Source organism: Eubacterium sp. 3_1_31, from assembly GCF_964249515.1.
GTDB classification, from domain to species: domain Bacteria; phylum Bacillota_I; class Bacilli_A; order Erysipelotrichales; family Erysipelotrichaceae; genus Longicatena; species Longicatena caecimuris.
In genome coordinates this window covers 1-57,671 of record NZ_CAXUBY010000001.1, presented here as the reverse complement: position 1 = coordinate 57,671, position 57,671 = coordinate 1, and the positions used below count along the sequence as shown (strand labels likewise).

At 37.7% G+C, this 57,671-nt stretch carries 57 protein-coding genes, 1 pseudogene, 1 riboswitch and 1 other annotated feature (1 of these 60 running past the window's edge); of the genes and pseudogenes, 45 read left to right on the top strand and 13 right to left on the bottom strand.

All coding sequences use genetic code 11. The features are described from left to right. Positions 1-117: the 3' portion of a GNAT family N-acetyltransferase gene (locus ACESSZ_RS00290; RefSeq protein ID WP_119983336.1), read on the top strand. Its footprint begins 429 nt before the window's first position; 117 of the gene's 546 nt are visible here — the last part of the coding sequence; its start codon lies off the left edge, out of view; its stop codon occupies positions 115-117. A gap of 133 nt (positions 118-250) precedes the next feature. Here ACESSZ_RS00290 and ACESSZ_RS00285 read toward each other — a convergent pair whose 3' ends face one another. Together ACESSZ_RS00285 and ACESSZ_RS00280 are read right to left on the bottom strand one after the other, a co-directional pair. After that, positions 251-844 carry a YdcF family protein gene (locus tag ACESSZ_RS00285; protein WP_119983337.1) on the bottom strand — a complete coding sequence of 198 codons (594 nt, stop codon included), beginning with the start codon at positions 842-844 and terminating at the stop codon, positions 251-253. Further along, on the bottom strand, positions 817-1,914 hold the full coding sequence (locus ACESSZ_RS00280; protein WP_119983338.1) for a tRNA(Met) cytidine acetate ligase: 1,098 nt from the start codon (positions 1,912-1,914) through the stop codon (positions 817-819). Before ACESSZ_RS00280 ends, ACESSZ_RS00285 begins: the two co-directional genes overlap by 28 nt. Positions 1,915-2,088: 174 nt before the next feature. On the opposite strand from ACESSZ_RS00280, the gene ACESSZ_RS00275 reads away from it, so the two are divergent. The 12 genes and pseudogenes from ACESSZ_RS00275 to ACESSZ_RS00220 form a co-directional block, all read left to right on the top strand. Beyond that, positions 2,089-3,018 (top strand): alpha/beta fold hydrolase, encoded by a 930-nt coding sequence (locus ACESSZ_RS00275; RefSeq protein ID WP_119983339.1) that lies wholly within the window; start codon positions 2,089-2,091, stop codon positions 3,016-3,018. Positions 3,019-3,311: 293 nt separating this feature from the next. Continuing rightward, on the top strand, positions 3,312-3,830 hold the full coding sequence (locus ACESSZ_RS00270; protein ID WP_226896747.1) for a YceD family protein: 519 nt from the start codon (positions 3,312-3,314) through the stop codon (positions 3,828-3,830). 15 nt (positions 3,831-3,845) lie between these two features. Further along, the gene (gene rpmF, locus ACESSZ_RS00265) at positions 3,846-4,016 is read left to right on the top strand and encodes a 50S ribosomal protein L32 (RefSeq protein WP_008688294.1); all 171 of its coding nucleotides are present in this window, start codon (positions 3,846-3,848) and stop codon (positions 4,014-4,016) included. A gap of 224 nt (positions 4,017-4,240) precedes the next feature. Continuing rightward, positions 4,241-4,708 carry a ribosome maturation factor RimP gene (rimP, locus tag ACESSZ_RS00260; protein WP_119983340.1) on the top strand — a complete coding sequence of 156 codons (468 nt, stop codon included), beginning with the start codon at positions 4,241-4,243 and terminating at the stop codon, positions 4,706-4,708. Positions 4,709-4,728: 20 nt separating this feature from the next. Further along, a complete protein-coding gene (nusA, locus tag ACESSZ_RS00255; protein ID WP_119983341.1) occupies positions 4,729-6,408 on the top strand; it encodes a transcription termination factor NusA in 1,680 nt (559 codons plus the stop codon). A 20-nt stretch (positions 6,409-6,428) separates the two neighbouring features. Beyond that, positions 6,429-6,686: an RNase P modulator RnpM gene (gene rnpM / locus ACESSZ_RS00250; RefSeq protein ID WP_119983342.1), complete on the top strand. Its 258-nt coding sequence runs from the start codon at positions 6,429-6,431 to the stop codon at positions 6,684-6,686. Continuing rightward, on the top strand, positions 6,683-6,976 hold the full coding sequence (locus tag ACESSZ_RS00245) for a L7Ae/L30e/S12e/Gadd45 family ribosomal protein (protein ID WP_008688301.1): 294 nt from the start codon (positions 6,683-6,685) through the stop codon (positions 6,974-6,976). The genes rnpM and ACESSZ_RS00245 overlap by 4 nt, the downstream gene beginning before the upstream one ends. Positions 6,977-6,984: 8 nt before the next feature. Next, positions 6,985-8,835, top strand: coding sequence for a translation initiation factor IF-2 (gene infB / locus ACESSZ_RS00240; RefSeq protein WP_008688303.1), 1,851 nt, complete (start codon positions 6,985-6,987; stop codon positions 8,833-8,835). 14 nt (positions 8,836-8,849) lie between these two features. Next, entirely contained in the window at positions 8,850-9,194 is a 345-nt protein-coding gene (rbfA, locus tag ACESSZ_RS00235; RefSeq protein WP_008688305.1) for a 30S ribosome-binding factor RbfA, read from the top strand. Positions 9,195-9,211: 17 nt separating this feature from the next. Next, complete coding sequence (locus ACESSZ_RS00230) at positions 9,212-9,406, top strand: hypothetical protein (protein ID WP_270355188.1); 195 nt, start codon at positions 9,212-9,214, stop codon at positions 9,404-9,406. Between the two features lie 219 nt (positions 9,407-9,625). Next, positions 9,626-10,210, top strand: coding sequence for a pyridoxamine 5'-phosphate oxidase family protein (locus tag ACESSZ_RS00225; RefSeq protein ID WP_415161935.1), 585 nt, complete (start codon positions 9,626-9,628; stop codon positions 10,208-10,210). An 18-nt stretch (positions 10,211-10,228) separates the two neighbouring features. Further along, positions 10,229-10,369: pseudogene (locus ACESSZ_RS00220) on the top strand (DUF3781 domain-containing protein); the annotation flags it as partial. Between the two features lie 204 nt (positions 10,370-10,573). On the opposite strand, the gene ACESSZ_RS00215 reads toward ACESSZ_RS00220, so the two are convergent. Beyond that, complete coding sequence (locus tag ACESSZ_RS00215) at positions 10,574-10,996, bottom strand: DUF4430 domain-containing protein (protein WP_119983344.1); 423 nt, start codon at positions 10,994-10,996, stop codon at positions 10,574-10,576. A 485-nt stretch (positions 10,997-11,481) separates the two neighbouring features. Beyond that, positions 11,482-11,976 carry a cobalamin adenosyltransferase family protein gene (locus tag ACESSZ_RS00210; protein WP_119983346.1) on the bottom strand — a complete coding sequence of 165 codons (495 nt, stop codon included), beginning with the start codon at positions 11,974-11,976 and terminating at the stop codon, positions 11,482-11,484. A gap of 77 nt (positions 11,977-12,053) precedes the next feature. Continuing rightward, positions 12,054-12,228: riboswitch (cobalamin riboswitch) on the bottom strand. 97 nt (positions 12,229-12,325) lie between these two features. On the opposite strand from ACESSZ_RS00210, the gene ACESSZ_RS00205 reads away from it, so the two are divergent. Further along, positions 12,326-13,441 (top strand): alkaline phosphatase family protein, encoded by a 1,116-nt coding sequence (locus tag ACESSZ_RS00205; RefSeq protein WP_499842648.1) that lies wholly within the window; start codon positions 12,326-12,328, stop codon positions 13,439-13,441. Between the two features lie 53 nt (positions 13,442-13,494). Here the strand turns inward: ACESSZ_RS00205 and ACESSZ_RS00200 are convergent, their stop codons facing one another. Together ACESSZ_RS00200 and ACESSZ_RS00195 are read right to left on the bottom strand one after the other, a co-directional pair. Next, positions 13,495-14,064: a chromate transporter gene (locus ACESSZ_RS00200; RefSeq protein WP_119983348.1), complete on the bottom strand. Its 570-nt coding sequence runs from the start codon at positions 14,062-14,064 to the stop codon at positions 13,495-13,497. Beyond that, on the bottom strand, positions 14,061-14,615 hold the full coding sequence (locus ACESSZ_RS00195; RefSeq protein ID WP_119983349.1) for a chromate transporter: 555 nt from the start codon (positions 14,613-14,615) through the stop codon (positions 14,061-14,063). Before ACESSZ_RS00195 ends, ACESSZ_RS00200 begins: the two co-directional genes overlap by 4 nt. Positions 14,616-14,821: 206 nt before the next feature. On the opposite strand from ACESSZ_RS00195, the gene ACESSZ_RS00190 reads away from it, so the two are divergent. Beyond that, a complete protein-coding gene (locus tag ACESSZ_RS00190; protein ID WP_119983350.1) occupies positions 14,822-16,429 on the top strand; it encodes a gamma-glutamyltransferase family protein in 1,608 nt (535 codons plus the stop codon). Between the two features lie 22 nt (positions 16,430-16,451). Here the strand turns inward: ACESSZ_RS00190 and ACESSZ_RS00185 are convergent, their stop codons facing one another. Continuing rightward, positions 16,452-17,069 (bottom strand): response regulator transcription factor, encoded by a 618-nt coding sequence (locus ACESSZ_RS00185; protein ID WP_008688326.1) that lies wholly within the window; start codon positions 17,067-17,069, stop codon positions 16,452-16,454. Continuing rightward, positions 17,050-18,147 (bottom strand): sensor histidine kinase, encoded by a 1,098-nt coding sequence (locus ACESSZ_RS00180; RefSeq protein WP_008688328.1) that lies wholly within the window; start codon positions 18,145-18,147, stop codon positions 17,050-17,052. Before ACESSZ_RS00180 ends, ACESSZ_RS00185 begins: the two co-directional genes overlap by 20 nt. A gap of 151 nt (positions 18,148-18,298) precedes the next feature. Here ACESSZ_RS00180 and ACESSZ_RS00175 point away from each other — a divergent pair, with 151 nt between their 5' ends. From ACESSZ_RS00175 to ACESSZ_RS00165, 3 genes are read left to right on the top strand one after another with little or no spacing between them, the layout of a single operon-like run. Next, entirely contained in the window at positions 18,299-19,231 is a 933-nt protein-coding gene (locus ACESSZ_RS00175) for an ABC transporter ATP-binding protein (RefSeq protein WP_008688329.1), read from the top strand. An 11-nt stretch (positions 19,232-19,242) separates the two neighbouring features. Beyond that, positions 19,243-20,379 carry an ABC transporter permease gene (locus ACESSZ_RS00170; protein WP_008688332.1) on the top strand — a complete coding sequence of 379 codons (1,137 nt, stop codon included), beginning with the start codon at positions 19,243-19,245 and terminating at the stop codon, positions 20,377-20,379. After that, on the top strand, positions 20,380-21,585 hold the full coding sequence (locus ACESSZ_RS00165) for an ABC transporter permease (protein ID WP_008688335.1): 1,206 nt from the start codon (positions 20,380-20,382) through the stop codon (positions 21,583-21,585). It begins immediately after the preceding gene. Positions 21,586-21,717: 132 nt separating this feature from the next. Here ACESSZ_RS00165 and ACESSZ_RS00160 read toward each other — a convergent pair whose 3' ends face one another. Beyond that, positions 21,718-24,084: an HAD-IC family P-type ATPase gene (locus ACESSZ_RS00160; protein WP_117547561.1), complete on the bottom strand. Its 2,367-nt coding sequence runs from the start codon at positions 24,082-24,084 to the stop codon at positions 21,718-21,720. Positions 24,085-24,307: 223 nt separating this feature from the next. Here ACESSZ_RS00160 and ACESSZ_RS00155 point away from each other — a divergent pair, with 223 nt between their 5' ends. Together ACESSZ_RS00155 and ACESSZ_RS00150 are read left to right on the top strand one after the other, a co-directional pair. Continuing rightward, complete coding sequence (locus ACESSZ_RS00155) at positions 24,308-25,861, top strand: ABC-F family ATP-binding cassette domain-containing protein (RefSeq protein ID WP_008688338.1); 1,554 nt, start codon at positions 24,308-24,310, stop codon at positions 25,859-25,861. Positions 25,862-25,931: 70 nt separating this feature from the next. Then, positions 25,932-26,798: a DUF4299 family protein gene (locus ACESSZ_RS00150; protein WP_117547562.1), complete on the top strand. Its 867-nt coding sequence runs from the start codon at positions 25,932-25,934 to the stop codon at positions 26,796-26,798. A gap of 172 nt (positions 26,799-26,970) precedes the next feature. Here the strand turns inward: ACESSZ_RS00150 and plsY are convergent, their stop codons facing one another. Continuing rightward, complete coding sequence (gene plsY, locus ACESSZ_RS00145; protein ID WP_008688340.1) at positions 26,971-27,582, bottom strand: glycerol-3-phosphate 1-O-acyltransferase PlsY; 612 nt, start codon at positions 27,580-27,582, stop codon at positions 26,971-26,973. Positions 27,583-27,797: 215 nt separating this feature from the next. On the opposite strand from plsY, the gene parE reads away from it, so the two are divergent. From parE to ACESSZ_RS00120, 5 genes are all read left to right on the top strand, one after another. After that, a complete protein-coding gene (gene parE, locus ACESSZ_RS00140; RefSeq protein ID WP_117547563.1) occupies positions 27,798-29,732 on the top strand; it encodes a DNA topoisomerase IV subunit B in 1,935 nt (644 codons plus the stop codon). Next, positions 29,729-32,224, top strand: coding sequence for a DNA topoisomerase IV subunit A (gene parC / locus ACESSZ_RS00135; protein WP_119983356.1), 2,496 nt, complete (start codon positions 29,729-29,731; stop codon positions 32,222-32,224). Before parE ends, parC begins: the two co-directional genes overlap by 4 nt. A 274-nt stretch (positions 32,225-32,498) precedes the next feature. After that, the gene (locus ACESSZ_RS00130) at positions 32,499-34,298 is read left to right on the top strand and encodes a MutS-related protein (RefSeq protein ID WP_117547565.1); all 1,800 of its coding nucleotides are present in this window, start codon (positions 32,499-32,501) and stop codon (positions 34,296-34,298) included. Next, a complete protein-coding gene (locus tag ACESSZ_RS00125; RefSeq protein WP_117547566.1) occupies positions 34,295-36,463 on the top strand; it encodes a DNA topoisomerase III in 2,169 nt (722 codons plus the stop codon). The genes ACESSZ_RS00130 and ACESSZ_RS00125 overlap by 4 nt, the downstream gene beginning before the upstream one ends. 21 nt (positions 36,464-36,484) lie before the next feature. Then, positions 36,485-36,853 (top strand): DUF2500 domain-containing protein, encoded by a 369-nt coding sequence (locus tag ACESSZ_RS00120; protein ID WP_008688346.1) that lies wholly within the window; start codon positions 36,485-36,487, stop codon positions 36,851-36,853. Positions 36,854-36,979: 126 nt separating this feature from the next. Here the strand turns inward: ACESSZ_RS00120 and ACESSZ_RS00115 are convergent, their stop codons facing one another. From ACESSZ_RS00115 to ACESSZ_RS00105, 3 genes are all read right to left on the bottom strand, one after another. Continuing rightward, the gene (locus ACESSZ_RS00115; RefSeq protein ID WP_117547567.1) at positions 36,980-37,504 is read right to left on the bottom strand and encodes an NUDIX hydrolase; all 525 of its coding nucleotides are present in this window, start codon (positions 37,502-37,504) and stop codon (positions 36,980-36,982) included. 146 nt (positions 37,505-37,650) lie between these two features. Further along, positions 37,651-38,487 carry a GGDEF domain-containing protein gene (locus ACESSZ_RS00110; RefSeq protein ID WP_117547568.1) on the bottom strand — a complete coding sequence of 279 codons (837 nt, stop codon included), beginning with the start codon at positions 38,485-38,487 and terminating at the stop codon, positions 37,651-37,653. A gap of 127 nt (positions 38,488-38,614) precedes the next feature. Then, positions 38,615-39,340, bottom strand: coding sequence for an N-acetylmuramoyl-L-alanine amidase family protein (locus ACESSZ_RS00105; protein ID WP_117547569.1), 726 nt, complete (start codon positions 39,338-39,340; stop codon positions 38,615-38,617). A gap of 200 nt (positions 39,341-39,540) precedes the next feature. Between ACESSZ_RS00105 and ACESSZ_RS00100 the strand changes: the two genes are divergently transcribed. The 20 genes from ACESSZ_RS00100 to ACESSZ_RS00005 all read left to right on the top strand — a co-directional run bounded on the left by ACESSZ_RS00100 (position 39,541) and on the right by ACESSZ_RS00005 (position 56,949). Then, a complete protein-coding gene (locus tag ACESSZ_RS00100) occupies positions 39,541-39,981 on the top strand; it encodes a SpoVA/SpoVAEb family sporulation membrane protein (RefSeq protein WP_117547570.1) in 441 nt (146 codons plus the stop codon). Positions 39,982-39,983: 2 nt separating this feature from the next. Continuing rightward, positions 39,984-40,976, top strand: a complete 993-nt coding sequence (locus ACESSZ_RS00095) for a stage V sporulation protein AD (protein WP_117547571.1) — start codon at positions 39,984-39,986, stop codon at positions 40,974-40,976. 1 nt (position 40,977) lies between these two features. Next, positions 40,978-41,328, top strand: a complete 351-nt coding sequence (locus tag ACESSZ_RS00090) for a SpoVA/SpoVAEb family sporulation membrane protein (RefSeq protein WP_008688358.1) — start codon at positions 40,978-40,980, stop codon at positions 41,326-41,328. Continuing rightward, a complete protein-coding gene (locus ACESSZ_RS00085) occupies positions 41,325-42,689 on the top strand; it encodes a spore germination protein (protein ID WP_008978418.1) in 1,365 nt (454 codons plus the stop codon). Before ACESSZ_RS00090 ends, ACESSZ_RS00085 begins: the two co-directional genes overlap by 4 nt. A gap of 30 nt (positions 42,690-42,719) precedes the next feature. After that, positions 42,720-43,148, top strand: a complete 429-nt coding sequence (locus tag ACESSZ_RS00080) for a GNAT family N-acetyltransferase (RefSeq protein ID WP_017144655.1) — start codon at positions 42,720-42,722, stop codon at positions 43,146-43,148. Between the two features lie 335 nt (positions 43,149-43,483). Continuing rightward, on the top strand, positions 43,484-44,221 hold the full coding sequence (locus ACESSZ_RS00075; RefSeq protein ID WP_008688365.1) for a segregation and condensation protein A: 738 nt from the start codon (positions 43,484-43,486) through the stop codon (positions 44,219-44,221). Continuing rightward, on the top strand, positions 44,214-44,759 hold the full coding sequence (gene scpB, locus ACESSZ_RS00070; protein ID WP_008688367.1) for an SMC-Scp complex subunit ScpB: 546 nt from the start codon (positions 44,214-44,216) through the stop codon (positions 44,757-44,759). The genes ACESSZ_RS00075 and scpB overlap by 8 nt, the downstream gene beginning before the upstream one ends. 735 nt (positions 44,760-45,494) lie before the next feature. Then, positions 45,495-46,484: a D-alanyl-D-alanine carboxypeptidase family protein gene (locus ACESSZ_RS00065; RefSeq protein WP_008688369.1), complete on the top strand. Its 990-nt coding sequence runs from the start codon at positions 45,495-45,497 to the stop codon at positions 46,482-46,484. After that, the gene (locus ACESSZ_RS00060) at positions 46,481-47,053 is read left to right on the top strand and encodes a spore maturation protein A (RefSeq protein WP_008978415.1); all 573 of its coding nucleotides are present in this window, start codon (positions 46,481-46,483) and stop codon (positions 47,051-47,053) included. Before ACESSZ_RS00065 ends, ACESSZ_RS00060 begins: the two co-directional genes overlap by 4 nt. Next, positions 47,046-47,558: a spore maturation protein gene (locus tag ACESSZ_RS00055; RefSeq protein ID WP_008688372.1), complete on the top strand. Its 513-nt coding sequence runs from the start codon at positions 47,046-47,048 to the stop codon at positions 47,556-47,558. The genes ACESSZ_RS00060 and ACESSZ_RS00055 overlap by 8 nt, the downstream gene beginning before the upstream one ends. An 85-nt stretch (positions 47,559-47,643) precedes the next feature. Then, on the top strand, positions 47,644-48,771 hold the full coding sequence (locus tag ACESSZ_RS00050) for a DUF2974 domain-containing protein (protein ID WP_008688374.1): 1,128 nt from the start codon (positions 47,644-47,646) through the stop codon (positions 48,769-48,771). 43 nt (positions 48,772-48,814) lie between these two features. Then, entirely contained in the window at positions 48,815-49,552 is a 738-nt protein-coding gene (locus ACESSZ_RS00045) for a pseudouridine synthase (protein ID WP_008688376.1), read from the top strand. A 95-nt stretch (positions 49,553-49,647) separates the two neighbouring features. Continuing rightward, positions 49,648-50,424, top strand: a complete 777-nt coding sequence (locus ACESSZ_RS00040) for a 16S rRNA (uracil(1498)-N(3))-methyltransferase (RefSeq protein ID WP_117547572.1) — start codon at positions 49,648-49,650, stop codon at positions 50,422-50,424. Beyond that, on the top strand, positions 50,396-51,184 hold the full coding sequence (locus tag ACESSZ_RS00035; RefSeq protein ID WP_008978412.1) for a hypothetical protein: 789 nt from the start codon (positions 50,396-50,398) through the stop codon (positions 51,182-51,184). The genes ACESSZ_RS00040 and ACESSZ_RS00035 overlap by 29 nt, the downstream gene beginning before the upstream one ends. Further along, positions 51,181-52,506 (top strand): tRNA (N(6)-L-threonylcarbamoyladenosine(37)-C(2))-methylthiotransferase MtaB, encoded by a 1,326-nt coding sequence (gene mtaB / locus ACESSZ_RS00030; RefSeq protein ID WP_008688382.1) that lies wholly within the window; start codon positions 51,181-51,183, stop codon positions 52,504-52,506. The genes ACESSZ_RS00035 and mtaB overlap by 4 nt, the downstream gene beginning before the upstream one ends. Beyond that, a complete protein-coding gene (locus tag ACESSZ_RS00025) occupies positions 52,484-53,947 on the top strand; it encodes a UDP-N-acetylmuramoyl-L-alanyl-D-glutamate--2,6-diaminopimelate ligase (protein WP_008978411.1) in 1,464 nt (487 codons plus the stop codon). Before mtaB ends, ACESSZ_RS00025 begins: the two co-directional genes overlap by 23 nt. A gap of 165 nt (positions 53,948-54,112) precedes the next feature. After that, positions 54,113-54,292, top strand: a complete 180-nt coding sequence (rpsU, locus tag ACESSZ_RS00020; RefSeq protein ID WP_008688385.1) for a 30S ribosomal protein S21 — start codon at positions 54,113-54,115, stop codon at positions 54,290-54,292. A 258-nt stretch (positions 54,293-54,550) separates the two neighbouring features. Next, positions 54,551-55,444: an ABC transporter ATP-binding protein gene (locus ACESSZ_RS00015; protein ID WP_117547573.1), complete on the top strand. Its 894-nt coding sequence runs from the start codon at positions 54,551-54,553 to the stop codon at positions 55,442-55,444. Next, positions 55,434-56,234 (top strand): ABC transporter permease subunit, encoded by an 801-nt coding sequence (locus ACESSZ_RS00010; RefSeq protein WP_117547574.1) that lies wholly within the window; start codon positions 55,434-55,436, stop codon positions 56,232-56,234. Before ACESSZ_RS00015 ends, ACESSZ_RS00010 begins: the two co-directional genes overlap by 11 nt. Positions 56,235-56,403: 169 nt before the next feature. After that, complete coding sequence (locus ACESSZ_RS00005; protein WP_008688391.1) at positions 56,404-56,949, top strand: NADH peroxidase; 546 nt, start codon at positions 56,404-56,406, stop codon at positions 56,947-56,949. A 417-nt stretch (positions 56,950-57,366) separates the two neighbouring features. Beyond that, positions 57,367-57,577 (top strand) — a binding site (T-box leader). The last annotated feature ends 94 nt before the right edge of the window (positions 57,578-57,671 follow it).

Below are 57,671 nucleotides of genomic sequence, written 5' to 3'. Positions count from 1 at the left end.
GGGTTTCGCCTTGTCACAATTGGACAGTTTGTCCCTGAATTTACAACAGCTTTGTATCATTATGTATATGCATGGGAACAAGAAAAACAGCTAAGCAACTATGATATAGAAGAGTAAATGGTTCGTCTTTTTAAAGGGACTATCTGCTCTTTTTTTATTGGTGTGGGGTATGCGATAAGGCAGAATATAAAGGCTTTAAATAAAAGTCATGTATATCACAAAAACGAAGAAAAAGCTTAAAAAGGATGTGTTAGTTCTTTCTAAGCTTTCTTTCATAATATAATGTATTCCACATGCGAAAGTATTCATCCATTCTAACTCTAATGCTACTATGCTCACGATAGGTGTCCATGACATAGTTACGAAAAAACTTATGTACAAAAAAGGCAGCTCTTCGCATATGGGAAGGACTAGTGATAACAATAATGTTTTCCCATTGATTTTCATCACAAATGCATTTCGCGTATTTTAAGTTTTCATACGTGTTACGTGCCTTGGTTTCTAAGACAAGGACTTGTTTTGGTATCTTTTGTGTCAAAGCATAAGCGGCCATCTTTTCTGCCTCGACATAAGTATTCTGCACGCAGGAACCACTGATTAATAAGTGGTGAACGCAATGTTTGTGATATAAATTTATAGCAGTCTCCATACGCTTTTTTTGGACTGTTGATAAACTGCCATCTGCATTACAAGGATAACCCAATACAATTGCGACATCATAAGAAATGTCTTGTAAGGGATGTTTGGGTTTTGGAAAATGATGATATAGATAAAGATTTGCAAGCAACACAAAGAGGATGATACAGATGAGTAATATCATTTGATATAAACCAAAGACTGCCATTCTTTGGCAATCGCTTCCTTTCTGTTTTTTGGTGTTAACGGATATGTATATGCCTGTGTCGCACGTAACTCAATCTTTCTCCAGTCTTGTGGAATCTGGTTAAATCGAGAAGCTATGATCAGATCATCTTGTTTGCGTAATTGTGACAAATAGGCTCGGCCAACATCATTCATTGCAAGAATGCGTAGGTGCTGTAAAGGACTGAGTTTCTGTATTTCCGTTTTCTTGGTCTGGGTTAATATATGAAGTAAGGTCCGCTGAATACGACTGCGGGTATAACGCTTACTGATGCAAGCATTTACAAAGCTATCCATATCGCTATAGAGAGCGGCATTTTTCTGTAATAGCTGCTCCATTCCTTCCTCTACCATCAACATTGCTTTAATATCTTCTCGATCCATGCTCATAAGTAATGTCTGTAAATAAGGGTAATAATGTGTGAAAGCATATGTTGTATCTAATTTATTTGCCATTACTGTGGCATGATGAACATCCTGATGAAGCATGATACCATGACGGATGGCACTGGCACTGGCGATTGTCTTCGTATAGGTTAATTCATGATATGAATTTGTTCTTTGTATCGTATAAGGCTGTATAGCACTGCCTTGCAATGCTTTTAAATAACTGATGCCTAAAAGATCATTACTAGCGATTTGGGTACACGAATCAGCAAAGCTTTTTACCATGGCTTGCTTTTTCTGTACTGGTAAAGCAGCAGCTCGTTCACTTAAATGTTTTAATTTCTCAATGTCATTACATTCACTGCCAAACACCATATGGTTGACATTAGCCAGCGTAAGCAATCGGATGGCTCCTTGAGCAAAGATATCGGCACTTTGTGTTGCATAAGGATAGGGGAGTTCAATGACAATATCGACACCATGAGCAACAGCACAAGCAGCACGTTCCCACTTATCAATGATGGCGGGTTCTCCACGTTGCACGAAATTACCAGACATGATGGCAATCAGACAATCGCAATTACGAATGCTACGCGCCTGTGTAATGTGATATTGATGCCCGTTATGAAAGGGATTGTATTCTGTGACAATACCGCATACCTGCATAAGCAAACTCCTTTCTTTTCTATATGGTATTTATTCTATCATATTTTTTACGTATTGACATTGTCAATTCTAGGAGATAGTACTCTCTTAGACAATGTGAATACTTTGTCAGCATATTTTTAAGCGATTCTATGGTACAATGAAAACAGATAAGGCAAGAAAACGGAGGCATTTATGAAACTAACAAAATTCAGTTTTATCAGTCAATGTGATGGTCTTTGTATTCATGGTATGTGCATGGTGCCGGATAGAGAAGTTGTTGGTGTGATTCAGCTGGTACATGGTATGGCAGAACATAAGGAACGTTATGAAAATCTCATGCATTATTTGGCACAATCGGGCTATTTATGTGTCATTCATGATCATCGCGGTCATGGGGAAAGTGTAAAGTCACAAGCAGATTTGGGATATTTCTATGGTGTTGATGCCACCTATTTAATAGAAGATATTCATGAAATCAGTATGCGTATAAAAGAGCATTTTCCACATGTGCCATTGTTTTTATTCGGTCACAGTATGGGCTCTTTAGCCGTACGTGCATACTGTAAACGTTATGATAGGGATATTGATGGATTGATTGTTTGTGGTTCGCCAAGTGAAAATAAAGCAGCAGCTTTTGGTAAGATACTTTGTCAGATCATGGAGAAAGTGAAACAAGATCACTATCGTAGTTCTCTCTTACAACGTTTGGCATTTGGGCATCATAATGATGGAATTCAAGATGCTAAAAGTGAGAACAGCTGGATTTGCAGTGATGAAGATGTGGTAAAGGAATATGATGAAGATCCTTTATGTGGCTTTACGTTTACTTTAAACGGTTTTGAAAATCTTTTCTCTTTAATGATGGCTGTATATGATAAAAAAGGCTGGCAATGCCACCATGCATCAATGCCTATCTATTTCATTGCCGGAAAACAAGATCCTTGTATCATTTCTGAAAAGGCATTCCATACAGCTGTAATGTTGATGCGTAAGGTTGGATATGCGAATGTATCTTGGAAATTGTATGAAGGAATGCGTCATGAAATCTTGAACGAAAGAGATAAAGGAGAAGTGTATCGGGATCTTTTGAAATGGTTGAATAAACATACTACAAACACATAAGCTGTTCATTTGATAAGCACTTTTTAATGAAAACAAAGATGAAGTGAGAATAGCATCTATAACATGTTTTTCACTTTAAGGGGATACTGCTGTGAAGGATATAAGAAAATGCAAAACTTTATAAAAAGCAGATAGAATTAGTAAAAATTAGGTACAAAAAATAAAAATTAAAGAAAAAGTCTTTCTTTCATTTCGTTTTTGTGGTTTAATATATTAGCCTAATCATGGGAAAGTGAGAAATATATTGACTTTATTGTCCAGTTTCCTTATAATAGGATAGGTCAGACAACGAGGTGATTCTTTTGAAATGGTCTAGAGCTGAGCTGTTACAGGCGGATAAACAAACAATCGATTTTACGGATACGATTGCTTTCGATCCTGCGGCGTTCGCCAAGATGCACCAAATCAGAGGATTGCAGGATGTTACGGTATCAGGAAATATTCATTACGATACAGCCAGTGAACGCGTATTTGCGGATCTGGATATTGAAGGCGTGATGATCGTGCCGTGTTCTATAACCCTTGAGGATGTAGAATATGATTTCCACACAAAATCTTTGGAAGTGTTCTCTTTTGACAAGACAGAGGATGAAGATGTACACGAAGTAAAAGGTGATGTCGTAGAACTATTGCCGGTGATCTTTCAATTGATACTTATGGAAGTTCCTTTGAAGGTCGTAAAAGAAGGAATCAAAGAGTATCCTAAAGGTGACGGTTGGGAAGTTGTCAAAGAGGAAGACTATACGAAATCTAAAAAGGATGATATAGATCCTCGTTTAGCAAAGTTGAAAGAATTCAAATTGGAAGATTAAGTAGGAGGTGCTAACATGGCTGTTCAGCAGAGACGTAATTCAAAAACTAGAAAAGCAAAACGTAGAACTCACTACAAATTGGCTGCGCCAACTTTGGTGAAATGTCCAGCATGCGGTGAATACAAAATGCCTCACAAAATGTGTTCATGCGGTGAGTACAACGGTAAAACAATCGTAGAAAAATAAGAAAACAGACCGGGCAACCGGTTTTTTCTTTTCTGAAACATACAATGCTTTATTACAGATACAGCAGTAACAATATCCCCCTCTTGATAATATGCTTTTTCAGAATTTCAAAATAAAAAGGGGAAAAGCGTTGAATAATTTCATAGAACGTGGTATATTAACTATAGAACTTCAAACGGAGTGGGTCATGCCCACTCCTTCATTATGTTGTAAAGGAGAATGTTATGGACGGATTGTCAAAAATCAAAGAATTGATCAAACCTCTTCTCGCACAAGAAGATATTAAACTGTATGATGTCTCATGGCAGCAAGAAGGTAAAAATCGCATTTTACAGGTTGCAATCATGCGCAAAGATGGCAGTATGGATATTGATACATGTGCAGCTATGTCAGAAAAAATATCAGAAAAGCTGGATGAAGTAGATATGATTGCCAGTGAATATTTTCTAGAAGTATGTTCTCCGGGGGCTGAACGTGAATTAAAGGATGAAACACAGATTCAAGATGCTCTGGATGAATATGTTTATGTGAAATTGAAAAATCCCAAAGCAGGCATGGATGCCGTAAAAGGATATTTGCGTGCTTATGAAAATGGTAATATCACGATGGAACATATGGATAAAGCAGTAAAGAAAAAGATAACAATTGATGGCGATAATATCGCATTAATTCGCTTAAGTGTGAAAATTTAAGAGAAAGGAAAAAGAAGAACATGAAGTTAAAAGATTTTATGGCTGCGATGCAGGCAATCGAAAGTGATCGTAAATTACCTCAGGAAGTTGTCGTAGAAGCGCTACAAGAAGCGTTGGCTAAGGCATTCCGTAAACACATTGAAATTCCTGATGCATTAGTACGTGTAGATGTTAATGAAAAAACGGGAAACATCAAGGTATATCAGCAGCGTACGATTGTTGAAACGGTAGAAGATGATGAATTGGAAATTTCATTAGAAGATGCAAAGAAAATCAATCAAGAGCTGGAACTGGATGGTGTTGTCGAGGAAGAAGTAGACATTACACAGTTAGGCAGAGCAGCGGTTATCTTAGCTAAAAACGTTATGAAACAGAAAATCCGTGAAGCTGAGAAACTGATCGTTTATGAAGAATATTGTGATAAAGTTGATGAGATGGTTGTTGGAACAATTGAGTCTGTCGAGGAAAAATTCTGTATCGTAAATATTGGAAAGACATTGGCGTTAATGCCTAAAAATCAGCAGATTCCTAACGAACGTTATCATGAAGGTGATCGTATTCGCGTGGTGATCATTGAAGTAAATAAAGAAACCAAAGGTGCACAGGTGTTAGTATCTCGCGGTGATGCAACTTTAGTAAAACGTCTGTTTGAAAAAGAAGTACCAGAAATTTTCCAGGGTGTGATTGAAATTAAGGCAATCGCGCGTGAGGCAGGAGAACGTACAAAGATGGCTGTTTATTCTCACAATGAAAACATTGATCCAATTGGTGCTTGTATCGGGCCGCGTGGACAACGTGTTCAGGTTATCATCAATGAACTTGGCGGTGAGAAAATTGATATCTTTGAATGGAGTGAAGATGTTACAGAATTAATTAAAAATGCTCTTTCACCTGCGGAAGTATTAGCCGTAATCCCAAGCGAAGAACGCAAAGGTGGCTTATTGGTTGTCGTACCAGATAATCAGTTATCTTTAGCTATTGGTAAACGTGGTAAAAATGCACGTCTGGCAGTGAAATTGACCGGCAATAAGATTGATATTAAAGCAGAGAGCGATGTGGATGCAGCTGGTATTGATTGGAAAGGCATCGCTATGAAACAGCGTGAAGAATTCTTAGCTGCGCAGGCTGCTGCCAAAGCATTGGCACAGCAAGAACGCTTTGAAGAGGCAGCGAGTGAAGAAGCAATATCACTTGCCGATGCGGGAGTATCCTTCCAGGAAGAAATTTTAGAAGAGCCAGAAGAAATGGTAGATGATGTAGTAGTAGAAGCGAAAGCAAGTATCATCGCACCTGAAGTGGAAAAAGTGGCTGAAAAAGAAGTGGAAGAAGAAGTGGTTGAAGAAGAAAAAGAAGAGAGCGATCTGGAAAGAGCGGCTCGTATTGCTAAGGAAAAACAGCGTCAAGAAGGCTTAAATATCAAAGAAAAACAAGAATATAAATCAAAATTTGAAACATTGGCAGATGTTAGCGCAAAACAGGAAGAAAAACCGGTTAGCAAACCACGTTGGAAAAAGAGTGAAGAAAAGGAAGAACGCCGTAAACCAACCTTTGATTTGAGTAAAAAGGATTATGAAATGAAGCCTATTTACTCAGAAGAAGAACTAGAAGAAATCGAACGTGCTCAACGTGAAGAAGAAGAAAATGATTGGATTCATGATGAGATTGACTTCGATGAATATGATAAATATTACGAAGAATAAAGAAAAAGGAGGGAGCTTTTATGAGAAAAATACCTATGCGCAAGTGTGTGGCAACTGGTGAAAGTCTTCCAAAAAAAGAATTGATTCGTATCGTTCGTACCCCTGATGGTAATATTGAAATTGATGAAACAGGGAAAAAGAATGGTCGAGGTGCCTATCTAAAGCGCAGTATTGAGGCACTGGAAGTGGCAAAGAAGAAAAAAGCTTTGGCGCGTTCACTAGAATGTGAGATACCTCAAGAACTTTATGAGGAACTACAAAAGTTATTTGGTGAATGAAGAAAGCAATTGGAACACTGGGATTGGCTATGCGTGCCCATAAGATAGCTACCGGTGAAACGATCTTTAAAAAACTGCGCAGCAATCAGGTTTCGCTGCTTATTATGGCAGATGATATGGGAGAAAACGGTAAGAAAAAGCTGACAGATAAATGTGCCTATTATCATGTGCCCTATGTCTTTATGAATGGGGAAGAATTAAACATGGCTATCGGTGATAAGAATCGCAAATCTGTTGCAATATTAGATGAAGGTTTTGCACAAAAACTTCATGCTTGCTTGAAAGGCTAGGTGATTATATGGCAAGACAACAACACAAAAAAGGGAATGGAAACCGTAAGAACAATGGAAATCGCAAAAAAGAGTTTACACCACGGAAAGAACGTGTGGAAGTAAAAGAGATTACGTACAGTTCTGCACTGACGGTTCAGGAATTAGCAGAGAAATTAAATCGCAATGCAAGTGAAATCATCAAGCTTCTCTTTATGATGGGAACAATGGTAACCATCAACTCGACTTTGGATGATGAAACGATTGAACTTGTCTGCATGGAATTTAATGTAGAATGTCACAAGGAAATCATCATCGAAGAAAGTGATTTTGAAGAGATGATGAATGTTGAAGAAGAGGATGAAGAAAACTTAGTATCCCGTCCTCCTGTTGTTACGATCATGGGACATGTTGACCATGGAAAAACAACCTTGTTGGATACGATTCGTAAAACACACGTAACAGAAGGTGAATTTGGTGGCATCACGCAGCACATTGGTGCATATCAAGTATCAGTGAAAGGTAAAAAAGTTACTTTCTTAGATACGCCGGGCCATGAAGCTTTCACGGCCATGCGTGCACGTGGTGCGAAAGTAACCGATTTGGTTATCATCGTCGTTGCTGCGGATGATGGCGTTATGCCACAGACCAAAGAAGCGGTGGATCATGCCAAAGCGGCTGGTGTTCCGGTTATTGTGGCTGTGAATAAGATTGATAAACCAAATGCTAATAAAGATCGTATCATGAATGAAATGAGTGACTTAGGATTACTTCCTGAAGCATGGGGCGGAGATACCATTTTTGCGGAAGTATCAGCAAAATTTGGTGATGGTGTTTCTGATTTGCTGGAGACAATTCTTGTTGTATCAGAAGTAGAAAATTTCCGTGCGAATCCAAATAAGATGGCAACCGGAACTGTTATCGAGGCGAAGCTGGATAAAGGACGCGGACCGGTAACAACCTTGCTTGTACAAAATGGAACATTGCATACCGGTGATGCTGTCGTTGTTGGTACTGCTTTTGGACGCGTACGTAAGATGACAGATGATCGTGGCCGCGAAATTAAAGAAGCATTGCCATCCACACCGGTTGAGATTATTGGTTTAAATGATGTGCCAATTGCAGGGGATATCTTTAAAGCATTTGATTCAGAAAAGAAAGCACGTCAAATTGCGGAAACACGTTTGACAAAACGTATTGATCAAGAACGTAACTCTTCAAGTGCGATGTCATTAGATGATTTAGCACGTCAGATTGAAGAAGGTGAAGTACAGGATATTAATGTCATCGTTAAAGCGGATGTACAGGGTTCTGCCGAAGCAGTAAAGGCAAGTATGGAAAAAATTGAAGTTTCCGGTGTGAAGGTGAATGTCATCCGTAGCACTGCAGGTGCCATTACTGAAAGTGATATCATGTTGGCAAGTGCATCAAATGCAGTGATTTATGGATTTAATGTACGCCCTAATGCGATGGTGCGTAAAAAAGCTGAAGAAGAAGGCGTAGATATCCGTTTGCATAACATTATTTATAAAGCTTTAGAAGAAATGGAAAGTGCAATGAAAGGAATGTTGGCACCGGTTTATGAAGAAGTTGTCATTGGTCAGGCAGAAGTTCGTCAGACTTACAAGGTTAGTAAGGTGGGAACGATTGCCGGATGTATGGTGACGGATGGACATATCACGAAAGATTGCAGTGTGCGTTTGATTCGTGAAGGTGTTGTAATCTATACCGGTAAGTTAGGTTCTCTGCGTCGGTTCCAGAATGATGTGAAAGAAGTTCAAAATGGTTTTGAATGTGGTATGACTATTGAAAACTTTAATGACATCAAAGAAGGAGATTTGATTGAGGCGTATGAAGACCAACAGGTTGAGCCAGAATAACATCAGGTGATAGAATGAAAGTAAAAGCTGAAAAAATTGCCGGAATCATTCAGAAAGAAGTCAGTGAGATCATTCAGTTTGAGCTAAAAGATCCTAAGATTGGCTTTATTACGATTACAGATGTCACGGTAACAAATGATCTCTCGATTGCTAAAATTTATGTATCCTTTCTAGGTCAAAAGGCTAGAGAAGAAGCAGGGATGAAGGCGTTAAATCGCAGTAAAGGATTTATTCGCAGTGCTTTAGCAAAACGTTTAACGATGCGTAAAGTACCAGAGCTTCATTTTCTAATCGATGATGCATTAGAAAGAGGCAATAAGATTGAGAAAATTATTAGTAAGATTAATGAACATTCATAAGCAAGATGCAGTCAACTGTGGCTGCATCTTTTTGTGCGATAGGCAGTCGCTTAATTCAACCATGTACAGGCATGGTTGAATTTTCTTTCTTATTAAGAGATTGTATTTATCAACAGGAAAAGAATAAAACCAGACGAGAAAAATATATCAAGAAATTGAAAGAAGAAGGAATCGAATACTATACACAGGAGAGAATAAAGATTCAGGAGTGAATTTACGATATAGTGGATAACATAAATAGGCATATTGATAAGCCGTATGCCTTAGTAGGGCACGTACGGTTTGATAAGGGGCGGTAGTTTAATGACTATCGCCTACATGCTTTTACAAAAGGTATGCAAGAAGAGACTGTAGGAGAAAACTAGTTCACTATCAGAAGTTACCATGATACAATAGGCTAAAGAAAGGTTTAATTTTATGAGGGAATGGATATGAGACGTAAAGATAGAGAAGTTACTGACGAGAAAAAAATTATGGAGATCATCTCTCAGTGTTATTGTTGTAGATTAGGTTTTATAGATAAGGGAGCAGTCTACATCGTGCCATTAAATTTCGGATTTGAAAAGAAAGCAACAGATTATGTTTTTTATTTTCATAGTGCTATGGAAGGCAGAAAGATTGAGTGTATGAAAACAGGAAATCCTGTTGGATTTGAACTTGATACAAATTATCAGTTACAAGAAGCAAAAAATCCTTGTGCTTATTCAGCAGCTTTTCAAAGTGTTATTGGGACAGGAAAGATTTCTATCTTAACAGATGCAAAAGAGAAAGCATATGCTTTATCGCAAATCATGTATCACAATACTGGAAAAATAGATTGGCAGTTTTCACCTAAAAAGCTTGCTAAGCTGACCGTATTTAAATTGTTGGTAACAGAGTTGAGTTGTAAAGAGCACAAAGCGATTTCTATGCATAACGATAATTTGAATGAAGATAAAAGGATATTGCTCGATCATATCGATGAGATTCATACGACAGAGAAGGGAAGCAAGCGTATCAAAACCAACTTAAAATGAAACGTATCAAATGTTGTCGCGTATTGTAAAGATAAACTCTTGGATAAAAACTGTCAGATTTATCGCATAGGAAAGAACTGGTATGGGGAGATTGATGGGATTAAAATAACAATTAATGCCTATCGTTATACGATTATTACCGCACATGCTATCAAATGATTGAGAAAATTTGAACACTTATTGAAGATATCATACTCGAATAGCGTGTAAAATATGCTATTCTATATTTATGACTTGGTGATGTTCATTATCATGATCATCCTTGCTTATTCATATAATAGCTATCATATGTCAAAAACTTATATAAGTGATTAAAAAAAGGAATGTGTAATATAAGCTGTTCACATTCCAAAAGTTTTTATATTACATGCCTTGAAAATTAAAAGTGAAATCATCACCGTCTTTAATCTTTAAGGCACTGGCAGCATCGCATTGGCCGGAAGCCTGGCAGGATTCATTATTGCTAGATTCATATAGCCACCATGGACCTTTTTGCCAATCCTTCGTTTTAACACCTAGGATGGAAACAATCTTTTTCCCATACGCGCTGTCTTCCATTTCCACCTTTAGCTCATTGGCTTTTTCTAAAAAGTCAGCTAAGGTAGTTACGTGATCTTTGACACTAACGTTTTTATTAAATATTTCTTCGCCTTCTTTATTTACAACGATGTGTAAGGTAATTGTTTCTTGTGAAGCTGATTTCGCTGTTTCACTTATTTCTTTATTCGTACATCCGCTGACAAACAGGATACAGCAGATGGCGAGTAGTTTACATAATTTTCCCATAAGAAGTACTCCTTGTAATTTTTTTTAAAATGGTATGTATAGGCTGATAACAGATCATGCAACAAAAAGCGGATAGACATCCTTGAATACATGATATTTTCAGCCCTGCTAAGATATAAAGTATTGTGATTTTTTTAGATATAAGAAGAAATGGTATCTGGACAAGCTGACCGGTTAGAAAAGATAAACAACCGCATAAGAAACATAGTAACCAATAGTGTTTTTGTAAAAATGGTTTACTTATGCCAATAAACAGACTGTAAAGAGGATAGATCAGACAATACATCATGCTCCAAGGGGTAACGCCTTGCATAGACAAATTCACGATGCTAAATACGATGGCACCTAACACAGCTTGTTTCGTTTCAAAACACATTGCAAAAAGGACAATGGTAAAGGTGATGCATTCCAGATACAGAACAAATGAAAATGATGTAAATACAACCGATTCTATTGCGGCCATAACCGCAATGTAGCATAATTCTTTAGCTTTCATAGGACTTGCTGATAAAGACTTGTTCCGCATTACCTTCTGCTTTGTTTTCATACAGACACATCATAAAAAAGGTATTTGCCAATAAATTCATAAAGTCAAGCAAATGGTGATTTATGGTATGCCCTTCTTTTTGCAATTTCGTTAGGATACGTATAATGGCTTTCGTTTTTGCACGCAAAACATGTAAATATGTTGTACCAAGGCTGCCTACTGGCAAAACAAAATGTTCTATCCTGACAAAATAAAACTCATACATTGCATGAAGACGCATGACCTCCTGCTTTTGTATGGCACATTTACCTCGGATAGAACCATTGGCATGATAGATGAGTGTAACCAGTTCTTGTATATCTTTTCTCTTGATGTGTTTGACATGATGCGCACATACGGCCGTCATACTGGCAAGCTCATCTGTTGCAATTTCATAATCACATAAGCTGCCATCTTCACTTAAAAAGCTATATGCACAATATTCCATACGCATTCTTTTTCACCCTCTCTTTCTTGTGGAGTGTGAAACAGAAAAAAGGAAAAATGATTTGCTTTTTTCTGATCACCCAGCAGATGCATTCATTACAGGCAAGTCTTTCGGCTTAACTTCTTCCTACTTTCCACCTTCTCATGCATAAGCACAATGGTATCTTGGATTTCGTCCATATCACGACTGCTGGGGCAGCGAAAGATTTTCACTTTCTTCCTTATTGAGTATGTATACACCTGTAATATTCATTTTCAATTGTTCTATCTCATTATAGCTTTTTTTTCTATATTATGTCTAGTCAGAAGTGTGATATAATGTATAAATAAATTAAAAAATACTATGGGGTGATGCAATGAAAATGGATTGGAAGAAGGATAATCTTGTACATATAGCAAATTCGCTACGTGCCTATTATCATTTGCCGCTGTTTCATAAAAGTGATGAGCAATTAGATCAATGGTTACTGGAAAGAAAACCCGAACAAATCATTGTATTATTGATCGATGGCTTAGGAAAGTATCAGATAGAGCAACTGGCTAAAGCAAAAGGTTTTCTTAAACAACATTGTAAACGATATGTGGAAACTGTGTTTCCGCCGACAACTGCGGCGGCGACAACTTCTTTTTTAAGTGGGAAATACCCATGTGAACATGGATGGCTTGGCTGGCAACAGTATTTTGAAGAAATCGATGAGCATTTGGTCATGTTTTTGAATCGTTCTTATTATCAGAAAAAGCCTTATTGGCAGCCTCATTATACATATGAGCATGTAGCGGTGAATTCCCTTGTGCAAGACTGCTTAGCAAATGGTATTTTGGCAACAGAAATCTATCCGGCTTTTCGCAAAGGAGGAGTACACAGTTTCAAGGAGATGTGTCAGCGTATCGTCAAAGAGAGTCAATCACAGCGTGCTCCGTGTATCTATGCGTATTGGGATGAATTTGACGATTGCATGCATCACTATGGGGTACATGCAGTCGAAAGCAAAGCGATGCTAGAAAACTACGATGAGCTCATGGCACACTATTTTCCATCATTATCCGCTAAAAGTGCTCTTTTGATTATCGCTGATCATGGACAGATAGATGTTACATGTCATTGTATGGTTCAAGACGAGCAATTGATGAGATGTTTACGACGATTACCGTCATTAGAAGGAAGAGCTCTCAGCTTTTCTATTCAAGATGGCAAGCATCAGATGTTTAAAGAACACTTTCAGGAAAAGTATGGAAATAGCTTTATATTACTTAGCAAAACAGAAGTGCTACAGGAGCATATCTTTGGCGAAGGAAACAACCATCCGCTCTTTACGTCTTTTGTAGGTGATTATCTTGCTATCGCAATCGGTGATGAACAACTGATTTATGATGATAGCTATGCGGTAAAGGGAAGTCATGCTGGTTATACAAAGGAAGAAAGAATGATTCCGATTATTTGTTTTCAAAGGGAAGATGAAGCTAAGAAATAGCATAGAAAAACAGCTGTATTAGGACACGGCGTCTTTAAGCAGCTGTTTGTAATTTAAAGTTGTAAAACGATACCAGCTAAGGCACATCCACATAGCAAGGCAATGGGATGAAGCTTAGGGAATTTACGGGACAAGCACAATACCACAATGAACATGATAAGAGGTACATATTGAATTGTGTCAAGGAAGGTTTGGAAATGAAATTCCTCGTTTTTAAACATGGTTGTCATAAAGATTCCTAAGCCGGCAGATGCAATCATGGCAGTGACTGCCGGTCGTAAACCATAAAATCCATGTTGAATGATAGCACTATCTTTAAATTTCTTTAAAAAGTGTGCAATGATACAAATAATGATAATACTAGGTGCTACTAAAGCAAGCGTAGTTAAAATACCACCAAGCATGCTGTCAGTTACATGATATCCAACATAGGTTGCCATATTGACGCCCATTGCACCAGGTGTTGCTTCAGATACAGCAATCATATTTGCAAGCATTTCGCTGGTAAACCAATGATATTTGCCTATGAGTTCAAATAGAAAAGGAACTGTTGCCAGGCCTCCACCTACAGCGAATAGACCGGTTTTGAAAAATTCAATCAATAACGCAAGATAAACACTCATGAGGATTTTACCTCCTTTTTGGCTTTATATAGCTGAATGCCAATACCAAGACAAGCTGCTGTGATGATGATTACTATAGTTGGTATCAACTGCAAAAACGCTAGTAATAAAGCCAGACAAAAAATCAAAGCACCTGTGAAATCTTTAACTCCGGACTTAAACAATTTGATAACGGCATTCAAAACCAATACGCAAACAGCAACACGAATACCTCCAAGTGCATGCTGTACAATTGCTAAATCGGAAAAGTTCTGCAACAGCGTAGCAATTAATAAGATGATTACAATCGAAGGGAATATCACACCCAAAGTTGCAAAGATACCGCCGATAATGCCTTTTTTGTAATAGCCGATAAAGGTAGCGGTATTTACGGCAATGATACCGGGTGTACATTGTCCTACGGCATAATAATCCATAATCTCTTCTTCTGTTGCCCAATGCTTTTTTTCAACAACTTCACGTTGAATAAGCGGTAGCATTGCATAGCCACCTCCAAACGTAAAGGCCCCAATTTTAGCAAAGGAGTAAAACAACTCCCAATATTCTTTCATATCGTTCACCTCAAATTCATACGAATTTCATTATACGAAATCAAAGTTCATTTGACAACTCATTCTGCATAAGAAAATACGAAATTGAAATAAAATACGAAAGGTTAACGCAAGGAGCAGAAATCATGAATGAAAAACGTAAAAATCACTACGACACGTTGAAAAAAACTGCTATAATGATGAAGAAGAAAAGGGGTTGAAGTTTTATGTTTGATGTACATCATCAGGTGTATGCATCCAATCGCTATCCGGTAATAGCGAGGAATGGGATGGTTTGTACAGGTCACAATTTAGCAAGTGCTGCTGGCTTAGAAATGTTGCGTAAAGGCGGGAATGCAATAGATGCAGCTATTGCGACAGCGGCTGCATTAACAGTCGTAGAACCAACAGCGAATGGATTAGGCTCAGATGCCTTTGCTATCGTATGGTTTAAAAATAAAATGTATGGTTTAAATTCTTCCGGCCGCTCGCCACAAGGAATCACCATTGAAAAAGTAAAAGATCTTCATGGAAATATTTCACGCATGCCTACGGATGGATGGACACCAGTAACCGTACCTGGGGCAGTCAAAGCCTGGACAGAATTGCATGCACGTTTTGGCGTTTTACCATTTAAAGAAGTATTAGAACCAGCTATTCGTTATGCAAGAGATGGGTTTCCCTTAACACCAGAAATTTCTCGCATGTGGAAACAGGCATGTGAACGATTCAAAAGTCATCGAAATGAAGATGCTTTTCAAGAATGGTTTGCCACTTTTCATAAAGAAGGAGTATCACTAGAGCCTGGATCCATCATGGTGTTAAAACATCATGCGAGAAGTCTGCAAATGATTGCCGATTCAAAAGGGAAAGCCTTCTATGAAGGAGAATTAGCAAAAGCGATAGATGCTGACAGCAAAAAGCATCATGGTTTTTTACGATATGAAGATTTAGCAGCACATGAGGTTCTCTGGCAAGAACCGTTGCATGTACATTATCATGATCATGATATATGGGAATTACCGCCAAACGGTCAAGGAATCGTCGCCTTACATGCACTGAATACGTTAAAAGAATTTCATTTCGAAAAACGTGATGAAAAAATGTTTCATCATCAATTTGAAGCTATGAAAATGGCCTTTGCCGATGGCATGGCGACAATCAGTGATCCTAGGGCTGCACATCCCGATGTCTTAAGGATGATTGATGCATCATTTGGTAAGATGAGGGCAAGTCAGATACAGGAGCAGGCGTTAATGCCGCAAGTAGCTATGCCTTATAAAAGTGGTACTGTCTATTTATGTACGGCTGATTGTGAGGGGAATATGGTGTCTTTCATCCAATCCAATTACATGGGCTTTGGCAGTGGAATCGTTGTCAAAGATACTGGTATCGCTTTACAAAATCGTGGTGCTGATTTTTCTTTATGTGAAACTGATGTCAATGTATTGCGGCCACAAAAACGAAGTTATCATACGATTATTCCCGGCTTTATTACACGAAATGGAAAAGCCTTAGGTCCCTTTGGCGTTATGGGGGGCTATATGCAGCCTCAAGGACATGTACAAGTGGCAATGAACCTGATTGATTTTCATTTAAATCCACAAATGGCATTGGATGCGCCTCGTTGGCAATGGATCAAGGATAAAACTTTCCGGGTTGAAAAAAGCTTTGATGCTACGATCATTGACGCTCTACGCAAACGTGGACACCAAATTTGTGTGGAAGAAGAGGTGTCAAGTTTTGGACGTGGACAAATGATTATGCGCATGGAGAATGGGGTGTATGTCGGTGGCTGTGAATCACGTACTGATAGCAATATTGCCTGCTATTAAAAAAGTATCGCACGATACTTTTTTATTTTAGATGCTGATAGAAGAAAATAGCCAGTTGTGTGCGATCACGCAATCCTAATTTATCTAAAAGGTTACTTAAATAATTACGCACCGTACCTTCACTAAGAAACAAGGTCTCAGCAATTTCTTTATTATTCAATCCATTAGCTACTAAAGAAATAAACTGTTGCTCACGATCATTTAGATCATATTGCTCTTTTGCTGTATCTCTATTATTTAGTAAATCAGGTAATTTTTCAATAATTTCAGTATTAAAGACGTTTTGGTTAGCATAAACGGCTTCTAAAGCAGATACGATGCTATCAAAATTTTGTTTCAGAATATAGCCTTTCACACCTAGCTTTAAAGCTTTTACGATATATTCATCATCACTAAAGGTCGTCAGAAATAAAATACGCGCTTGTGGGAATTCTTTTAAAATAGCTTCACTAGCTTCTACGCCATTCATCTTTTCCATTCGGATATCCATTAACAATACATCGCTTTGATATTGTCGGTATAACGCTATTGCTTCCTCACCGCTATTCCCAATAGCATCTACTTGTATGTTTTTAGCTTCTAAAATAGTTTTTAATGAACTGCATACCAGTGCATCATCATCAACAATTAATATTCTCATGCGCTATTTCCTCCTTTGGCAAAGTAATAAAAAGACAAAATCCTTGTTCTGTTTGAATGTTTAAAAAGCCATGCATGGTTTCCACGCGTTCGCGGATGTTTTTTAAACCAATCCCCGTATCTTGTTTTTTGATAGAAGTCCCATTGTCGGTTAAGATAAGCTGATAAAACGTAGGTTGTTCTCGAAGAGTAACGGTAAAGACAGTTGCGTTGGAATGTTTCATGGTATTGTTCATACATTCTTTTACGATAGCTAAGATATGATAAATCATTTCTTGTGACATGGAATGTGTTACATCATATACGAAATTTCCCTTACAAAAGGTGAAATTTTGTATCAGTGTTTGTAGTGCCGCTTGAAGATCCAATGCATCATCATGGAGATTATGAACGCTGCTTCGTATACTGTCCATGCTGGTAGAAATGGTTGAGCGAAGATTTGTTAATGGTTCTTGTAACTCTTCTTGCGTAAAGATGGCTTGGATAGCGCCAATTTGTAACAAGGCACTGCTGAGAAGATGCCCCACATTGTCATGTATTTCACGAGCAATGCGATTGCGCTCATTTAAGGTGGCAATGCGTACTTCTTGTTCTTGTTGAATTAACAAATTTTTGTTTTTCTCACTTAAGATCATCGCTAGTTCACGTGATGTATCACGCTGTTTTTTATAATCCTGTTCCAATTGCTGCTGCGAAAGTGTTTGTTGTTTTAATAACAAAGAAAACAGCATGGCTAATAACCATAATAAATCAAATCCAAGATAATGAAAATTCAAATGAAAGATCATGGGTAACAAATAGAGCAATACGCATGGAATGTTTAATTCTTTTTGTTTCCATAGCGGAGCATTATAAAATAAAAGTGGGAGCGTATAAAAAAAAGCCCTATTCCATACAGTTAAAATCAAATAGCATAAACGTAATAAAGATGTCCATCTTTTATCTGAATATAAATAAGAGGTTGCCGCTAAAATGATAGCACAAAGAAGTGCTGTGGTTGTAGAAACATCAATCTCTTCAAATATGAGAAATAAAACAGATATAAAGAGTAGCAATAGATCGTTTAATAAGATATTCATGATGATCCTCCGATATACTATGATTTTAGCATGCTTTTTTATTAGTTACAAATGAAAATATGACATCTGTCATATGCGGTTGTGAAGATATACACTGTTTTTGCGCATGAAACTTTCGTATACTGTAGCTATGCAAAGGGAGGAATCACATATGATCATAGAAGTAAGAAACCTAGTAAAACGTTATAAGGATGTTATTGCGTTAGATCATTTTAATATGCAAGTAGAAGAAGGTGAAATTTTAGGGTTATTAGGCCCAAATGGCAGTGGTAAGACAACAGCTATTAACTGCATGCTATCTTTGTTGAGTTTTGATAAAGGTGAGATTAAAATATTTGATAAAGAAATGACACCAGATGCTTATGATAGTAAAAAAGATATTGGTATCATTCCGCAAAATGTAGCAGTTTTTCATGAATTAAATGTCCAGGATAATGTTGATTATTTCTGTGGACTATATATACGTGATAAAGCAAAACGCAAAAAATTAGTTGATGAAGCGATTGCTTTTGTGGCGTTAGATGAATATCGTAAGTTTAAACCAGGAAAATTAAGTGGAGGATTATTACGACGTTTGAATATTGCTTGTGGTATTGCACATAAGCCAAAGCTGATCTTTATGGATGAGCCGACCGTAGCCGTAGATCCGCAAAGTCGTAATGCTATCTTAGAAGGAATACGCCGCTTAAACAACGAAGGAGCGACAATCGTTTATACTTCTCATTATATGGAAGAGGTAGAAGAACTATGTAATCGTATCATCATTATGGATAAAGGCAAAATGATTGCCAGTGGCAGTAAGGAAGAATTAAAGGCGAATATCATGTTGAAAGAAAAAGTAGAAGTGGAACAGGTGACCATATCGCTAAGACAGATAGAAGAGATAAAGGGTATAGCAAATGTATACGATGTTTCTTATCATTCGCATACACTGCAGGTGAAATTTATGGAGGGTAAGCGGAATATGCTGAATCTGATGGATTATTTTGCTCAAGAGGATATCAGCTATGGAAAAGTTTATTCGCAAACACCAACGCTAAATGATGTTTTCCTGGAAATCACAGGCAAACAGTTGCGTGATTAGGAGGGAAGCTTATGTTGCATATCTTAAAATACCGGGCAAAGTGTATGTTCATGAATCGGCCTTTGATGTTTTGGACATTGCTTTTTCCACTTATCTTGACAACGCTATTTGGAGCGGTGTTGCGTCATGCATATGACCTAACAACATTTGAAACAATTTCCATTGCGATGATTGATAATACTGCTTATCAAAAGAATACCACCTTGCAAAAGACACTCAAATCCTTGCGAATGGAAGATACGCCAATGTTTAAGGTGCAGGAAGTCTCAACAAAAAAAGGAAAACAATTACTGCAAAAGGGCGATGTAGACGCGATGATCACGATTGGTGATGAAACAACCATCTTAGTTAAAGAAACCGGAATCAAACAGACGATGACACAAAATTTCTTTGATGAATATACCCAAAATGAGCATATGGCCATGCAGCTGTTAGCAGCCGGCAGTACCCCAGAACAACTTATGCAGACGTTTACCAATACGCATGATTTTATCAAAACAAACAATGAGGAAAATACGAATCTATCCTGTATCTTCTTTTATACTTTATTAGCGATGAATGCATTATTTGGAGGCTATTGGGCAATTAATTCCATGTATTCCTTGCAGGCAAATCAAAGCACTACGGCTGCTCGTATAGCAATTGCACCAACACATAAAGGATTAAATTTGTTTATTGATCTCTTTTTAAACATTGTCTTTCAAATGACCATTCTAAGCATCGTTTTCTTCTATATGTATACGATCTTACAAGTGGATTTTGGTAACCAATTAGGTTTTGTTGTCTTGGCCATCTTTATGGGTGTTCTTGCCGGCAATGGTTTAGGACTGTTAATTGGAATTTTATTACCTCAAAAAGATATAGGAACCAAAACCGGTGTTTTGACCTCTATTACTATGTTGGGAAGTTTTCTGGCAGGTATGATGATGGTTCAGATGAAATATCTGGTTCAGGTACATGCTCCTATCTTGGCATATATTAATCCTGTTAACATGGTTACGGATGCCTTATATTCGTTATATTATTATGGAGTAGGTGAACGCTATTATCTGAATCTGTTTTCTTTATTGATATTCTCTCTGTTATGTTATCTCATCTGTTATCGTTCTTTGCGTAAAACACGCTATCAGAGTTTGGGGGTGCAGTAAATGAATATCGTGAAATTATACTTCAAAATCGTTTATGATAAAAAAACAAGCATTTTGACGTATCTGGTTATCTTTACGGTTGTTTTTGGTTTGTTTACAGCCTATATGCAAACGAATAATAGTATGCCAGACGCTTATGAGAGTGTGAAAACGAACATTGCCTTCATTGATCATGATCAATCTGCTGAAAGTGCCCTACTAAAGGAGTATCTGCATGAGAAGACAGAAATAAAGCAGGTAGGCAGCAGCACTTCTGAAATACAAGATGCTTTGTTTTATGATGAGGTAGATACGGTTGTGCAGGTGCCCAAGGGATTTGGTCATGCTTTTCGCAAAGGGAAAGAAAATTTACTAGATGTTGCACAACGGCCTGACAGTGCGCAGGGAATGATGTTAAAACAACAGATGAATGCTTATTTGCAACGGGTGTACACATATCAAGCACAGTTTCCGAATGAAACCTTAACACAAATAAAACAGCGGGCAGATGCAGATTTAAAAGTCAAAAGTAAAATGCAACTATCAAGTGGTGAACGCATAAATATGAAAGTGGTCACAAGAGGCATGTACTTTAATTATATGTCTTATGTGCTATTGGCTATCATATTAATGGTTGTTGGTTTAACCATGCATAGTGTATATCGTTCAGAAATCTTGAAACGAAACAGTGTATCACCTACTTCCAGTTTGCATATGAATTCCTTTTTAGTGTTATCGAATATTTTGTTTGGTATTATAATATGGCTTATCATGATCGTTGTTATCTTTATCTTTAATGGAGATGTCATGATGAATACTAGTGGTATGTTATTGTTACTGAACTCATTACTATTTGCTATTATGACGGTAACATTAGCATTTATGTTTTCAGCGCTTACGTGTACCGTGCGCTATGTAGAAGATGTGATGAATGGCATTAGCAATGTTGTATCGTTAGGGTTCAGTTTCCTAGGAGGAGCTTTTGTGCCCCAGCATTTGATTCCTAGTGGCATTCTCACGTTTGCGAAGCTATTACCTTCGTATTGGTATGTGAACTTAAATGATGCTTTGACTTCGCAAATGCAGGTGGATACAGGGACTTGGACGAAAGTGTGGCAGACATATGGTGTCTTATCATTATTTGCTGTTACTTTCTTCCTTATTGGTCTTGTCATCATGCGTAAACATCGATCACAAGATGAGTTTGTTGATAATAATAAAGCATAAATGAGAAAACAGCCGTTGTAACAAGACACGGCTGTTTTCCATTCCTCGTAAATCATATTATTTTAGAATCTAGACAAAGAAGAGCGATGAGAAGTGTTTGAAATCAAGAGTGAAAACAAGAAACCTTTCAGTTTATTTACCTATATTGATGATGCGTTGTTTTAATTTAAAGTAATGGGAGAAGCGAAAGAAGAAATCCATAACAAATGGGATTGCGGCAATACCGCCGATTGTACAAAGGAATGGCAGATAGTCTAAGCGAACCAAGGAGAATAGGCTAGGGAAGAAGACAATGCCAAGGATAAAGAAGATGGACATTGAGGTAAAGATGATAAAACGTTTTCGTGTAAATGGAATACAGACACGATATAATACAATAATGCCATTTGCTCCCGTTAACAACACACACATCGTTGACATCTCATCTGGTGTAAGCGGCATGAGTAAAGATAGGATATTAACATAAATGATACTTAAGACAACACATAAAGCTCCTGGCAATGCGCGTCCTAAGACATTTAATAAAAAGTTGCCTTTCACTTTGGCATGATTGGCTTCTAAAGCTAAGAAGAAAGAAGGGATCCCAATCGTCAAAGAAGAAATTAAGGTCAGTTGAATCGGTTCAAATGGATAACGTTGGATAAAGAACAGTGTCAGAATACTGAGGATGGTTGAAAAGGTCGTTTTTACTAGAAATAAGGATGCTGCACGTTGTATATTGTTAATGACACGTCTTCCTTCATCAACGATCACGGGCATATTAGCAAAATTATTATCAAGCAGAACAAGGTTGGCTATGTTTTTTGCTGCCTCACTACCTTGTGCTACGGAAATGCTACAGTCAGCTTCTTTTAACGCCATAACATCATTCACACCATCACCAATCATGGCAGTAACATGTCCTTGCTCTTTTAAAGCTTTGATCATCAGCTTTTTCTGCATTGGGCTAACGCGTCCAAAAACCGTGTATGTTTTTACCGCATCAAATATCTCCTCATCCGACAGGGTAGATACATCAATATATTTATCATAGTTTTTTAAATGTGCCTTATGAGCAATTTCGTGAACAGTGCGCGGATCATCACCGCTGATAATCTTTACATCAACACCTTGTGAAAGAAAATAATCCAAAGTTTTTGGTGCTTCTTCACGAATCGGATCACTCAAGATAAGCAGTGCTATTATCGTATTATTTTTATCAATACGTTCTTCTTCAATGGCAACATCACTATGTGCCAACACTAAGACACGATTTCCCAAACTTGCCTGTTCGGCTATTTCTTTTTGTAATGCAGCGTTTTGGTTTCCATTAACAAATTCATAGGCACCTAACACATATGTGCCATTTTCTTTAAATGTGACAGCACTCAGCTTACGTGCACTGGAAAAAGATAATTTTTCAATACATGTAAAGGTGTTACTTTTCCCTTTGATATATTTGCGAATTGCCATAGCAGTTGAATTGTCATCGTCTAAAACTTCCATCATATTTGCTAAAATATCTTCCGCAGCATAGGGATGCTTCGCATAGGAAATGATGGATTCTACGCGCATGTTACCCTCTGTAATGGTGCCGGTTTTGTCTAAACATAAGGTATCAACGCGAGCCAGTGTTTCTATGCAATACAATTCTTGTACTAAGGTCTTACGTTTTGCTAGATTTATAGAGCCAACAGCTAGGGCAACACTCGTCAAAAGTACTAAGCCTTCTGGAATCATTCCTAATAATGCTGCCACAGTAGAAACAACGGCATCTGCAAACGGAGTTTTTGTAATAAACAATTGTTTGCTAAATAATAATATACCGATGGGGATAATGGCGATACCAATCGTTTTGATGATAAAGTTAATTGAATCACGAAGCTGCGATTTATGCTTTTTAAATGTCTTAGCATCTGCCATGATGGTTTGCGCATAATTGTCTTTGCCTACATGGTGTATTTGTACCTTTGCATTTCCACTAACGACAAAGCTTCCTGAATATAAGGAATCTCCAACATTCTTAAGGATAATATCTGATTCTCCGGTCACTAAGGATTCATTTACCTCTAATTTGCCTTCACGAATGATAGCATCCGCACACACTTGTGATCCAGTATGTAAATAGGTAATATCATCAAGCACCAGATCGTCCATATGCAATTCCTTCAATTCACCATCACGTAAAACACGAATATACGGTTGTGTGATTAAAGAAAGTTTATCCAAAACACGCTTGGCACGAATTTCTTGTAGAATCCCAATGACTAAATTAGAGAGAACTACACCGAGAAATAACAAATTTTTATAAGAACCGATGAAAATGATCATTCCGGCAAGTATCGCATTGATGAGATTGAAAAGGGTAAACAGGTTATCCTTAAAGATTTCCTGATAACTTTTAGTGATACGATCATTTTGTACATTTACATACCCTGCTGCAACACGTTTAGCAACTTGCTCATGAGAAAGACCATGTTGTAAATCGACGGTTTCTTCTGCATGCTTTACTTCTGTCATGCAATCACCTCGCTTATCATTATTATAACAAACTTCTTTTTAAAATACTCTTACGCTTTCGTAATTTTACCCGAACTTTTCATTAAGAAATCTAAAGAATAGCAAAATAAGAGCATTCATATCAGTTTGTACATGCTTTTAAGACTTGTTGGGAAGGGGAAAAGCATGCTATACTAATCAAGCAAAAGATGTTATAGAAAGTAATGAATAATGGAGGAATGGTATGAGTATTGTGAATGTATCCCATGTATCTCATAGCTTTGGCGGGCGACAAATTTTAGAGGATGTATCATTTCGTTTGTTGAATGGAGAACATGTTGGATTAATTGGGGCAAATGGCGAAGGAAAATCAACCTTTTTGAATATCTTAACAGGCAAGCTAGTTCCCGAAGAGGGAACAGTAGAATGGTGCAATCGTATTACCGTAGGCTATTTGGATCAACATACGGTTTTAACAAAAGGGAAGAGCATACAGAATGTTTTACAGGATGCCTTTGCACATTTGTTTGATTTAGAGCAGGAAATGATGAACCTGTATGAAAAAATGAGCGATTGCAGCGATACAGAAATGGAAGCATATATGCAAGAAGTCGGTGAATTACAGGATATTTTAGAACATAGCGGTTTTTATATGATAGATACGAAGATTAATGAGGTTGCTCAAGGTCTGGGGTTAATGGATATCGGCTTAGAAAAAGATGTATCCATGTTATCTGGTGGTCAACGTTCTAAAGTCTTATTATGCAAATTATTGCTAGAAAATCCGATGATTCTAATTTTAGATGAACCAACCAATTATTTGGATGAAAATCACATACAATGGTTAACCAATTTTCTTTGCAATTATGAAAATGCCTTTATTTTAGTTTCTCATGATATCCCATTCTTGAATCAGGTTGTCAATATTATCTATCATGTCGAAAATTGCGTTTTAACACGATATGTGGGGGATTATGACTATTTCCTTGAACAACATGCCTTAAAAAAACGGCAATTAGAAGCTGCTTATCGCAAGCAGCAAAAAGAAATTGAAGATCTTGAAGATTTCATTGCACGCAATAAAGCCAGAGTAGCAACTAGAAATATGGCACATTCGCGCCAGAAGAAATTAGATAAGATGGATATTATCACAAAGCCAAAAGAAAAGGTAAAACCGGTATTTGGTTTTCAACCATCACGTACCACTGGACGAATCGTTTTTGAAACAAATGCGTTGGTTATCGGTTATGGGGAACCATTATGTCGTCCGTTGCATCTAAACTTTGAACGTAATAAAAAAATCGCAATCAAGGGAGTCAATGGATTAGGCAAAACGACATTGTTAAAAACTTTATTAGGATTACTACCGCCAGTATCAGGGAATGTAGAAGTAGATCCATTTGCGGAAATTGGCTTTTTTGAGCAGGAAGAAGTCGCTACAGGTATCAGTGCATTGGACTATTTTTGGCAAGAATATCCGGCATATACAAATGGAGAAGTACGTGCTGCTTTAGCTAAATGTGGTTTAACGACAGATCATATCGAATCTGGTATGTGTGTGTTGAGCGGTGGTGAACAAGCAAAGGTACGTCTGTGTATATTGATGAATCGTCCTTGTAATGTTTTGGTACTTGATGAGCCGACCAATCATTTGGATGTTGATGCAAAGGAAGAATTAAAACGTGCGTTAAAGGAATATCATCAAAGTGTTTTATTAGTTTCTCATGATCCAGATTTTTACGAAGATCTGGTAGATGAAGTTTGGAATTTGGAAGATTGGACAACGAAAATATTATAGATCATGGAAGTGACTTATTTGATGATGCAGCTTTAGATGGAAGCATGAAAATATATGAAAGAGGGATAACATGAGTGTTGATGTATGTTTGAAACAAAAAGGATTTTTCAAAAAGGCAATTTCATTATCAGATATTACGAATGGACAGTTTGCTTATGGTACTTCGGAAAGTTGGATATTAGTTCCTGATAAAATATCAAATGATATGATCTTATATGATCCAAAGCATATTGCCAGAGGTATTTCTCTGGTTTGGGATGAAAAGGATAGCGCTTGCCTAAGATTAAGTCTGTTGCTACCTACTGCGCGCGAAGAAGTGGATATGTTTTATGATATCATTGCGCGTATAGCAAAGCTTTGGAAATTAAAAAAATATGAGCAGGATGGTGTTGAACAGAAAACTAGTGATCTTGCTGATATGAGAGAAAATATTAAGATTTTTTCCAATGAGTGCCTGCGTGATTTTTTAGCTAAGCATACGGATGGCTGTTTCTTTAGCGCCTTACATCCAATATATTATGATGAGCAAGATTTGGAAGAGATGCAAATCAATTTTGCTGCTTTTCTGCATCATCGCCAAAGCAGAGATTTATATTATGCTAGACCACATATTTATCAGAAAACAGATGGCGGCTATTTGGGTGTTTATACATTAACAAACGATGTAGATTCCATTCTTCCTTTAGAACCGATTGTTCCCTTTCAGATGCGTGATGCAGAAACCAATGAGGAATTAGAAGTACATGAATGGTATTTATCCATGTATCATTATGAAGAAGAACGTTTTATGGGACAGCTTCCTTATGAAACAGCTGTTAAAGTACTTCAATTAGAAGAACAGGAACGCTATGATGCCAAGACGAGAGTGTTGTATGGCAAATCAGCTGAAGAAATGCAATCCCTTATTGATGCCTATGGTATAGCTATGAAAAGATAGTTACATTTAAAAAGTGGTATTTGAGAAGTTTGTACAAATATCACTTTTTTTGACTTAAAAGTTTCGGAATGTTCAACATCATTTTCTTGTACTATCTCATGGGAAAAAGTAAAAGGTATGAGGTTTTATGAGAAAGTTATTAAAAAAAAACGAAACCGTGAAAAGGCTCGTTTTACAACCATGATATCTTATTTTCTGTTCCGTCGGCGATTTTTTTAATATTAGAGCGATGACGATAAATCACCAAAATCGTCAATAACCAGCTGGCAATGATAATTTCAATACTACTATCAAATTGCCTATATGTAATGTAAAGACTACTGATAAGTGCAGCCATCATGCTAGACAACGATACCATTTTACTTAGATATAAAACAACAAGGAAAAAGAGAAAAGGAATGATGACATACCAAGCACTTTGAAAGGTAAAGATAGAAGTGCTTAATAAAAAGCCAAACATGGTTGCCACTGCCTTGCCACCACGAAATCCTGCAAAAATAGGATAACAATGTCCAAATGCAGCAGCAAAACCGGCCCAAATACTAGCTTCGCGATCGAAGTATGATACTATGCCAACCGCAACGACAACTTTTAGGACATCGCAAGCAATGACAGAGATGCCTGCTTTTTTACCAAGTACACGTCCTGCATTGGTACCACCTAAATTCCCACTACCATAGTTTCTTACATCTGTTTTATAAAAGAGTTTCCCAATAATCAAAGCAAATGGCAGGGAACCAAGCAAATATCCTAATAAAATATATAAGATCCAATACATATTCATAATGTCACCTCAATAACTTTCTATATGCGTTTATTTTATCATCATTTACGTTATGAGAAAAGAAAAAGCCGAAAATTAAACGACACTTTTTAAAAAATTCGTATATAATTAGAATGTTGTTTAGTAAATACCATGAGTTTTGTTTGCGTTCAGTATGAGAATTTGATAAACTAAACAAGGTAAATTTAAGAAATAAGAGAGGAAGAGGTGATTGTATGGCAGAGAAGACATATGATGGAAGCAGCATACAGATTCTGGATGGACTTGATGCCGTACGGAAACGTCCCGGTATGTACATAGGCTCTACGGATGGTAGAGGTTTGCATCATTTGGTTTGGGAAATTGTCGATAACTCCATTGATGAAGCATTAAACGGCTTTGGAGAAACTATAAAGATAACGATTGAAAAAGATGGTGTGATCTGTGTGGAAGATGAAGGTCGCGGTATGCCGGTGGATATGCATGTGAGTGGAGTACCTACCTTACAGGTCATCCATACCGTCTTGCACGCCGGTGGTAAATTTAGCTCACAGGGTGGCTATAAGACAAGTGGTGGTTTACATGGTGTAGGTGCCAGTGTAGTAAATGCATTGTGTTCTTGGATGGAAGTCAGTGTTTATCGTGATGGCAAGATCTATCAGATGCGTTTTGAAAATGGCGGCAAGAAAATCGGGAAATTAGAAGTAATTGGGAAAACGAATAAAACAGGCAGTAAAACACGTTTTATGCCAGATAAGAAAATTTTCTCGACAACGCGTTTTTCTTTCTCACAGATTGCCGAACGTGCACAAGAAGATGCGTTCCTTTTAGAAGGTCTGCGTTTAGTGGTGAGAGATGAACGTGAAGGTAAAGAACGTGAAGAAGTCTATCATTATGAAGAAGGTCTGGTCGCTTTCATGGAATATTTACATGAAGATAAACAAACCTTCCATAAACCAGTTGCCTTTAGCGGAGAGGTGAATGGGATTAAGGTAGATTGTGCATTTCAATATACGGATGAATATCAGGAAAATATCTTTTCTTTTGTTAATATCGTGCGTACAAAGGATGGCGGTACCCATGAAACTGGGGCACGTAATGCCTTTACAAAAGTATTCAATGATTATGCAAGAAGAAATGGCTTATTAAAAGAAAAAGAAAAGAATTTTGAAGGCAGCGATGTCCGTGAGGGATTAACGATTATTTTATCTTTAGGCATACCGGAAAATCTGCTGCAATTTGAGGGACAGACCAAAGGTAAATTAGGAACACCGGAGGCGAAAAATGCGGTAGATTCCATTGTCAGTGAGAAATTAAACTTTTTCTTAGAAGAAAATAAAGAGCTTGCGACAACCTTGATCAAAAAAATGCAGCGTGCCAGCACAGCACGTGAAGCAGCTCGTAAAGCACGTGAGGATGCCCGTAAGGGAAAATCCAAAGGGAAGAGTGAAAAGATCCTTTCCGGTAAATTGGCCAGCGCACAATCCAAGGATGCTCGCAAAAAGGAATTATACCTAGTCGAAGGTGATTCTGCCGGAGGCAGTGCGAAGCAGGGAAGAGATTCTAAATATCAGGCAATCTTACCTTTACGAGGTAAGGTATTAAATACAGAAAAAGCAAGTATTACCAATATTGAAAAGAATGAAGAGTTAAATACGATCATTCATGCCTTAGGTGCCGGTGTTGGGGCAAATTTCCATGCGGAAGATTCCAATTATCATAAAGTTATCATCATGACCGATGCCGATGATGATGGTGCACATATTCAGATTTTGTTACTGACCTTCTTTTATCGCTATATGCGTGAATTGATTGAAAAAGGAATGGTATACATTGCTATGCCACCTTTATACAAATTACAAAAGGGAAAAGAAATGCGTTATGCATGGACAGATGAAGAATTAGATCAGCTGCGTAAGAACTTTCCCAAAGGCTATACATTACAGCGTTACAAAGGTCTTGGTGAGATGAATGCCGATCAGCTTTGGGATACGACCATGTGTCCGGAAACTAGAACCCTAATTCAGGTAAGCATTGAAGATGCGGTCGTGGCTGAAAAGCGCGTTTCCGTATTGATGGGAGATAAAGCAAATCTACGCCGTGACTGGATTGAGGAAAATGTTTCCTTTACCCTGGAAGATAATTATCAAGTGGAGGTGCATAACCGATGAAGAAAAAAACAGTAGAAGAAGCTGTTGATCATGCGAATGTTCTGACATCTCCTTTAGAAGAAATTATGGGGGATCGCTTTGGTCGCTATTCAAAATATATTATTCAGGAACGTGCTCTGCCAGATGCACGTGATGGCTTAAAACCTGTACAACGCAGGATTCTTTATGCTATGTTTGTGGATGGCAATACATGGGATAAGGCCTATCGAAAAAGTGCGAAGACCGTTGGTTTGGTTATTGGTAATTACCATCCTCATGGGGATTCTTCGGTATATGATGCGATGGTGCGTATGTCACAAGATTGGAAAATTCGTACACCCCAGATTGATATGCAGGGGAACAATGGTTCTATTGATGATGACCCGGCAGCGGCTATGCGTTATACCGAAGCGCGTTTAGGTAAGATCAGTGAATATCTGCTGCAAGATATTGATAAGGATACTGTTAGCTGGGCTCCTAATTTTGATGATACAGCAATGGAACCTACCGTATTGCCTGCTCGCTATCCCAACCTTTTAGTAAATGGGATTACCGGTATCGCAGCCGGTTATGCGACCAATATTCCACCTCATAACTTAGGAGAGTGTATTGATGCCAGCATATATCGCATTCAACATCCAGATTGCACATTGGATGATTTGATGGAATTTGTACAAGGCCCTGATTTTCCTACCGGAGGTATCGTGCAGGGATTAGATGGTATCAAAGATGCCTTTACAAGTGGTAAAGGACGTATCATGGTGCGCAGTAAGGTATCGATAGAGCAAACAAAGACGGTACAACAGATTGTTGTGCATGAAATTCCTTATGAAGTTGTCAAAAGCAACATGGTAAAAAAGATTGATGACATTCGATTGAATAAAAAAATTGATGGTATCTTAGATGTTCGTGATGAAAGTGATCGTAATGGATTACGAGTCGTCATTGATTTGAAAAAGGATGCCGATGCCCAGCTTATTTTGAATTATTTATATAAGAATACCGATCTTCAGGTATCATATAACTATAATGTGATTGCCATAAAGGATAAACGTCCGGTTCAAATGGGCTTGGCAGCGATGCTAGATGCTTTTATTGCCCATCGCCGTGAAGTTATTTTACGGCGCAGTGCCTTTGATCTGGATAAAAAAGAAAAACGCTGTCATATCTTAGAGGGCTTAATCAAAGCAGTATCTATTTTAGATGAAATTATCGCCTTGATTCGCTCTAGTAAAGATAAAGCAGATTCCAAAGTAAAGATCATTGAAGCATTTGGTTTTAGTGAACCACAAGCGGAAGCAATTGTCACAATGCGCCTTTATCGCTTATCAAATACCGATATCACGCAGTTGCGTGAAGAATTTGCTAATTTGCAAGCGGAAATTAAAGAACTGCATGAAATTCTGGAAGATCCGAAAAAATTAAAGAAAGTGATGGTTGCGGAATTAAAAGAAGTGAAAAAAGCTTTCCCTACGCCACGTTTAACAAAAATCGAACATGAAATCGAGGAAATTGTCATTGACAAGGTTGCCATGATTCCACAAGAACAAGTCATGTTCACAATTTCTCGCGATGGTTATGTGAAACGCGTGTCGATGCGCAGTTATGGTGCAGCAAATGATGCAATGACGGGCATTAAGGAAGGCGATCATTTGATTGGTTATGGAGAAGTGAATACGTTAGATAACATCCTCTTCTTTACCTCTAAGGGTACGTATGGATATGTGCCGGTCTATGAAGTTGATGATGCGAAATGGAAAGAAATCGGTTCGCATATCAATTCAAAGATTAAAATAACATCGGATGAAAAAATAACAGATGCTTTTATTGTCAAAGATTTTAAAACAAATGCGTATATGATTTCCATTACCCGCCATGGCTTGGTCAAGAAAACCGCAATTTGTGAATATGAGGTATCACGCAACAATAAAACCATGAGCAATATGAAGCTGTTGGAAGATGATGAAGTCGTACAGACATATGTAGCATATGAAGAAGATGAGATTTTGATTGCTTCCAAAAAAGGTTATATTACACGCTATCCAATATCTTTGATACCGGCAACTTCACCACGTTCAAAAGGTGTAAAAGCGATGAATTTGGTTGAGGATGAAATTGCGAGTGCCCTGATTTATAACAATGATAATCGCCAGCTGGTTGTCTTTAGTGATGATTGTGCATGCAAACGTATGAAGCTGACAGATATCGATGTAACAGGGCGGCCTACCAAAGGCAGTATGCTATGTAAAAAAGTAAAATCCAAACCATATCACATTGCTTATATCAGTCTACATGACTTAAATGATGAAATCGTGATTGCAAATAGTGAGATCCATAAGGTAGTTTCAAAAGACATTCCACTTATGGCAAAGGATGCAACGTTCTCTGCTATGTTAAAGGGAATTACGGATTTCTATTTGTTAAAAGAACTTCCTAAAGTAGAACTTCGTGAGCTACCTAAACAGGAAGAAGTGGAAGAAGAAGATTTTGAAGCTTTATCACTGTTTGAATAAAGCATAAAAAAGCGATTGTATATGTAAAAACGAAGATTAGCAAAAATAGAACTCATAGGGATTACGACTAGAGTTCTATTTTTTTGCGTGAAAATTACGATAGTGATAATGAAATAATGAATCTTAAAGAAACCTGTGATATCCAAAGATACATCGTATTTCTAATGATCCCTGCAATTCACAAAGAACTTTTAATTTTGCAGAATAGGCAATTCCATACCATCATCACAGGGTGAATATGGTATAATGATACCTATGAGAGAGGAGTTTTATCATGGACGCCGCATATATTCAAACAAAAATAAAACAATTAACAGAAAAATTTACACGGATGCAACAGCAATCGCATCAATTTTCGATTATAAGATTGCTGGAAGTAGTATTGTTTATATACTGTTTTTATAAGGGGTATCAAGATACAGGATGGCTATGGTATGGAGGCTGTGGCCTTGTTTTATGTGTATTTTTTCTAACTGTTTATAAACATACGGAAATAAAAAGCACGATGGAAGATACGCAGCTGTTAAAGGAAGCATATGAAGATATCGTAAAACGAAAAGGGAATGATTGGAAAAACTTCTTGGATGAGGGCAGTGATTTTCTTACTGAAAAAACCACACAGGCATACGATTTAGATATCTTTGGCAAGGCTAGTTTATTTCAGTATCTTAGTGTCGCGAAAACCGAAGAAGGAAGAGCTGCCTTAGCTGCTGCATTCAGCTGGCAAATCGTTGCTAAAGAAACGATTTTAAAACGCCAAGAAGCGGTGAAGGAGTGCGTACAACAGGAAGCATTCACGATGGAAATGGTTCAGTTGTTAAAGTTATTTGAAAAGCATGGGCGAAAACGAAAAAAACGCCTATTAGAGAAATTTTACGCGGATTTACAAAAAGCAAGCAAACCCCAGTCGCTCTTGGCTCATTTGTTATCTTATGGTTTGCCTTGTATCACTTTATTAGGATCGATCGGAATGGCGTTTTTAGGCAAAAGTTATCTACTATTTAGTGTTGGTTTTACACTATCGTTATGTATTTCACTTTTGGCTACGCTATCGCATGGTGAACAACTGGCAACGGTTGGAAAGATGCAAGAGCTGATGAAGGATTATGAACGTATGATTAAAAGAATGCAGGAAACAAGCTTTCATAGTGCGTATCTTTTGGAATTGCAGCAACGTTTACAAGATGCCAAACAAGGCATGAACCACCTGAATATCTTATTAGGGTTTGTTCAGGCACGTAATAATTTTATTATGAATATTTTATTGAACGGTTGTTTCTTGTTAGATTTTCACTGTGCCAGAGCTTATCACAACTGGCGGCAGAAATATGGCGTTCATGTAGAAACATGGCTAAAAGCGATTGGTCAGATGGAAATGCTGGTATCCCTTGCGCAATTGTCTTATGCCAAAGATACGGTGACATTTCCTACACTGCTTGTACAAGAACAGCCATCCTTTACTATGGAGGGCATGCACCATCCGTTATTACAAGAGCAGGAAGCAGTCAAAAATAACTTTGCTGCAAAAGATGGTTCTTATGTAATTACGGGTAGTAATATGTCGGGAAAGACGACGTTTTTACGAACGATTGGGATGAACATGATCTTATTACATGCCGGGGCTATGGTATGTGCAAAAACTTGTAGCTCTGCTATCGTACATGTATATACAAGTATGCGAGTGCAAGATGATGTTAGTGAAGGGATTTCGACCTTTTATGCAGAAATCTTGCGCATTAAGGAAATGATGGATGCCAGCAAGACAAAAGAGCCTATGCTGGTGTTAATTGATGAAATCTTTAAAGGCACCAATAGCGCAGATCGTATTCAGTGTGCCATTCAGGCGATCAAACGATTGCATCAGCCTTGGATCATCACCATGGTGTCTACACATGATTTTGAATTATGTGACTTAGAAAACAATAAGCAAATACAGGCAAAGAATTATCATTTCTCAGAGTATTATGAAAAGGATCGTATCTGTTTTGATTATACTTTGAAACAAGGACGCTGTCAGACAACAAATGCAAAGCAATTAATGAAGCTGGCAGGCTTTTGGGAGGATGAGCAATGAAAACACTGGTATTAGCAGAAAAACCATCGGTTGGTAAAGAATTGGGTCGTGTCTTAGGTTGTACGATGGCCAAAGATGGCTATATGGAAAATAAACAATATGTGGTCACCTGGGCCTTTGGACATCTAGTGGAGTTAGCAGATCCTAGTGAATATGATAAACGTTATGAAACATGGGATATGCAAGATCTGCCAATGTTACCGGAGAAGATGAAGCTTAAGGTTATTTCACAAACGGCTCGTCAATACCGATTGGTGAAGACATTGTTGCAACGCAAGGATGTGACACAGATCATCATTGCGACTGATGCGGGTAGAGAAGGCGAATTGGTTGCTCGTTGGATCATAGATAAGGCCAATTGTCATAAGCCGATGCAACGTTTATGGATATCTTCGCAGACGGATAAAGCAATCAAAGAAGGTTTTGCCCATCTGCGTCCTGCAAAGGAATTTGAGCCCTTATATAAAAGTGCGGTATGTCGGGCAGAGGCTGATTGGCTGGTTGGGTTAAATGTTACCAGAGCATTGACCTGCAAATACAATGCACAGCTGTCTGCCGGACGTGTCCAGACACCAACACTAGCGATGATTGTTGCGCGTGAAGAAGAAATTCGCCACTTTCAGCCGAAGGAATTTGCGACCATCAAAGTAGAACTGGATGGCTTTGTTATGGAATATCGAAAGCAAGGGCAGGCGGCCTTATTTGATTTGGCATTGGCCGAGCAATTGCAGCATTCCTTAGCCCATGGGAATATCACCATTGATAAAGTAGAATGCAGCAGCAAGAAGGAATTGCCGCCACAGCTTTATGATCTGACGGAATTGCAGCGTGATGCTAATAAACGTTTTGGTTTTAGTGCAAAATATACGTTAAATCTCATGCAAAGCTTATATGAAACGCATAAAGTATTAACCTATCCACGGAGTGATTCTCGTTATCTATCCGCAGATATCGTTCCTACATTAAAAGAGCGTTTGCAAGCGATTGCCATTGATGCCTATGAGCCATTTGCGCATACGATCTTAAAAAAGGGAATCAAGGTAAACAAGCGGATCGTGGATGATAGCAAGGTGAGTGATCATCATGCCATCATTCCAACAGAAGAATATGTTGAGCTGCAGCGTTTGAGTCATGATGAACGTTGTATCTATGATTTGGTTATTCGCCGCTTTTTAGCGGTTTTATCCGATGTGTGCCTATATGAAAAGACACGCATTGAAGGATCTTGCAATAAACATCATTTCTTTGCGAGCGGGAAGATCATGAAGCAGGCAGGCTGGCGCAGTTTATATCAGCGTAATGATGTTTTCGATGAGGAAGAGGAAGAAGAAATACAAAGTCTGCCAATCGTAAAACAAGGGCAGAACTATGCGATACGCCAAGTCATCAAACAGAAATCATTTACAAAGCCACCGCTTCGTTATACTGAAGCAAGTTTGCTGTCAGCAATGGAACATCCTGCAAAATTTATTCACAATGCAAAATGGAAACAAGTGTTAGAAGATGCCAATGGTATCGGTACGGTAGCTACTCGTGCGGATATCATCGAAAAGCTCTTTCATGTAAATTATATTGAAAAAAGAGGCAATACCATTTATCCTTTAAGCAAGGGTATCCAATTGATCAACCTTGTTCCAGAACAATTGCGTTCACCTTTGTTAACGGCACAATGGGAGGATAAGCTGACAAAGATCAGTCAACAGCAGTTAAAACCACAGCAGTTCATGAAAGAGATGAGAAGCTATGCGGCAAGTTTGGTAGAAGCGGTGAAACAAAGCGAAGCCAGTTATCGCCACGATAATATGACACAGAAAAAGTGTCCGGAATGTGGCAATTATTTGTTGGAAGTAAATGGGAAGCGGGGAAAACGCTTGGTTTGCAGCAATCCTGCATGCAAGTATAAACAAAATCTTACCTTAAACAGCAATGCTCGTTGTCCTAACTGTCATAAGAAATTGACGGTGGTCGGAGAAAAAGAAAAACGCTTATATACGTGTACCTGTGGTTTCCGTGAGAAGTTTGATCGTTTTAATGAACAGTTGAAACAAAAAAACAATAAAGCAGGGAAGCAGGAGCTGAAAGCGTATATGCGTAAACAGGAACAGGCAGTGAAACAAGAAAAAAGTGCGTTTCAATTAGCTTGGGAAGCGGCATTAAAAAAATAGATTGGATAGGAGGAATAGCATATGTTTGAAGTGGAAGATCCAGTATTTGATATCGTACCTGCCATCATCGGGATTATATTTGTTATTGTCATTGGTATTTTTGTGGTGGCAATTGTTCGTGGTATTGCACAATGGCAGCGTAATAATCACGCAGAACAAGAAACGCATCGTGCTTGTATTGTTACAAAACGCATAGATGTAGATCATTATGGCAATGGTGATAAAGTTTCATCAAGTACAACAACTTACTACGTCACTTTTGAATTAGAAAATGGTGAGCGTAGAGAATTTCGCGTTTCTGGTAAATTGTATGGACAACTTGCGGAAAAAGATCAAGGTGAATTACAATTTCAGGGTACGCGCTTCTTAAGTTTTCAGCGTAATGTTTGATGAAGGTGAGTGTAAATCGTTTATCTCTTTCAAATATCCAAAAAGAAGATTGCAACTATGTTTATAATAGTATGCAATCTTCTTTTTTTAGCTATAAGGATGCTTCTTCTTTAAAACTTAGTATAGTTAGGAAAAATGTATAGCGGCAAATTGTACAGCAACAATGGTTTTTCCATCTTCAATTTCTCCGGTTTCAACCATATGCAAAGCTTCTTTTATTGGTATCCATAAAACTTCAATATCTTCATCTTCATCCATAGGCGCGGGATTTTCTACCTGTGTTAACTGATCTGTCCAATATAGATATATTTTTTCATTACAAAATCCAGGAGTAGAATACAAGGTACATAGTTGATACAATAAAGGGCTAGTAAGCCCGCTTTCTTCTTCCAATTCCCGCAAGCCACAAGTATAAGGATCTTCACCTTTTTCTAATTTACCAGCAGGTACTTCTAAGGTGTGTTTACCAATTGCGTAACGATATTGTTTTACAAAAAGGATCTTATCCTCTTTGATGGCTAAAACACCAACACCACCATGATGATGGATGATGTCGCGTTCATAGACACATCCTTTTATTTCTACTTCATCTTTTGTAACGGTAAAGATAGTACCTTCATAAAGGGTTTTCGAAGATCGTTTTTTTTGCATGATTTTCTCCAATCTCTCACATGAATGTGAGTCTATTATGATATGTAAAAAGTTGCTTTCTTATCTTTTCTCAACTATATTATACCTTTTCTTCACAAAGAAACCCATAAGAAATAGCAAAAAAGGAAACCAAAGCATTTCCTTATTTAATCCACCTGGACACAATTTTTTCTATGTTTCGCTTTATAAAGCTGAATATCGGCAGCCTCTATGGCATCCATTGCCTCTTGTATTGCGGATATTCCACCAATGCTAACCGATAACTTAATGCTAGGATAATCTTGTAGACGAATATTTTCTACTGCCTTGCGAATACTTTCTAACTTTTGAATGAATCCTGTTTTATTCATATGTTGAAACAAAATCAAAAATTCATCTCCACCATATCGTATCAAAGAGTCATCTTCTACTAATAGGGAGGATATGGTCGTCACAATATTGCATAGGGAATCATCACCGGCTTTATGTCCATACGTATCGTTAATATTTTTAAAATCATCAACATCCAGCATGGCTATGGAAAACTCTTTCGATAGCCCACTTAACTGTTCTTCATAATAGCGTCGATTGTATACACCAGTTAAAGGATCCGTATACAGTTTACGGTTATAACGATTAATGGTTTCTACAAATTCATTGTTTCCATACGCAGAGAACAAAGCCTCATCCGTTATAAGCGTAACCATTTCTAACACATAGGCTATCTTATCAATTTCCGTATACATAGCTATTACATGATACACTTCATTATCAATAAATTCAAATTTTGTCATACGTCCACGATGGATAAAAGCTTTCGCTGAAATACAATTTTCACAGCGACGTTTCTTCTTCCAGACATTGTAACAATGGTATGGATGGCCTATAAATTGCCCATCTTCAGCAAAGGTATATTCCTGCATCATGCGCACATCGACAAAACGTACGATGTCAAATACTAAATTTAATTGAGTCACTAAAGCTCTTGCTTCATCCATTGTCATATAATCACCATTTTTATATACGATACATCATAAAGAAATTATGAGCATACCACTTTGTAATATTATAGCATTTTCTTTATATGGTGTCATAGTTTTTTTACCGTTTTATAAAAAAATATATAACTAATCAGCTTTTACTAAGAGGTACATTTTTCTGAATGCTGATGGCTAATTGTTGTGCTAACTTTTGTTGCCCATCTTCGCTGCATACATAGGCTGCATCGTTTTGATCAGTAAGAAAACCATATTCAATCAGCATGGCAGGTACTGTATTGTTATCAATGACATACAGGGGAGAAGAAGCTGTTGTTTTAATGCCGCGATCATTAGTATAGGCCAATGAAGTAAGCGATGATTCTAAACGTGAAGCGATTTGTAAGATATGTTCATTGTTGCCCTTTACATAAATTTCAAAGCCATTTGCTCCAGCATTATTTTCACTTGCATTCATATGGATAGATATGTAATAGTCGGCATCTGCTTCTTGGGCAATCGCTACACGTGTAGCTAAATCATCTTTATTGTTGTTAGACCAACTTACTTCATCACTTGTACGTGTATAAACGACATGATAGCCATAGGAAGATAATAATGCTCCCGTTTTTAAAGCGATCGCTAAAGTAATATCTTTTTCATAAGTACCATCGTTAGCAATACATCCTGTATCATAACCACCATGGCCACTATCTAATACGATCGTTGTCTTTATATCTTCTTTTGCATGTATCGTTTCTTCATATTGTTCTATTCCCATGATCTCCATAACAAGATGTATATCCCCTAGGGAATATAGTGTTAAACATACTACACCTGTTATTGCCAAGGCAAATAGTGAAACAATTCTTTTTTTCATATCGTAGCTCCTCCTTATGGTAAATAAGTCTTTGCCCTTTCATTATGATGGTAAAGATTGATTGGAAAATGGTCGTATCGTGAAGATTGACTGAAGTATTCTTGAAATGTTTAGAATGAGAATTCTTCATGGTTTCCGAATGTGCTTTATACATAATGCAAGAAACGTTGTGCATACTAGCGTTATAAAGGAGGATGCATATGAATCAGAAAAAAATAAAAGATACGGCGAAAAAACATGCGCCAGAATCACATTATGTGAAAAACGAAGTGATTGCTTTTCTCAGCGGTGGAGCTTTGGCAATCGCTGCTCAATTCGTTATGATGGCATATCAAACACTATTGGGTGTTGATGAAAAAACAGCTATTTCGATGACCGTAGTAACGGTAATCTTAATTACAGCGATTTTAACTGGTTTGGGTATTTATGATAAATTTGCCCAGGTTTGTGGAGCAGGTTTATTTATTCCTATTTCCGGGTTTGCGAATTCTTTAACTGCTTGTGCTTTAGAAGGAAAAAGTGAAGGACTAATTTATGGTATTGGATCCAATATGTTTAAGCTTGCCGGTTCTGTATTAACATATGGCATTGCCTCAGCCTTTGTATTTGGGATGATTCGTTTTATCTTATTTGGAGGATAATGATGGCAATTATTCAATTTCATGATGTCTATGTGACATCACGCTCTGCCGTAGGTGGCCCTGTTGAGGCAAAAGGTCCATTAGCAGAGCAGTTTGATAAATGTTATGAAGATACCTACTGTGGTGAAGATTGCTTTGAAAAAGCAGAACGTCGTTTATTATATGACGCAAGTGATATTGCTTTACGAAAAGCGCAGCTCCAAGTTTCTGATTTGGATGTGCTGGTAGGTGGCGATTTATTGAATCAGTTAATGAGCTCGCATTATTTTGTCAAAGATCTTCATGTACCTTTTATTGGTATGTATGCAGCATGTGCTACAAGTTCATTGGTCATTGGCACTGCGGCCATGTGGATAGAACATCATATGGCATCTCATGCAATGGCTTTTACCAGCTCACATACAGCTGCAGCAGAACGTCAATTTCGCTTTCCTAATGAATATGGCATACAGAAAAAAGATACGACAACGACAACTGTCTGTGGTGCCGGTGCTATTGTCTTAGGTACAAAGCCATCGAACATCAAAGTCACTGCTTTTGTTCCTGGTAAGATTGTTGATTGGAATCACACCGATGCGAATGATATGGGATTAGCGATGGCTCCAGCTGCTTATGATACGTTGACGACGTATTTAAAAGAGAGTAAGCAAAAGATTACCGATTTTGATCGCATTGTGACCGGGGATTTATCGCAAGTTGGCTTTGCGTTTCTAACGGACTTATTAACGCAGGAACAATATGAAATAGATAATCGGTTATCTGATTGTGGATTGATGATCTACGATAATAGTAAACAGGATGTGTTTTGTGGTGGCAGTGGTTGTGCATGCAGCATGTGTGTATCTATGAGTGATTTGTTAAATCGTTTGGAACAAGGGGAATATCATCGTATCATGGTCTTAGCAACGGGTGCTTTATTATCACCCGTCGCTGTACAGCAAAAAGGAACGATTCCTTGTATTGCTCATGGCATCGTTTACGAAAGGAGTAAATGATATGGTTTTTGTCTATGCCTTTTTAGTCTGTGGCGGTATTTCATTAGCAGGACAACTTTTATATGATCATACCAAATTAACGGCCGGACATATCACTTCTTTATTTGTGGCTATCGGAGCAGCTTTGGACACCTTTGGTATTTATGATTGGCTGTTAAAAGTTGCTGGTATGGGGGCAAGTCTTCCTATTACTAGTTTTGGACATAGTTTGATTCATGGGGCATTAGCACAGGCCCAAAAAGAAGGACTGCTCGGTATTTTACTTGGCATGTTTGATTTAACTGCTGCCGGTATCACGAGTGGTATTTTGTTTGCTTTCTTTGTAGCCATTTTGTGCAAACCAAAATCATGAAGGAACAGCTACAAGCACGCCTACAACAGTTAACGATAGAGTTGTCTGATTCCTTTGATGTTGTAAAACGGCATTTGCAGATTGAAGGACATGATGCGATCTTGCTTTTTCTTTCTTCTTTATCGGATAGTCAACTGATTTCCAATCTGGTAGAAGGCTTGACGATAACGGCAACTAACCATGTGGAACTGACCTTTTATCCTGGCTCGGTGGAAAAGGTGAAGGACCCCAAAAAAGCAGTAATTAACATGCTTAGTGGGCAATGCTTAGTATTGTTGGATAGTTCTCAATATTATTTTTGCATTGAAACAAGACATTATCCATCGCGTAGCAATGCAGAACCTAGTGTTGAAAGAAGCGTGCGCGGAGCACATGATGGTTTTGTTGAAAATGTCATTTTAAATGTCGGCCTAATACGTCGGCGCATCCGTGATCCTCGCCTTAGTGTCATTATGCATAAAGAAGGAGTAAAAACACGCACAGATGTTGCTTATGTGTATATCAAACATCTAGTAGATCCAGATGTGCTCAGCGATTTTGAAACACGAATGAAACAATTGAGTGAAACAGAAATTTTAAGTGAGCGTAATTTGGTTGAACAGTTATATGGAAAAACTTTAAATCCATATCCACATGTTCGCTATACAGAACGTCCGGATATCTGTGCTATTCACTTATTGCAAGGATATTTGGTTGCCTTGGTGGATAATGCGCCGACAGCCGTTATTTTACCTACCACCTTTTTTGAACAAACGAAACAAATTGAAGAGTATACACAAACGACGATTGTCGCATCTTTTACACGTATCCTACGCCTGATTGGCATTCTGTTTTCCTTATACTTGTTGCCATTATGGATAGCCCTTGTCATAGATCAAAATCCAACCATGCTGCACTTACCTATGAAAAATGTACACTTATTTACATTTGGTTTTCAAATTATTTTGGCAGATATTGTGGTGGAATGGATACGGCAATCGCTCATCCATACACCGACGATCTTATCGAGCATCATGAGCTTTATCGCTGTTTTTGTATTAGGGGATATGGCAATAGAGCTAGGTGCCTATACCAAAGAAATTCTAATTATGGTGGCGTTGTGTAACATTGGCAATCTGTTAACTCCATCTTATGAGTTATCATTGGCTAATAAAGTATTCCGTATTTTTATTGGCGCATTAGCTTTATTCTTTGGACAAACTGGCTTCTGTTTCGGGGTATTTCTACATATTGTCGTTTTAATGTCTACGAAAACGATTAAATTTCCTTATTTATATCCATTGATACCATTCTCATATAAAGAATGTAGTCGTATCTTATTTGGTTCTCCGATTCGCGTAAATAAAGCGAGAAAAAAATAAATATGATATACTTAATTTGAGGTGAGCATGATGGAAATACGGGAAGTAATGTCAGGGGATGAAACGCCTGTATATGAATTGCTTTGTGAATTAGAAAATAAAGAGTTGAATAAGGCTTTATTTTTGAAAGGATTTGCGATGCAACGCAAGGACAGAAGTATGAAGGCATGGGTCTTAACAAATGATGAAGAAATTATTGGTTATGTATCTTTGCGGATACTCTATCATTTACATCATTGTGCCAACATCGCTATGATAGAAGAACTCATCGTCAAAAAAGATAAACAACGGCAGGGGTATGGCAGTACATTGTTTGCACAGGCGCTTGCGTTCGCAAAACAGCAGTCTTGTATACAGTTAGAACTTTCTAGCAAACAATCTCGCAAGTATGCTCATCATTTTTATAAGCAACAGGGGATGGATTGCGATCATCTTAAATTCAGTGTTAATATCAGGTGAAGAAATGATGCGATATACATGAAAATGGCTGAAATCGTTAAGTGATTTCAGCTTTTTAATCGCTATTACAAATTTTTATGTAAGGTGTAATGTGTAGGATGAAATGCTATTTTGATATATTTCCATAACCCAATTAAGACAGAAAGGGTTGCTTATCCATGATCTTATTGCTTAATTGCTAAGGATAATGGCGTTAAAAAAGAATATATTTTCATATTCATATGAAAAGTGATTTTTCACTTGCCATTCGACATAATGCCGGTAATCTAAAGCATATAAAAATATTTCTACTCATTCCGCTTTTTTTTTGATATAATTAAGCGCGAGGTGATTTCATGGCATTTACGATCATGATCGATCAGTTTGAAGGTCCTTTGGACTTAATGCTGCATCTGATCAAAGATAATAAATTGGATTTGTTTGATTTGGATATGAATATCTTAACAGATCAATATCTGCAATATTTAAATGCGATGGAATCCATGCATCTAGAAGTTGCCAGCGAGTATTTAGCTGAGTTAGCAGGACTTTTGGAGTATAAGAGTAAGAAACTATTGCCAAGGGAAAAAGTAGTGATTGAGGAAGAATATGAAGAGGATCAACGCGAAAAGCTAGTAAAACGTCTATTGGAATATCAGCGTTACAAAGAGGTAAGTGCTCAGTTTGAACAGAAATATGAAGAACGTCAGTTGATGATGAGCAAGCCGATAAGTGAAGAAACCAATAAATGGGTACATACGGTTACGGAAGCAGAAATTGATGGTAATCCTTATGATTTGATTAAGGCTATGAATCGTGTTTTAAGACGTATGGCATTATCACATCCTTTGGAAACCAGAATGACGGTGAAAGAGTTATCGCTGGATGAACGCGTCGTCCAAATTAAGAAACGGCTCCGTGATTTTGTTGGTAAAATGAGCTTTGAAGATTTATGTAGTGATTGTGACAGTTTGCATATGGTTATTGTGACCTTTTTATCAGTTTTGGATTTAATTAAACATAAAGAAATCACATTTACACTTGATGCGCAAGATGTAATTTGGATTATCAAAGGAGAAGTTGTATATGCATGAGCATTTGAAACCAATATTGGAAGGATTGTTGTTTCTGAGTGGAGATGAAGGCATAACGATGGAACAACTCTTAGATTGTCTAGAAGAAGTCAGTAAGGAAGAATTAGAAGAAACATTAGACACGATGATGAAAGCATATCTTGAGAACACACATGGTATAGAATTGGTACGCTTTGGTGGTGTATATAAATTTGTTTCAAAAGAGTCTATTCATCCATATGCGCAACGGCTATTTTCATCTACGAAAATGTCCACTTTATCTAGCGCAGCGTTAGAAACCTTGGCAATCGTGGCCTATAAGCAACCGATTACACGTGTTGAAATTGAAGAAATTCGTGGTGTCAATTGTGATATGATGGTACGTAAGTTGTTGGCGCGTAATCTGATTAAAGAATGTGGCCGAACAGATGCACCAGGTAGACCATTTCTCTATGAGGTAACAGAAGAATTTATGGATACCTTTAAGTTAGAAAGTTTAAAAGAATTGCCGGATCTTCCGGAATTCAAAGAAGAAAGAGATGAGGAATTGTTTGAATAATTTCTCTTTTTTACTGATTTTACCAATAAGCTTCCTATTTTGCCAGAAGGATTTACAGATAAAACACCTAAGTATATAGTAAAGATGTACCAAGAAAGGTATGAAAAAAAGCTTATCACAGGAAGGGTTCATGAAACTGATGAGAGATATGTCGCACATAATAAAAAAACGATCATATACAAGATCAGCGCGTAGTGGCATCCTGTAAGAGCCAAGGGAAGCCGGTAAACGACAAAACTGATGATACTTAGAACTATGGATAAGGACATATGCGAAATAAGGAAGTCAGGAGATAAGGTAGTCGCAGATAACACAGGCTGTTGAAAATAAAGCTGAATGAGTGAGTAAAGAATGAGAAAATGGAAAACGCAAAAGGCTTTGTAAGTAAACAAACAAAGTACCTTGGAGTGTCATATCAAAGGAAATCGAAGAGAAACGATGGGATATGGCATAATAGAGAAAGGAGGAGCATGCGTGGCTCCTCTTTTCATGTGGTGATTAAGAAGGGTAAGATGAATGATTTTATACATTTATGCTGTCGATTTATAATTATCATCTAAAAAAGTTAAGTTTATATTTGTGGATTAGGTATGTTGACAGCATTCTTTATAGGGTAGTTATAGCGATGATTTTTATGACTATACGACGTTTTTTCGTTTTATGTTTAGCGAATTCTATTATCTAAGAAGAGCATGAAAAGCATCTGGTTAACATATACTTCAACAGGTGATGAGAATGAAAAAACTGCTCTGCTTTTTCTTGTGCCTGATAATCAACTTAGAAACTGTGCATGGGCAATCTTATTGTGTGATGAGTGATGCAGATAATACAGTCATAGAGGAAAAGGATATGCACAAGGTGCAAAGTGTTGCTAGCATATCGAAGGTGATGACAGCGATACTTGCATTAGAAAAAGGTGATTTAAATGCAACATGGAAAACCGGGAAGGAATTAAAACAGGCATATGGTTCCATGATTTATTTAAAGGAAGGACAACAGGTATCGCTGCGCTCGTTATTATATGGATTAATGCTTAGGAGTGGTAATGATGCAGCCTTAGAAATCGCTTTGCATATTGGTAAGACACAAAAAAAATTTGTCCAGATGATGAATGAAAAGGCAAAAGAAATCGGTATGCTAGATACACATTTCGCAAATCCCAGTGGTTTAGATGAAGAAGATGGTGGCAATTTGTCCAGTGCATATGACATGGCATTGCTGATGTCTTATGCTATGAAAAACCCTGCCTTTCGTGAAATAAGCGGAACCAAGTATTATACGAGTGAATGGAACTATCGCTGGCGCAATAAAAATAAACTCTTATTTGAATATCCTTTTGCTATCGCCGGGAAAACAGGATTTACGAAGAAAGCTGGAAGGACTTTGATCAGCGCAGCGAAGCATGAAAATGTTGAAAATGTCATCGTTACGCTTGGTATGGGAGATGACTTTACTTTTCATGAGCAAAAGCACACCAAAGCTTTCGATGAGATTAAGGTAATTCCTATCCTGGCCAAAGGAAAATATGTCATAGATCATAAACAAATCTGCATACCTGAGGATATCGCTGTTACCATTACTCAAAAGGAACAAGCAAAGCTTATGGTAAGCTCGCATTTTGAAGATAAAGAATTCATTATAGAAATACGTAATGGGAACAATCAGCAAGTCTATAATTTTCCCTATAAAAAAGTAAGGGATAAGAAGGGTGGGCTTTTCTCATGAATGTCATATGGTTGTTGATTATCTGCATCACTGTTCTTTATTGCCTTTGCAATGGACGGGTGGATGTAATTAATGCGGTGTTTGTCAGCGTTGGAAAAGAAACATTTGATTTTGTTGTACCATTGTTATGTGTGACAGCATTTTGGAATGGTATGTTATATATTGCCAGAGATGCTAAAATTTTAGCGGCTTTAGAAAAATTGGCACATCCGATTTTAAAACGCTTATTTCCTGATTTAAAGAATGATGCCGAAACATTGGGATATGTTGCCAGCAATGTAATCGTGAATATGGTAGGCTTAGGTTCAGCAGCTACACCAATGGGTTTAAAAGCGATGCAAGGTATGCAACAACATAACCCCCATAAAGAAGAAGCCAGCCGTTCGATGGTAACGTTTCTGGTTTTAAATACAGCGGGCGTTACTTTATTAAGTACGACCATTATTGCCATGCGTTCCTCTTTCCATTCTTTAGATGTTACGGGATTTATGCCGTTCGCCATTCTTTCAACTTGCTTTGCCTCATTTGTAGGGCTATGCGTGGATAGGTGGTGGAATTATCGTGATTAACACTTCTTATATTCTTCCATTACTAGTTCTTTTCATCTGTGTAATCGCTTTGTTGCGTCGTGTAAATGCGTATCATTCATTTATTGAAGGTGTAAAAGATGGTATTTTTTTGTTTAGTGATATTTATCCTGCATTATTAGCAATGATGTGTGCTATTACTTTATTGCGAGAAAGTGGCTTAATGGAAGTTATTTGTAATGGGATTGCTACCTATATTGAAGGAATTCCTAAAGAGATATGGCCGATGGTCTTTTTTCGCCCGATTTCTGGTAATGCCTCTTTAGCAGTGCTTGTCGATATTTTTAAAACTTGTGGAGTTGATTCTTTACAAGGAATCATGGCGAGTATTATCCAAGGTTCTACAGATACAACATTTTATGTCATCACTTTATACTTTTCCAGTGTCGGCATTAAAAAAACAAAGAATGCATTGCCCATTGGGCTGCTTGCGGATGTTGCCGGCATTGCGATGGCGATTTTTTTAACAGTATGGTTTTTTGGCTGAGACGGCGTGAAACGCTGTCTTTTCAAAGTGACAGATAACAAAATCTTTGTTAAAATACATAGGAAGGCGGTTAGGAAGTGAGCATATGGAGAAAGATTCGATTTTCACATATTTGACATGGCGTAAAGATCTGACGATGAGGCAAGATGCTTTTCGTAATTTAGACGCATTAGCTTTTTGTTGTTTATCGTATGTTCGCTTTGATGCGTTGTTAAATGAGACAAGCGCTCCACTGTCTTTACGGCAGGTAAATGAGGCCTATCAAAAATTACACATTGACTTACAACAAGCAAGGGTAGAAAATGATAAACGTATATTATCTGAGATGGCAGAAAGCAGACGATATGGAGAGGTTAAAATCTTTCGCTATGTATCACGCTTTGATGAACAGCAACAAAAACAATTTTGTGCGATGAGCTTTTTATTGGAAACAGGAGATATATGTATTGCTTTTCGTGGTACAGACAGCACATTGGTGGGCTGGAAAGAAGATTTTAATATGAGTTTTTTACCTGTGATACCTTCACAGCACGATGCTTTGGAATACGTGGAGCAGATTAGCGAGCATTATAAGGGACGCTTATATATCTGCGGACATTCAAAAGGAGGCAATCTTGCTGTTTATGCCAGTGCCTTTGCTAATGAAGCACTGCAAGATCGTATTGCAGGGGTATACAATATGGATGGTCCTGGATTTGATAAGACAATCATAAAGCAGGCGTCTTTTCAACGCATTTTACCACGCATTTATACATATGTCCCACAATCGAGCGTTGTCGGTATGCTTTTACAGCATGAAGAAGCTTATCACGTCATACAAAGCAATCAATTGTCACTTTGGCAGCATGATCCATATTCTTGGCAATTAGAAGGTGCAGATTTCATTTATCTGCAATCTATAACGGCCTCCAGTGAACTCTTTGACCATGCTTTAAAACAGTGGCTGTCGCACATGGAAGATAGCCAGCGAGCATTGGCAGTGGATGCGATATATGATGTTTTATCACGAACCAATGCGAATACGATAAAAGATTTGTCTATTACCAACATAAAAAATATGCTGGTGATTTTAAAAGGTTTTAGTGAATTAGATGAGGATACCAGAAAGGTTCTTCAGGAAATGTTGATCAGCTTTTTTTCCAGTATGGTAAAAGTTATGGGAGATAATCTGCTGCGTATTAAACAAAATGAAAATAAAGCTTTGCAAAAATAAGGTTATCATGTAAAATAACTAGGAAGAAACGGACGGTGGTAGCATGGAACGCTTGCAGAAAGTAATTGCACAAGCTGGCATAGCCTCAAGAAGAAAAGCGGAAGAGATGATTGCACAGGGTAGAGTGTGTGTAAATGGGGATATCATCACAGAAATGGGATACAAAGTAAAACGCGGTGATGTAGTAGAAGTGGATGGAAATCCAATTGAAAAGGAAAATAAAGTTTATTTTTTAATGAACAAACCGAAAAAAACAATGTGCACCAGCAATGATGAGTTTGATCGTACGACCGTTATTGACTTGATTCCATGTAAAGAACGTATATTTACGGTAGGACGTCTGGATTATGATACAAGTGGTGTTTTACTTTTAACCAATGATGGAGAATTTGCTAATGAAATCATTCATCCACGCTATCATATACCAAAGGTGTATAATCTGACAATTAACGGTATTTTGACACCGGAAGAAATGATCCAGATCAAAAAAGGTATTGTTTTAGATGATGGGAAAAAGACATTACCGGCGAAGCTTAAGCTGACAGAAAAGGATGTTGCCAAAAATCAATGTAGTTTTGATTTGACGATATATGAAGGAAGAAATCGCCAGATTAAACGAATGATGGAAGCATTGGGCTATGAGGTACGTCGTTTACACCGAAAAGAATTGGCCTTTTTAAAGTGCAGCGATTTACGCCAAGGAGAGTATCGTATATTAAAACCTTTCGAGGTGGCGCAGTTGCGCTCACTTGCCACGAAAGGAAAGATGAAGAGTCGATAAGCAGTGGATTCCACTGTTTTTTCATGAGCTTGAGTGAATAGGAATTGTAAGATTTAAAAAAATATTGTATTATTTATTAGTTATGAGGTGAAGTTATGCAGCAATACTTTTTACATAAACCGTTACAGGTACACGATCTTGTAGAGATGGAACCCGAACAAGCTCATCATATACAACATGTCATGCGCATGAAACCAGATGAAATTATTCGCTTAGCTGATGGAAAGGGGCATATGTATTATGCCCATGTGGTATTTCGTGATCATAAGGTTTTTGCATGTGTGGATGAAGAAATGGAAGATCACACCCATACGCCTGTTGATATGATACTGGCACAAGGGCTGATTAAAAAAGAAAAATGGGATTTCTTATTACAAAAGAGTGCAGAATTAGGTGTACAGCGAATTATTCCTTTTACAAGCAGTCGGACCGTTGTGAAAACCAAAGATGAAAAAGTGGATAAAAAACGATTGCGTTGGAATAAAATCTTGCAAGAGGCTTGCGAACAATGCAAACGTTCAACACTTGTTGCGCTAGATTCACCAAAAAGCTTTGCTGAATTGATAAAAGCAAGTGAAGATGCCGATGTAAAGCTGATCGCCTATGAGCGTGCAGATGTAAAAAGTGCGCATGTCAAAGAAGTGCTGCAAAAATATCCGGCACCCCACAAGGTATTTATCGTGGTAGGATGCGAAGGCGGATTCAGTGAAGATGAAGTTATTCAATTAGAAGAAGTTGGCTTTCATAGGGTATCTTTAGGTGCACGTATCCTGCGTGCGGAAACTGCCGCATTAAGTTTACTTGCCTGCATATCCTTCTTTTATGAAATGGCAGGTGATCATCATGAAAACACTGGAACAACTGGTAAATAAGAAATTTGATAAGAAACTGCTTGATTATAAATCATATAAAAAGAAACTCGATAAAATGCGTGCTTTGGTGAAGGAATACAATATCCCATGTGTCTTGAAAAGTGACAGTGATTGTTTTTATGTGGAAATGTTATATCACTCCTTGCTGAACAAACGTAAATTTGAAGATGTCTTTTTTGATACGTATGTTCAAATGTTTGACTATTGGTATGATTTGACTTATATAGAACGAAAACAACAAATGAATTTGGAAATAGCAAAACAAAAAGAAGCATTAGAATATTTCACATATGAGGATAAAGAAATCTATATGCCGTGTTTCTCACCACGTTTTAATCATCTTTATACAGATGAAATTGTCTTGTTGGATTTGAAACAATATCATACGTTTATCCGTAATTGTGCAAACGAAGTAGTTCCACATATGTATGGTTATGAAAGCTATGCACACGGTTTTAGTAGCTGCGAGGTGTGTGCAACCGAAGGGCTCATGGATTATGTTTTATATCATCCATTGACAAAACGATTTTATGTGTATCGACAAGATGTTTGTGTATCTACCTTTTCATTAGATCCAAAGCAGAAAGAATGTCCTGCAGCTATGCGTTTTGAAATTGCGAAAGCACTATTAAAAAAAGATGAGGATGCATTATTCATGTTTTTGCTGGAATATCCAATCGTAAATGAACGATTTAAGAAAAAATTAAAAAAGTACCAGCATAAACGATTAAAGAAAAAAACGAAGGAGAAAGAATCATGACAACATTTGCGATTGCTACACTTGGCTGTAAGGTGAATACCTATGAGTCACAGGGATATGAGAGTGCTTTGCTGGCAAAGGGCTACCAACAAGTATCATTTAAGGAAAAAGCAGATGTCTATATCATTAATACATGTGCGGTGACAAATACGGCAGGTAGTAAGTCTCGTCAGAAAATACATCAAGCAAAAGCATTGAATCAAAATGCTTTGATTGCTGTTGTCGGCTGTTATGTACAGACCGCTAAAGAACAGTTAGAACAACAAGAACATGTTGATATTTTAATCGGTAGTGATGGCAAAAGAACATTGGCTGATCGTATTGAAAAAGCCTTGCAAGGAGAAAAACAGGTCAATGAAATACATGATGTTCGTGCTTTGCGCGTGTTTGAAGCTTTGCCGATTCAACATTTTGAACATCAGACGCGCGCTTTTCTAAAAATCCAAGATGGTTGCAACCAATTTTGCAGTTATTGTATCATTCCTTATGCCCGTGGGGCAGAACGTTCTTTACCAGAGGATGAAGTTATTAAGATTGCACAAGATTTATGTGCCAGCGGTCATCAAGAAATCGTTTTAAGTGGTATTCATACGGGTCGATATGGAAGAGACATAAATACGAATCTGACGCAGCTAATGAAACGGATGTGTAAAGAAGTAAAGGGATTGCGGCGCATTCGTATTTCCAGTATTGAAATGAATGAAATCAGTGATGAATTATTGACATTTATGCAAAAGGAACCCAAAATCGCGCGCCATTTGCATATCCCGATACAGTCTGCCAATAATGAAGTATTGAAGAACATGCATCGTCCTTACGATGTAGAATGGTTTAAAGAACGTGTGAAGTATATCCGCTCTCTTATGCCTGATATTAGTATTTCCAGCGATGTCATTGTAGGATTTCCTCAGGAAAGTGAAGAACAATTTGTTGATACAATGGAAAATATCAAACAGATGGAATTAAGCTTTTTGCATATCTTTCCTTATTCTCGTCGTGATCATACAGTGGCAGCAACAATGAGCGGGCATTTAGAAAATAAAATAAAGAAAGAACGTGCGGCAAGACTTGCGCAATGTTCAAAAGCGTTATATACTGCTTATAAACAGAAATTTGTAGGAAAAGAAGTGTCTGTATTATTTGAAAAAGAAAAAGATGGCATGCTCTTTGGACATACCAGTGAATATTTAGAGGTATATTGTTCAATGGATGTAAAAGCGCTGCATCAGATGAAACAGGTTGTCATCACTTCTTATATAGACGATAAGCTTATCGCCTGCGACGTCAAGGAGGTACCTCATGAAACTGTCTCTGCTATTTGAAAATGCACCGGATATTGAAATCGGCGGCTTATGTACGGATTCACGGAAAATTCAGCCGATGGATATGTATTTTTGCATGGATGGTATGACTTTTGATGGTCATCAATTTGTTGAAGAAGTTGTCGAGAAAGGTGCAGTATGCATCGTTCATGCGAAAGACATTGAAACCATGCACAAAGGAGTAGCCTATATAAAAGTCGAAAATGTAAATCGTACTTTAAATATGGTGGCTAGCAAATTTTATGGACACCCAAGTCATCAATTAACGGTATTTGGAGTGACCGGTACCAATGGAAAGAGTACGATTACTAGCATCATTAAAGATGTCTACTCACATTTTAAACCTTGTGGTTATATTGGAACGATTTCCATCAGTTATGGCGATGTCACGATGCCGCCCAGTCTAACTACACCAGATCCGATTTTAATACATCATTCCATGAAGGATATGGTTGATTATGGCATGCAGGCAGTTGCGCTGGAAGTCAGTTCGCATGGTTTAGAGATGGGGCGCGTACAAAGTGTTGATTTCGATGTAGCCGTATTTACGAATCTGACATACGATCATTTGGATTTCCATGGAACACTTGAAAACTATTTTGAAGCTAAGCACAAATTGTTTTTACAATTAAAGAGTGACGGTGTGGCCGTTATAAATGTAGATGATCCTTTTGCTAAACGAATGGTGGCTGGCTGTAAAGCACATATCGTATCTTATGGTGTGACGGCTGATGCCGATTATCGTGGTGATAATATCCATATTGGCACGAATGGATCAACCTTTGATTTGATTCATCATGGAGAAACCTACACAATTACGACCAATTTAGTCGCTATGTATAATATCTATAATCTGCTAGGAGCAATCGCGGCAATGTGTGAAAGCGGCGTTGCATTAAAAGAAATTGTTCCTTATTTATCTGAATTAACACAGGTAGATGGCCGTATGGAACGCATTGATGAGGGTCAGGCTTTCAATGTGATTGTAGATTTTGCTCATACGCCTGATGGAATGGAAAAGGTTTTTGAATTTGCCAATAGCATTACGCCGGATGGGAATGCAATTATCGCAGTATTTGGCTCCGCCGGTAAACGTGATACGAAAAAGCGTAAGGTGTTTGGAGAAATCGCTGATCGCTATTGCGATAGCATTATTCTAACGGAAGATGATCCACGAGATGAAAACCCAAGGGATATTGCAAATGAAATCAAAGGTGGTATCAAGGATACCAATAACATTTTTATCGAGGATCGTTATTCGGCTATTCGCCAGGCGATTGAAAGCGCAAATGTCAACGATACAGTACTTATCCTTGGAAAAGGGGATGAGGTTTTTATGTATCGTGAATTTGGACGAGAACCTTGGATTGGCGATCATATCGCTGCACGCCATGTGATTCGCAAACATTGTCTGGGATTAGAGGATGAACTAGAGAAGTGATGACATTTGTCTAAAAACAGCAGAATTTCGCAAGAGGAATCTATACATAAGACGGTATTTTCACATATTTTATGGGTAAATGCTAGAAAAATGTTATATTTCTGTTGCATTTTCATATGTTTTTCAGTATAATAAATATGCTTGCATCAGAAGGGAGGGTAAATCATGCCGAAAGTAGTAGTCAAAGAAAACGAAGTTCTTGATGATGCTTTACGTAGATTCAAACGTCAAGTGTCAAGAAATGGAACCCTTGCTGAAGCTCGCAAAAGAGAGTTTTACGTAAAACCTGGCGTTCGTCGTAAGTTAAAGTCAGAAGCTGCACGTAAAGCACGTCGTGGAAAATAGGAAGAGATCGAGGATCTCTTTTTTTATGTTTCATTTACAAAAAACAACCCATTACATTCGAAATAGACAAGTGTCATTTCCTGAACGGTTAGATTCATAGCAGAAATAAATTTTATAAGAAGGTGAAGTATTGTTCATGCAATGAACCTATCTAAAATGCAGAGAAAATGTGAAAATCATTGTAGCTTATAAAGAATCTGCTATAATGTCAGTAATGGTAAAACAGATGACATAAACTGTTTGGTGAGGAGGAAATTGATGAAGGCGATAGAAATTTCGCATATGACCTGTGACTATGGGCATGGTAAGGGAATATTTGATATTAGCTTTACCATCGATGAGGGAGAAGTATTTGGCTTTTTAGGGCCTAATGGTGCTGGTAAAACAACAACGATTCGTCATTTACTGGGATTTATTTTTGCCAAAGAAGGAAATTGTTCTATCTTAGGAATGGATTGTGGTAAGCAAGCAGCTACCATACAAAAAGAGCTTGGCTACATTCCTGGTGAAATAAACTTATGGGAAGAAATGAGCGGCATGCAATTTTTAAAATTTATGGCAAAGTTTCGCGGTATGAAAGATATGGGACGCTGTGAAGAATTAATGGAACGTTTTAAACTTGATCCAAGTGGGCGAATTAAGAAAATGAGTAAAGGAATGAAACAGAAAGTTGGCATTGTCGCTGCTTTTATGCATGATCCCCAAATTTTGATACTGGATGAGCCCAGCAGTGGTTTAGATCCATTAATGCAAAATGTTTTTGTGGATCTAATTCAGGAAGAAAAGATGAAAGGCAAAAGCATCTTAATGTCTTCACATATGTTTGAAGAAGTTGAACGAACATGTGATCGTATCGGCATTATCAAAGATGGCCATATCGTCTGTGTGGAAGATGCACAAACCTTGCGGCAATCTAAAAAACGCCGTTATCAGATCCGTTTTGCGAATATAAATGAAGTTGTCCGCTTTCAACAGGAGGGGTTTTATATTACAGCAATGCATAAGCATATGGTAGAAGTTGAAATTCATAAAAATCTAGCTAAGCTCATTCAAACGCTGTCTCACTATGAAGTCGAAGATATTGATGTTACTCATCAAAGCTTGGAAGAAATCTTTATGCAATATTATGGAGGTGAGCATCATGGTGAATAAAGCGTTATATGTGACTGAAATGAAGAATAGCTGGAAATTATTATTGATTTTCTGCTTGATCCTTACGATGTATACGACTATCATGTTAACGATGTTTGATCCTTCTTTAGGAAGTGCATTGGATGAATTTGCCAAAATGATGCCGGAAATCATGTCAATGGTGGGCATGAATGGTTCCACCGCTACGTTGGTGCATTTTTTATCAACCTATCTATACGGAATGTTAATGATCGTATTTCCTTTCTTGTTCACGGTTTTGTTATCTTTAAAATACATTGCCAAGAAAGTTGATAATGGATCTATGGCATATCTTTTATCCTCGGGAAGTACACGTGGCTGTGTGTGGCGGACAGAATGTTTTGTTTTGCTTACCAATCTGCTCTTGCTGATTGCGTATTGTACGCTACTAGGTTTAGTGTGTAGCTCATTTATGTTTCCTCAGGATTTAGATGTGGCGGCCTATTTGCGGTTGAATTTCGGTGTGTTGTGTTTGCATATGGCACTGGCAGGAATTAGTTTCTTGTTTTCCTGTATCTGCAATGAGTATCGACAGGCAGCAACCTTTGGCGCAGGAATTGGAATATACTTTATACTCGTTCAAATGTTGGCAAACATGAAGGGTAATTTAGAAAATATGAAATATGCAACGCTTATGACGTTGTTTGATCGAGATGCTTTAATTGTCAATGCAGCTAAAGGCTGGTATATGAGTGGTATTTTGTTACTCATTGCTATTGGTTGTTTTAGTGCTGCAAATGTGTTGTTTCAACGTAAAAATATGTCATTATGAGGAAAGCGATGGTATGTAGATGCCATCGTTTTTTTAAGCAAGGAAGATGATTATCCAGATATACACTATAGGATAAACTTGGGATAGAAAAAGGGCAAATGCATTCACATTTTGCTTAGGATGTTGTAAAATATAATCGATTAACATACTATAAGGAGGAAATATTACAATGGCTAAATTTGTATGTAGTGTATGTGGGTATGTACATGAAGGTGATACAGCACCTGAATTCTGTCCAATCTGTAAAGCACCTGCTGAAAAATTCACGAAACAAGAAGGTGAAATGAGTTGGGCTGCTGAGCATGTCCTTGGCGTTGCACAGGGTGCCAGTGAAGATATCATGAACGATTTACGCATGAACTTTGAAGGGGAATGCAGTGAAGTTGGTATGTATTTAGCAATGGCACGTGTTGCGCATCGTGAAGGGTATCCAGAAATCGGCATGTATTATGAAAAAGCGGCTTTTGAAGAAGCAGAACATGCAGCGAAGTTTGCTGAATTATTGGGTGAGGTTTTAAGTGATTCTACAGAAAAGAATTTACGTATGCGTGTAGATGCAGAAAATGGCGCAACAGCAGGTAAATTTGATTTGGCAAAAAGAGCAAAAGCTGCTAATTTAGATGCGATTCATGATACGGTTCATGAAATGGCACGTGATGAAGCACGTCATGGCAAAGCATTTAAAGGCTTATTAGACCGTTATTTTGGTAAATAATCAGTGAAACATCATGTGTGCTAGCATGATGTTTTTTTCGTGTTCTTGGCATGGATCATAACTAGGTGGTAAAAGAGTACGGTGGAGGCGTTCATCACAGTCGTCAATCACTAGCCAGAACCAAGGGTGTTCATCGTGAGGTGAAGGAAGGTCGAGGCAAATCTCTGTATCTAGGAATAAGAACCAAAGCAAATCGATTTCAGTTCAAGCATATTTTGTATTGTTTTGAACCGTTGTATACGGTTCCATACGTACAGTGGTGTGAGAGGACGGAAATTAATTATTCTCTCTTCCTCGATTATTATCTTGTTACTGGCATAAAAACAAATGGGCATGATTTTTTAAGAATCGTTATAGAAACTTTCTATTATGTATTGACAAATAAAAATGAATCCAGTATGATAAAGCCACTTATAAAAAATCGCATGATCAGAAGAGTACATTATCATATACCAACAGCGAGTTGAAACAGAGTGGAAGTTCAACGGTAACGTGATAATGGAAACGCATCTGGGAGTGTTTCTTTGAACTTAGTAGGAGAAACCGCTGACCAGCGTTACAGGTTGAGGGATTCCTATAGATTATAGGAATAACTAGAGTGGTACCGCGATAAAACGTCGTCTCTGGAATAGAGACGGCGTTTTTATGTGTGGCGGGCATGCCACATATCTAGGGTGAAAATCCCTCGGGGCGTAGTTATCGACGAACCCAAGAGCGACTTG

Bases quoted from the DNA above. Each gene is read 5' to 3' on its own strand.
- ACESSZ_RS00285 (WP_119983337.1), bottom strand. From the start codon at position 844: ATGGCAGTCTTTGGTTTATATCAAATGATATTACTCATCTGTATCATC.
- ACESSZ_RS00280 (WP_119983338.1), bottom strand. From the start codon at position 1,914: ATGCAGGTATGCGGTATTGTCACAGAATACAATCCCTTTCATAACGGG.
- ACESSZ_RS00275 (WP_119983339.1), top strand. From the start codon at position 2,089: ATGAAACTAACAAAATTCAGTTTTATCAGTCAATGTGATGGTCTTTGT.
- rpmF (WP_008688294.1), top strand. From the start codon at position 3,846: ATGGCTGTTCAGCAGAGACGTAATTCAAAAACTAGAAAAGCAAAACGT.
- rimP (WP_119983340.1), top strand. From the start codon at position 4,241: ATGGACGGATTGTCAAAAATCAAAGAATTGATCAAACCTCTTCTCGCA.
- nusA (WP_119983341.1), top strand. From the start codon at position 4,729: ATGAAGTTAAAAGATTTTATGGCTGCGATGCAGGCAATCGAAAGTGAT.
- rnpM (WP_119983342.1), top strand. From the start codon at position 6,429: ATGAGAAAAATACCTATGCGCAAGTGTGTGGCAACTGGTGAAAGTCTT.
- ACESSZ_RS00245 (WP_008688301.1), top strand. From the start codon at position 6,683: ATGAAGAAAGCAATTGGAACACTGGGATTGGCTATGCGTGCCCATAAG.
- infB (WP_008688303.1), top strand. From the start codon at position 6,985: ATGGCAAGACAACAACACAAAAAAGGGAATGGAAACCGTAAGAACAAT.
- rbfA (WP_008688305.1), top strand. From the start codon at position 8,850: ATGAAAGTAAAAGCTGAAAAAATTGCCGGAATCATTCAGAAAGAAGTC.
- ACESSZ_RS00225 (WP_415161935.1), top strand. From the start codon at position 9,626: ATGAGACGTAAAGATAGAGAAGTTACTGACGAGAAAAAAATTATGGAG.
- ACESSZ_RS00215 (WP_119983344.1), bottom strand. From the start codon at position 10,996: ATGGGAAAATTATGTAAACTACTCGCCATCTGCTGTATCCTGTTTGTC.
- ACESSZ_RS00210 (WP_119983346.1), bottom strand. From the start codon at position 11,976: ATGCGTATGGAATATTGTGCATATAGCTTTTTAAGTGAAGATGGCAGC.
- ACESSZ_RS00205 (WP_499842648.1), top strand. From the start codon at position 12,326: ATGAAAATGGATTGGAAGAAGGATAATCTTGTACATATAGCAAATTCG.
- ACESSZ_RS00200 (WP_119983348.1), bottom strand. From the start codon at position 14,064: ATGAGTGTTTATCTTGCGTTATTGATTGAATTTTTCAAAACCGGTCTA.
- ACESSZ_RS00195 (WP_119983349.1), bottom strand. From the start codon at position 14,615: ATGAAAGAATATTGGGAGTTGTTTTACTCCTTTGCTAAAATTGGGGCC.
- ACESSZ_RS00190 (WP_119983350.1), top strand. From the start codon at position 14,822: ATGTTTGATGTACATCATCAGGTGTATGCATCCAATCGCTATCCGGTA.
- ACESSZ_RS00185 (WP_008688326.1), bottom strand. From the start codon at position 17,069: ATGAGAATATTAATTGTTGATGATGATGCACTGGTATGCAGTTCATTA.
- ACESSZ_RS00180 (WP_008688328.1), bottom strand. From the start codon at position 18,147: ATGAATATCTTATTAAACGATCTATTGCTACTCTTTATATCTGTTTTA.
- ACESSZ_RS00175 (WP_008688329.1), top strand. From the start codon at position 18,299: ATGATCATAGAAGTAAGAAACCTAGTAAAACGTTATAAGGATGTTATT.
- ACESSZ_RS00170 (WP_008688332.1), top strand. From the start codon at position 19,243: ATGTTGCATATCTTAAAATACCGGGCAAAGTGTATGTTCATGAATCGG.
- ACESSZ_RS00165 (WP_008688335.1), top strand. From the start codon at position 20,380: ATGAATATCGTGAAATTATACTTCAAAATCGTTTATGATAAAAAAACA.
- ACESSZ_RS00160 (WP_117547561.1), bottom strand. From the start codon at position 24,084: ATGACAGAAGTAAAGCATGCAGAAGAAACCGTCGATTTACAACATGGT.
- ACESSZ_RS00155 (WP_008688338.1), top strand. From the start codon at position 24,308: ATGAGTATTGTGAATGTATCCCATGTATCTCATAGCTTTGGCGGGCGA.
- ACESSZ_RS00150 (WP_117547562.1), top strand. From the start codon at position 25,932: ATGAGTGTTGATGTATGTTTGAAACAAAAAGGATTTTTCAAAAAGGCA.
- plsY (WP_008688340.1), bottom strand. From the start codon at position 27,582: ATGAATATGTATTGGATCTTATATATTTTATTAGGATATTTGCTTGGT.
- parE (WP_117547563.1), top strand. From the start codon at position 27,798: ATGGCAGAGAAGACATATGATGGAAGCAGCATACAGATTCTGGATGGA.
- parC (WP_119983356.1), top strand. From the start codon at position 29,729: ATGAAGAAAAAAACAGTAGAAGAAGCTGTTGATCATGCGAATGTTCTG.
- ACESSZ_RS00130 (WP_117547565.1), top strand. From the start codon at position 32,499: ATGGACGCCGCATATATTCAAACAAAAATAAAACAATTAACAGAAAAA.
- ACESSZ_RS00125 (WP_117547566.1), top strand. From the start codon at position 34,295: ATGAAAACACTGGTATTAGCAGAAAAACCATCGGTTGGTAAAGAATTG.
- ACESSZ_RS00120 (WP_008688346.1), top strand. From the start codon at position 36,485: ATGTTTGAAGTGGAAGATCCAGTATTTGATATCGTACCTGCCATCATC.
- ACESSZ_RS00115 (WP_117547567.1), bottom strand. From the start codon at position 37,504: ATGCAAAAAAAACGATCTTCGAAAACCCTTTATGAAGGTACTATCTTT.
- ACESSZ_RS00110 (WP_117547568.1), bottom strand. From the start codon at position 38,487: ATGACAATGGATGAAGCAAGAGCTTTAGTGACTCAATTAAATTTAGTA.
- ACESSZ_RS00105 (WP_117547569.1), bottom strand. From the start codon at position 39,340: ATGAAAAAAAGAATTGTTTCACTATTTGCCTTGGCAATAACAGGTGTA.
- ACESSZ_RS00100 (WP_117547570.1), top strand. From the start codon at position 39,541: ATGAATCAGAAAAAAATAAAAGATACGGCGAAAAAACATGCGCCAGAA.
- ACESSZ_RS00095 (WP_117547571.1), top strand. From the start codon at position 39,984: ATGGCAATTATTCAATTTCATGATGTCTATGTGACATCACGCTCTGCC.
- ACESSZ_RS00090 (WP_008688358.1), top strand. From the start codon at position 40,978: ATGGTTTTTGTCTATGCCTTTTTAGTCTGTGGCGGTATTTCATTAGCA.
- ACESSZ_RS00085 (WP_008978418.1), top strand. From the start codon at position 41,325: ATGAAGGAACAGCTACAAGCACGCCTACAACAGTTAACGATAGAGTTG.
- ACESSZ_RS00080 (WP_017144655.1), top strand. From the start codon at position 42,720: ATGGAAATACGGGAAGTAATGTCAGGGGATGAAACGCCTGTATATGAA.
- ACESSZ_RS00075 (WP_008688365.1), top strand. From the start codon at position 43,484: ATGGCATTTACGATCATGATCGATCAGTTTGAAGGTCCTTTGGACTTA.
- scpB (WP_008688367.1), top strand. From the start codon at position 44,214: ATGCATGAGCATTTGAAACCAATATTGGAAGGATTGTTGTTTCTGAGT.
- ACESSZ_RS00065 (WP_008688369.1), top strand. From the start codon at position 45,495: ATGAAAAAACTGCTCTGCTTTTTCTTGTGCCTGATAATCAACTTAGAA.
- ACESSZ_RS00060 (WP_008978415.1), top strand. From the start codon at position 46,481: ATGAATGTCATATGGTTGTTGATTATCTGCATCACTGTTCTTTATTGC.
- ACESSZ_RS00050 (WP_008688374.1), top strand. From the start codon at position 47,644: ATGGAGAAAGATTCGATTTTCACATATTTGACATGGCGTAAAGATCTG.
- ACESSZ_RS00045 (WP_008688376.1), top strand. From the start codon at position 48,815: ATGGAACGCTTGCAGAAAGTAATTGCACAAGCTGGCATAGCCTCAAGA.
- ACESSZ_RS00040 (WP_117547572.1), top strand. From the start codon at position 49,648: ATGCAGCAATACTTTTTACATAAACCGTTACAGGTACACGATCTTGTA.
- ACESSZ_RS00035 (WP_008978412.1), top strand. From the start codon at position 50,396: ATGAAAACACTGGAACAACTGGTAAATAAGAAATTTGATAAGAAACTG.
- mtaB (WP_008688382.1), top strand. From the start codon at position 51,181: ATGACAACATTTGCGATTGCTACACTTGGCTGTAAGGTGAATACCTAT.
- ACESSZ_RS00025 (WP_008978411.1), top strand. From the start codon at position 52,484: ATGAAACTGTCTCTGCTATTTGAAAATGCACCGGATATTGAAATCGGC.
- rpsU (WP_008688385.1), top strand. From the start codon at position 54,113: ATGCCGAAAGTAGTAGTCAAAGAAAACGAAGTTCTTGATGATGCTTTA.
- ACESSZ_RS00015 (WP_117547573.1), top strand. From the start codon at position 54,551: ATGAAGGCGATAGAAATTTCGCATATGACCTGTGACTATGGGCATGGT.
- ACESSZ_RS00010 (WP_117547574.1), top strand. From the start codon at position 55,434: ATGGTGAATAAAGCGTTATATGTGACTGAAATGAAGAATAGCTGGAAA.
- ACESSZ_RS00005 (WP_008688391.1), top strand. From the start codon at position 56,404: ATGGCTAAATTTGTATGTAGTGTATGTGGGTATGTACATGAAGGTGAT.